This is a genomic window from Arthrobacter sp. Y3224198 (assembly GCF_059090025.1).
The window spans coordinates 1-56,268 of the sequence record NZ_JBNHFG010000014.1 but is presented as its reverse complement, the minus strand read 5'-3'; the positions used below and the strand labels follow the sequence as shown (position 1 = coordinate 56,268).

At 66.7% G+C, this 56,268-nt stretch carries 52 protein-coding genes, 1 tRNA gene, 1 pseudogene and 2 riboswitches (1 of these 56 only partly in view); of the genes and pseudogenes, 25 read left to right on the top strand and 29 right to left on the bottom strand.

Features of this window, described 5'->3' with window-relative positions; genetic code table 11:
* The 5 genes from AC5RUF_RS09860 to AC5RUF_RS09840 all read right to left on the bottom strand — a co-directional run.
* Positions 1 to 1,263 carry the 5' portion of a sugar porter family MFS transporter gene (locus tag AC5RUF_RS09860; RefSeq protein ID WP_494130455.1) on the bottom strand. The gene continues 144 nt to the left of window position 1, outside the view, so only the first 1,263 of its 1,407 coding nucleotides appear in the window; it begins with the start codon at positions 1,261 to 1,263; its stop codon lies off the left edge, out of view.
* 83 nt (positions 1,264 to 1,346) lie between these two features.
* Positions 1,347 to 2,249 (bottom strand): succinate--CoA ligase subunit alpha, encoded by a 903-nt coding sequence (gene sucD / locus AC5RUF_RS09855; protein ID WP_493997104.1) that lies wholly within the window; start codon positions 2,247 to 2,249, stop codon positions 1,347 to 1,349.
* 36 nt (positions 2,250 to 2,285) lie between these two features.
* Entirely contained in the window at positions 2,286 to 3,455 is a 1,170-nt protein-coding gene (gene sucC / locus AC5RUF_RS09850; RefSeq protein WP_493997105.1) for an ADP-forming succinate--CoA ligase subunit beta, read from the bottom strand.
* A gap of 201 nt (positions 3,456 to 3,656) precedes the next feature.
* A complete protein-coding gene (gene pcrA, locus AC5RUF_RS09845) occupies positions 3,657 to 6,107 on the bottom strand; it encodes a DNA helicase PcrA (protein ID WP_494130454.1) in 2,451 nt (816 codons plus the stop codon).
* An 82-nt stretch (positions 6,108 to 6,189) separates the two neighbouring features.
* Positions 6,190 to 6,993, bottom strand: coding sequence for an inositol monophosphatase family protein (locus AC5RUF_RS09840; RefSeq protein WP_494130453.1), 804 nt, complete (start codon positions 6,991 to 6,993; stop codon positions 6,190 to 6,192).
* A gap of 43 nt (positions 6,994 to 7,036) precedes the next feature.
* On the opposite strand from AC5RUF_RS09840, the gene AC5RUF_RS09835 reads away from it, so the two are divergent.
* Entirely contained in the window at positions 7,037 to 7,672 is a 636-nt protein-coding gene (locus tag AC5RUF_RS09835) for a hypothetical protein (RefSeq protein WP_494130452.1), read from the top strand.
* 21 nt (positions 7,673 to 7,693) lie between these two features.
* Here the strand turns inward: AC5RUF_RS09835 and AC5RUF_RS09830 are convergent.
* Positions 7,694 to 9,655 (bottom strand): annotated as a pseudogene (locus AC5RUF_RS09830) (MMPL family transporter); the annotation flags it as partial.
* An 83-nt stretch (positions 9,656 to 9,738) separates the two neighbouring features.
* Here AC5RUF_RS09830 and AC5RUF_RS09825 point away from each other — a divergent pair.
* Together AC5RUF_RS09825 and AC5RUF_RS09820 are read left to right on the top strand one after the other, a co-directional pair.
* Complete coding sequence (locus AC5RUF_RS09825) at positions 9,739 to 10,266, top strand: MarR family winged helix-turn-helix transcriptional regulator (protein WP_494130451.1); 528 nt, start codon at positions 9,739 to 9,741, stop codon at positions 10,264 to 10,266.
* Positions 10,267 to 10,300: 34 nt separating this feature from the next.
* Positions 10,301 to 10,374 (top strand) — tRNA-Arg (locus AC5RUF_RS09820).
* A 50-nt stretch (positions 10,375 to 10,424) separates the two neighbouring features.
* Here AC5RUF_RS09820 and AC5RUF_RS09815 read toward each other — a convergent pair.
* Positions 10,425 to 12,320, bottom strand: a complete 1,896-nt coding sequence (locus AC5RUF_RS09815) for an ABC transporter ATP-binding protein (RefSeq protein ID WP_494130450.1) — start codon at positions 12,318 to 12,320, stop codon at positions 10,425 to 10,427.
* A 242-nt stretch (positions 12,321 to 12,562) separates the two neighbouring features.
* Between AC5RUF_RS09815 and AC5RUF_RS09810 the strand changes: the two genes are divergently transcribed.
* Positions 12,563 to 14,257: a sensor histidine kinase gene (locus AC5RUF_RS09810; protein WP_494130449.1), complete on the top strand. Its 1,695-nt coding sequence runs from the start codon at positions 12,563 to 12,565 to the stop codon at positions 14,255 to 14,257.
* 3 nt (positions 14,258 to 14,260) lie between these two features.
* On the opposite strand, the gene fdhD is transcribed toward AC5RUF_RS09810, so the two are convergent.
* From fdhD to AC5RUF_RS09765, 9 genes are all read right to left on the bottom strand, one after another.
* Positions 14,261 to 15,103, bottom strand: coding sequence for a formate dehydrogenase accessory sulfurtransferase FdhD (gene fdhD / locus AC5RUF_RS09805; protein WP_494130448.1), 843 nt, complete (start codon positions 15,101 to 15,103; stop codon positions 14,261 to 14,263).
* A 72-nt stretch (positions 15,104 to 15,175) separates the two neighbouring features.
* Entirely contained in the window at positions 15,176 to 16,471 is a 1,296-nt protein-coding gene (locus tag AC5RUF_RS09800; RefSeq protein ID WP_493996490.1) for a molybdopterin molybdotransferase MoeA, read from the bottom strand.
* Positions 16,468 to 16,752, bottom strand: a complete 285-nt coding sequence (locus AC5RUF_RS09795) for a DUF6457 domain-containing protein (protein ID WP_493996491.1) — start codon at positions 16,750 to 16,752, stop codon at positions 16,468 to 16,470. Before AC5RUF_RS09795 ends, AC5RUF_RS09800 begins: the two co-directional genes overlap by 4 nt.
* Before the next feature lie 36 nt (positions 16,753 to 16,788).
* Positions 16,789 to 17,400, bottom strand: a complete 612-nt coding sequence (gene mobA / locus AC5RUF_RS09790; RefSeq protein WP_494130447.1) for a molybdenum cofactor guanylyltransferase — start codon at positions 17,398 to 17,400, stop codon at positions 16,789 to 16,791.
* The gene (locus AC5RUF_RS09785) at positions 17,400 to 17,900 is read right to left on the bottom strand and encodes an HNH endonuclease (protein ID WP_493998588.1); all 501 of its coding nucleotides are present in this window, start codon (positions 17,898 to 17,900) and stop codon (positions 17,400 to 17,402) included. Before AC5RUF_RS09785 ends, mobA begins: the two co-directional genes overlap by 1 nt.
* Positions 17,901 to 18,159: 259 nt before the next feature.
* A complete protein-coding gene (locus AC5RUF_RS09780; RefSeq protein WP_493998589.1) occupies positions 18,160 to 18,942 on the bottom strand; it encodes an NlpC/P60 family protein in 783 nt (260 codons plus the stop codon).
* 26 nt (positions 18,943 to 18,968) lie between these two features.
* On the bottom strand, positions 18,969 to 19,733 hold the full coding sequence (locus AC5RUF_RS09775; protein WP_494130446.1) for an NlpC/P60 family protein: 765 nt from the start codon (positions 19,731 to 19,733) through the stop codon (positions 18,969 to 18,971).
* Between the two features lie 3 nt (positions 19,734 to 19,736).
* Positions 19,737 to 19,895, bottom strand: a riboswitch (cyclic di-AMP (ydaO/yuaA leader).
* A gap of 125 nt (positions 19,896 to 20,020) precedes the next feature.
* Complete coding sequence (locus AC5RUF_RS09770) at positions 20,021 to 20,671, bottom strand: M23 family metallopeptidase (RefSeq protein WP_493997359.1); 651 nt, start codon at positions 20,669 to 20,671, stop codon at positions 20,021 to 20,023.
* 126 nt (positions 20,672 to 20,797) lie between these two features.
* Positions 20,798 to 20,991, bottom strand: a riboswitch (cyclic di-AMP (ydaO/yuaA leader).
* Positions 20,992 to 21,081: 90 nt separating this feature from the next.
* Positions 21,082 to 21,786, bottom strand: coding sequence for an iron-dependent transcriptional repressor DtxR (locus AC5RUF_RS09765; protein WP_493997358.1), 705 nt, complete (start codon positions 21,784 to 21,786; stop codon positions 21,082 to 21,084).
* A gap of 212 nt (positions 21,787 to 21,998) precedes the next feature.
* Here AC5RUF_RS09765 and serC point away from each other — a divergent pair, with 212 nt between their 5' ends.
* Positions 21,999 to 23,126 (top strand): phosphoserine transaminase, encoded by a 1,128-nt coding sequence (gene serC / locus AC5RUF_RS09760; protein WP_494130445.1) that lies wholly within the window; start codon positions 21,999 to 22,001, stop codon positions 23,124 to 23,126.
* 45 nt (positions 23,127 to 23,171) lie between these two features.
* Here the strand turns inward: serC and AC5RUF_RS09755 are convergent, their stop codons facing one another.
* Genes AC5RUF_RS09755 through AC5RUF_RS09745 form a run of 3 tightly spaced genes read right to left on the bottom strand, consistent with a single transcriptional unit; the run spans position 23,172 to position 25,483 of the window.
* A complete protein-coding gene (locus AC5RUF_RS09755; RefSeq protein WP_494130444.1) occupies positions 23,172 to 24,452 on the bottom strand; it encodes an MFS transporter in 1,281 nt (426 codons plus the stop codon).
* Between the two features lie 53 nt (positions 24,453 to 24,505).
* The gene (locus tag AC5RUF_RS09750; RefSeq protein WP_494130473.1) at positions 24,506 to 25,078 is read right to left on the bottom strand and encodes a DUF3027 domain-containing protein; all 573 of its coding nucleotides are present in this window, start codon (positions 25,076 to 25,078) and stop codon (positions 24,506 to 24,508) included.
* 21 nt (positions 25,079 to 25,099) lie between these two features.
* Entirely contained in the window at positions 25,100 to 25,483 is a 384-nt protein-coding gene (locus AC5RUF_RS09745; RefSeq protein ID WP_493999123.1) for a cold-shock protein, read from the bottom strand.
* A 217-nt stretch (positions 25,484 to 25,700) separates the two neighbouring features.
* Here AC5RUF_RS09745 and AC5RUF_RS09740 point away from each other — a divergent pair, with 217 nt between their 5' ends.
* From AC5RUF_RS09740 to AC5RUF_RS09690, 11 genes are all read left to right on the top strand, one after another.
* The gene (locus AC5RUF_RS09740) at positions 25,701 to 25,988 is read left to right on the top strand and encodes a hypothetical protein (protein WP_494130443.1); all 288 of its coding nucleotides are present in this window, start codon (positions 25,701 to 25,703) and stop codon (positions 25,986 to 25,988) included.
* A 57-nt stretch (positions 25,989 to 26,045) separates the two neighbouring features.
* Positions 26,046 to 28,493: a helicase-associated domain-containing protein gene (locus tag AC5RUF_RS09735; protein WP_494130442.1), complete on the top strand. Its 2,448-nt coding sequence runs from the start codon at positions 26,046 to 26,048 to the stop codon at positions 28,491 to 28,493.
* A complete protein-coding gene (locus AC5RUF_RS09730) occupies positions 28,486 to 30,132 on the top strand; it encodes a DNA repair helicase XPB (RefSeq protein ID WP_493996234.1) in 1,647 nt (548 codons plus the stop codon). The genes AC5RUF_RS09735 and AC5RUF_RS09730 overlap by 8 nt, the downstream gene beginning before the upstream one ends.
* A gap of 120 nt (positions 30,133 to 30,252) precedes the next feature.
* Positions 30,253 to 30,732: a DUF6507 family protein gene (locus AC5RUF_RS09725; protein ID WP_494130441.1), complete on the top strand. Its 480-nt coding sequence runs from the start codon at positions 30,253 to 30,255 to the stop codon at positions 30,730 to 30,732.
* Complete coding sequence (locus AC5RUF_RS09720; protein WP_493996236.1) at positions 30,729 to 31,937, top strand: hypothetical protein; 1,209 nt, start codon at positions 30,729 to 30,731, stop codon at positions 31,935 to 31,937. Before AC5RUF_RS09725 ends, AC5RUF_RS09720 begins: the two co-directional genes overlap by 4 nt.
* The gene (locus AC5RUF_RS09715) at positions 31,937 to 32,362 is read left to right on the top strand and encodes a hypothetical protein (protein WP_494130440.1); all 426 of its coding nucleotides are present in this window, start codon (positions 31,937 to 31,939) and stop codon (positions 32,360 to 32,362) included. The genes AC5RUF_RS09720 and AC5RUF_RS09715 overlap by 1 nt, the downstream gene beginning before the upstream one ends.
* The gene (locus AC5RUF_RS09710; RefSeq protein WP_493996238.1) at positions 32,349 to 32,804 is read left to right on the top strand and encodes a hypothetical protein; all 456 of its coding nucleotides are present in this window, start codon (positions 32,349 to 32,351) and stop codon (positions 32,802 to 32,804) included. Before AC5RUF_RS09715 ends, AC5RUF_RS09710 begins: the two co-directional genes overlap by 14 nt.
* Entirely contained in the window at positions 32,797 to 33,612 is an 816-nt protein-coding gene (locus tag AC5RUF_RS09705; protein WP_493996239.1) for a hypothetical protein, read from the top strand. Before AC5RUF_RS09710 ends, AC5RUF_RS09705 begins: the two co-directional genes overlap by 8 nt.
* A 138-nt stretch (positions 33,613 to 33,750) precedes the next feature.
* Positions 33,751 to 34,464 carry a response regulator transcription factor gene (locus tag AC5RUF_RS09700; RefSeq protein ID WP_493996240.1) on the top strand — a complete coding sequence of 238 codons (714 nt, stop codon included), beginning with the start codon at positions 33,751 to 33,753 and terminating at the stop codon, positions 34,462 to 34,464.
* A 55-nt stretch (positions 34,465 to 34,519) separates the two neighbouring features.
* Entirely contained in the window at positions 34,520 to 35,935 is a 1,416-nt protein-coding gene (locus AC5RUF_RS09695) for a sensor histidine kinase (protein ID WP_493996241.1), read from the top strand.
* A 166-nt stretch (positions 35,936 to 36,101) separates the two neighbouring features.
* On the top strand, positions 36,102 to 36,392 hold the full coding sequence (locus tag AC5RUF_RS09690; protein ID WP_493996242.1) for a WXG100 family type VII secretion target: 291 nt from the start codon (positions 36,102 to 36,104) through the stop codon (positions 36,390 to 36,392).
* Between the two features lie 173 nt (positions 36,393 to 36,565).
* On the opposite strand, the gene groL is transcribed toward AC5RUF_RS09690, so the two are convergent.
* The 4 genes from groL to AC5RUF_RS09670 form a co-directional block, all read right to left on the bottom strand.
* Positions 36,566 to 38,203 carry a chaperonin GroEL gene (gene groL, locus AC5RUF_RS09685; RefSeq protein ID WP_493996243.1) on the bottom strand — a complete coding sequence of 546 codons (1,638 nt, stop codon included), beginning with the start codon at positions 38,201 to 38,203 and terminating at the stop codon, positions 36,566 to 36,568.
* Between the two features lie 369 nt (positions 38,204 to 38,572).
* The gene (locus AC5RUF_RS09680; RefSeq protein ID WP_227922942.1) at positions 38,573 to 38,776 is read right to left on the bottom strand and encodes a cold-shock protein; all 204 of its coding nucleotides are present in this window, start codon (positions 38,774 to 38,776) and stop codon (positions 38,573 to 38,575) included.
* 203 nt (positions 38,777 to 38,979) lie between these two features.
* Entirely contained in the window at positions 38,980 to 39,603 is a 624-nt protein-coding gene (locus AC5RUF_RS09675) for a LytR C-terminal domain-containing protein (protein ID WP_493996244.1), read from the bottom strand.
* A 68-nt stretch (positions 39,604 to 39,671) separates the two neighbouring features.
* A complete protein-coding gene (locus tag AC5RUF_RS09670) occupies positions 39,672 to 39,935 on the bottom strand; it encodes a DUF3263 domain-containing protein (RefSeq protein ID WP_493996246.1) in 264 nt (87 codons plus the stop codon).
* A gap of 263 nt (positions 39,936 to 40,198) precedes the next feature.
* Between AC5RUF_RS09670 and AC5RUF_RS09665 the strand changes: the two genes are divergently transcribed.
* Complete coding sequence (locus tag AC5RUF_RS09665; RefSeq protein WP_494130439.1) at positions 40,199 to 40,972, top strand: uracil-DNA glycosylase; 774 nt, start codon at positions 40,199 to 40,201, stop codon at positions 40,970 to 40,972.
* A 28-nt stretch (positions 40,973 to 41,000) separates the two neighbouring features.
* Positions 41,001 to 41,864, top strand: a complete 864-nt coding sequence (locus AC5RUF_RS09660) for a siderophore-interacting protein (protein ID WP_494130438.1) — start codon at positions 41,001 to 41,003, stop codon at positions 41,862 to 41,864.
* Between the two features lie 80 nt (positions 41,865 to 41,944).
* Here the strand turns inward: AC5RUF_RS09660 and AC5RUF_RS09655 are convergent, their stop codons facing one another.
* From AC5RUF_RS09655 to AC5RUF_RS09640, 4 genes are all read right to left on the bottom strand, one after another.
* Positions 41,945 to 43,558, bottom strand: a complete 1,614-nt coding sequence (locus AC5RUF_RS09655; RefSeq protein ID WP_494130437.1) for a threonine/serine exporter family protein — start codon at positions 43,556 to 43,558, stop codon at positions 41,945 to 41,947.
* Between the two features lie 333 nt (positions 43,559 to 43,891).
* The gene (locus AC5RUF_RS09650) at positions 43,892 to 44,965 is read right to left on the bottom strand and encodes a lipid II:glycine glycyltransferase FemX (RefSeq protein WP_493997679.1); all 1,074 of its coding nucleotides are present in this window, start codon (positions 44,963 to 44,965) and stop codon (positions 43,892 to 43,894) included.
* Positions 44,966 to 45,129: 164 nt separating this feature from the next.
* Positions 45,130 to 46,695 (bottom strand): MFS transporter, encoded by a 1,566-nt coding sequence (locus AC5RUF_RS09645; protein ID WP_494130436.1) that lies wholly within the window; start codon positions 46,693 to 46,695, stop codon positions 45,130 to 45,132.
* A 27-nt stretch (positions 46,696 to 46,722) separates the two neighbouring features.
* Positions 46,723 to 48,267 carry a CYTH and CHAD domain-containing protein gene (locus tag AC5RUF_RS09640; RefSeq protein ID WP_494130435.1) on the bottom strand — a complete coding sequence of 515 codons (1,545 nt, stop codon included), beginning with the start codon at positions 48,265 to 48,267 and terminating at the stop codon, positions 46,723 to 46,725.
* A 130-nt stretch (positions 48,268 to 48,397) separates the two neighbouring features.
* Between AC5RUF_RS09640 and AC5RUF_RS09635 the strand changes: the two genes are divergently transcribed.
* The 3 genes from AC5RUF_RS09635 to AC5RUF_RS09625 all read left to right on the top strand — a co-directional run bounded on the left by AC5RUF_RS09635 (position 48,398) and on the right by AC5RUF_RS09625 (position 50,877).
* Positions 48,398 to 49,375 (top strand): aldo/keto reductase, encoded by a 978-nt coding sequence (locus tag AC5RUF_RS09635; RefSeq protein WP_494130472.1) that lies wholly within the window; start codon positions 48,398 to 48,400, stop codon positions 49,373 to 49,375.
* 155 nt (positions 49,376 to 49,530) lie between these two features.
* Positions 49,531 to 49,899, top strand: a complete 369-nt coding sequence (locus tag AC5RUF_RS09630) for a DoxX family protein (protein WP_494130434.1) — start codon at positions 49,531 to 49,533, stop codon at positions 49,897 to 49,899.
* A gap of 9 nt (positions 49,900 to 49,908) precedes the next feature.
* Positions 49,909 to 50,877, top strand: coding sequence for a hypothetical protein (locus AC5RUF_RS09625; protein WP_494130433.1), 969 nt, complete (start codon positions 49,909 to 49,911; stop codon positions 50,875 to 50,877).
* 29 nt (positions 50,878 to 50,906) lie between these two features.
* Here AC5RUF_RS09625 and zapE read toward each other — a convergent pair whose 3' ends face one another.
* Positions 50,907 to 51,965, bottom strand: a complete 1,059-nt coding sequence (zapE, locus tag AC5RUF_RS09620) for a cell division protein ZapE (protein WP_494130432.1) — start codon at positions 51,963 to 51,965, stop codon at positions 50,907 to 50,909.
* A gap of 193 nt (positions 51,966 to 52,158) precedes the next feature.
* Here zapE and AC5RUF_RS09615 point away from each other — a divergent pair, with 193 nt between their 5' ends.
* The 3 genes from AC5RUF_RS09615 to AC5RUF_RS09605 are packed head-to-tail and all read left to right on the top strand — an operon-like array spanning position 52,159 to position 53,719.
* The gene (locus AC5RUF_RS09615) at positions 52,159 to 52,449 is read left to right on the top strand and encodes a DUF1540 domain-containing protein (protein WP_493997949.1); all 291 of its coding nucleotides are present in this window, start codon (positions 52,159 to 52,161) and stop codon (positions 52,447 to 52,449) included.
* A 3-nt stretch (positions 52,450 to 52,452) separates the two neighbouring features.
* Positions 52,453 to 53,325, top strand: a complete 873-nt coding sequence (locus AC5RUF_RS09610) for an HNH endonuclease (protein ID WP_494130431.1) — start codon at positions 52,453 to 52,455, stop codon at positions 53,323 to 53,325.
* Positions 53,326 to 53,338: 13 nt separating this feature from the next.
* Positions 53,339 to 53,719, top strand: a complete 381-nt coding sequence (locus AC5RUF_RS09605) for an RNA-binding S4 domain-containing protein (protein WP_494130430.1) — start codon at positions 53,339 to 53,341, stop codon at positions 53,717 to 53,719.
* A 6-nt stretch (positions 53,720 to 53,725) separates the two neighbouring features.
* Here AC5RUF_RS09605 and scpC read toward each other — a convergent pair whose 3' ends face one another.
* Positions 53,726 to 55,252 (bottom strand): succinyl-CoA:acetate CoA-transferase ScpC, encoded by a 1,527-nt coding sequence (gene scpC, locus AC5RUF_RS09600; protein ID WP_493997952.1) that lies wholly within the window; start codon positions 55,250 to 55,252, stop codon positions 53,726 to 53,728.
* Positions 55,253 to 55,424: 172 nt separating this feature from the next.
* Between scpC and AC5RUF_RS09595 the strand changes: the two genes are divergently transcribed.
* Positions 55,425 to 56,228, top strand: coding sequence for a tyrosine-protein phosphatase (locus AC5RUF_RS09595; RefSeq protein WP_494130429.1), 804 nt, complete (start codon positions 55,425 to 55,427; stop codon positions 56,226 to 56,228).
* Positions 56,229 to 56,268 lie beyond the last annotated feature (40 nt).

Here is a 56,268-nt window from a genome sequence, read left to right as displayed (position 1 = left end):
ATCCATGAGGATCGGGAAGGAGAACCCGACCGCAAAGTTGGTCATCCACTGCACAAAGACCGACATGCCGATACCCAGGCCGCGGACCTTCAGCGGGAAGATCTCAGAGAGCATGAGCCAGGTGACCGGCGATACGGCGCCCTGCTGGAAGCCCAGGAAGGTAACCGTGAGGGCAAGGATGATGAAGGCCCGGACGGTCCCCTCGGAAACGAAGATGGAGACCAGGCCGATCAGCAGCAACGAGGAACCCGTGCCGATCAGTCCCGTCATCAGCATCCGCCGGCGGTGTACCCGGCCCAGGAGCCAGATGCCGAAGATCGCGGCAGCCACGGACACCACACCGTTGGCGATGTTGGCCGTAAGCGCGGCCTCAGTGCCGAAGCCGGCGCCGGAGAGGATCTGCGTGCCGTAGTACATGATCGCGTTGACGCCGGTGATCTGCTGGACAACGGACAGGCCCATGCCGATCAGCAGCACCCGCATCAGCCACGGTTCGGCGAAGTCGCGCAGGCTCCCGGCGGATGCGGACTCCTTCTCCGCGAGTCCGCGCACCTCGTTGTACTCCGACTCGGCTGCGTCCGCGCTGCGGATGCGGCGCAGGGCGGTAAGGGTTTCGGCAAAGCGGCCCTTGGAGGCAAGCCAGCGCGGGCTTTCTGGCACAAAGGCGATGCCGATCCACAGGGCAATGGCGGGAAGCGTGGCAACCACCAGCATCCATCGCCAGATGCCCTGGTCTTCACCCCAGAGGTTGCCGATGACGGCGTTGGCAACGAATGCCACCAGCTGGCCGGTCACGATCATCAGCTGGTCACGCGTGACCATCTGTCCGCGGCGTTCAGCGGGGGCCAGTTCGGCGAGGAACACGGGCACCAGCGCCGAGGCGCCGCCCACGGCCAGACCCAGCACGATGCGGGAGATCACCATAACGGCGATGGTGGGGGCCAGCGAGGTGCCCAGCGTACCCAAGAGGAACACGACGGCGAGTCCCATCAGTACACGGCGGCGGCCGAACCGGTCTGTCAGCTTGCCAGAGATGGCGCCGCCGAAAGCGGCGCCGAAGAGCAGGCTGGAGGTGATGAGGCCCTCGGTGAACGGGGTGAGTCCCAGGTCATCCTGCATGTACGGCAGTGCACCGTTGATGACGCCGGTGTCATAACCGAACAGGAAACCGCCGAGGGTGACAATCCAGGAGGCGCGGCGCAGGGCCCGTTTATGCCGGGAAGAGCCGGCCTTGCTGGGACCGTTTGTTACTGAGGTGGACATGTCTAACTTTCTAACCGGATCAGTACGCACAAAACCCCCGTCCGGCGGAATGTATCCGCTGGACGGGGGCATGCGTGGTGGAACTAGAGGGCTGCGTAAACTTCCCGCAGCAGCTTGGCGGTCTCGGACGGCGTCTTGCCGACCTTGACGCCGGCAGCCTCGAGGGCTTCCTTCTTGGCCTGGGCGGTTCCGGCGGAACCGGAGACAATGGCGCCTGCGTGGCCCATGGTCTTGCCTTCGGGAGCCGTGAAGCCTGCCACGTAGCCGACAACCGGCTTGGTGACGTTGGCCTTGATGAACTCGGCTGCGCGCTCTTCGGCGTCGCCGCCGATTTCGCCGATCATCACGATCGCCTTGGTTTCGGGATCCGCTTCGAACGCAGCCAGGGCGTCGATGTGGGTGGTGCCGATGACCGGGTCGCCGCCGATGCCGATGGCGGTGGAGAAGCCAAGGTCGCGCAGTTCGTACATCATCTGGTACGTCAGGGTGCCCGACTTGGAAACCAGGCCGATGGGGCCCTTGCCGGTGATGTTGGCGGGCGTGATGCCGACCAGTGCTTCACCGGGGGTGATGATGCCGGGGCAGTTCGGGCCGATGATGCGGGTGACCTGGTTGCCGTCGGCGTCGACCTTGGACTGGGCGTGGGCCCAGAACTCGGCGGAATCCTGCACGGGGACACCTTCGGTGATGACCACAACGAGGCCGATGCCGGCGTCGATTGCTTCCATCACGGCATCCTTGGTGAAGGCCGGCGGCACGAAGACGATGGAGACATCGGCGTCGGTCTTGTCGATGGCCTCGGCAACGGTGCCGAAGACGGGCAGCTCAACGTCGCCGTGGGTGACGGTGGTGCCTGCCTTGCGGGCGTTGACGCCGCCGACAACCTGGGTGCCGGCCTTGAGCATCAGGGCGGTGTGCTTGGTGCCTTCGCCGCCGGTGATGCCCTGAACGATGACCTTGGAGTCCTTGTTCAAGTAGATAGACATAGGTGGATTCTCTCTTCTAGGTTTCGACAGGCTCGGTTAGCGAGCGGCGTGAGCGAGCTCGGCGGCCTTGTCGGCGCCTTCGTCCATGGTGGTGGCCAGGGTGACCAGCGGGTGGTTGGCCTCGGCGAGGATGCGGCGGCCTTCCTCGACGTTGTTGCCGTCGAGACGGACAACCAGCGGCTTGTTGGCTTCGTCGCCCAGGATTTCCAGGGCCTTGACGATGCCGTTGGCGACGGCGTCACAGGCGGTGATGCCGCCGAAGACGTTGACGAACACCGACTTCACCTGGGAGTCGTTCAGGATGACGTCCAGGCCGGCGGCCATAACGGATGCCGAAGCTCCGCCGCCGATGTCCAGGAAGTTGGCGGGCTTGACGTTGCCGTGCTTTTCGCCGGCGTAGGCCACGACGTCGAGCGTGGACATAACCAGGCCGGCGCCGTTGCCGATGATGCCCACTTCGCCGTCCAGCTTGACGTAGTTGAGGTCGTTTTCCTTGGCCTTGGCCTCAAGCGGGTCAGCGGCGTCCTTGTCCTCGAGCTCGGCGTGGCCGGGCTGGCGGAAGGAGGCGTTTTCGTCGAGGGAGACCTTGCCGTCCAGGGCGAGGATCTTGCCGTCGCCGGTCTTGACCAGCGGGTTGACCTCCACCAGGGTGGCGTCTTCCTTGGTGAAGACGTCCCACAGCTTGATGATGGCGTTCACGACGCCTTCGCGCAGCTCGGGTGCGAACCCGGCGGCGTCGACAATCTCTTCAGCCTTGGCGGTGTCGATGCCGACGGCGGGGTCGACGGCGACGCGGGCCAGGGCGTCGGGACGCTCCACGGCCAGCTGCTCGATCTCCATGCCGCCCTCAACCGAGCACATGGCCAGGTAGTTGCGGTTCGCGCGGTCCAGCAGGACCGAGAAGTAGAATTCCTCGGCGATGTCGGCGCCCTGGGCGATCATCACCTTGTTGACGGTGTGGCCCTTGATGTCCATGCCGAGGATGTTGGATGCGTGCTCGAAAGCCTCGTCAGCGGTCTTCGCGACCTTTACGCCGCCGGCCTTGCCGCGGCCACCAACCTTGACCTGTGCCTTGACGACAACAACGCCGCCGATCTTCTCAGCAGCAGCTTTGGCTTCTTCAGGAGTGTGCGCCACGATTCCGGCAAGCACGGGTACACCGTGCGCCTCAAACAGATCGCGCGCCTGATATTCAAACAGGTCCACGGGCTAGTGTCCTTCTACGTCGAAGTAGGTTTACATTCGATCTGGCGATCGCAGAGCAGATGCATCAGGCCGGTCTGCTCCATTGGGAACTTTAGTACCTTGGCGCTTGGCGCCGATCACAGACTACCCCTTTAGTGATGAAGCACACACTTCTATCGCTTGTAGAAGACAGGGGCTCTGCGTTATGAAAACCTACCCGTTTCAACCCTCTTTCGTCAGGGGTGCATAGCGCAGCAGCAGCCGCTTTTCGCCGACGTCGAACTTCACCTTTGCCACGGTCTTGTCCCCTGAGCCTTCCACCGCCAGCACGGTGCCGTGCCCGAAGGAGGTGTGGTTGACCTTGTCTCCGGCCGCCACCGAAATGACTTCCTTCTGCGGCTGGACGCGGCCCATCGCCTTGGCCACCGGTGAGCCGGCGGTGCTGCCGCCGGTGCCCAGCGGAGCGCCGGCGCCCCAGGAGGAGCCGCCGTAGCGACTGGAAGTGATGCTTCCTCCCCCGCCCCAGGCAGGCCGTTCCATGCCTTCGCGCTTCCACTCGATCAGGTCCGCCGGCACTTCACCCACAAACTGGCTGGCCGGGTTGTACTGGCTCTGTCCCCACATGCTGCGCACCTCGGACCGGGTGAGGTAGAGGCGCTGCCGGGCGCGGGTCAGGCCCACGTAGGCGAGCCGGCGTTCCTCGGCCAGTTCGGCTGGGTCGGTCGCGGAGCGCTGGTGCGGGAAGAGCCCCTGCTCCATGCCGGTCAGGAACACCACCGGGAATTCCAGGCCCTTGGCGGTGTGCAGGGTCATCAGGGTCACCACGCCCTGCCGGCGGGATTCCTCGACGGCGGCGGCCACTTCTTCGGCGGAACCCTCCGGGGCGTCGGGGATCGAGTCGGCATCGGCCACGAGGGAGACCTGCTCCAGGAACTCGCCGAGCGATCCTTCGGGGTTGTCCCGTTCGTATTCGCGCACCACGGCCACGAGTTCGGCGAGGTTCTCCACCCGTGACTCGTCCTGCGGATCGCTGCTGGAACGCAGTTGGGCCAGGTACCCGGTCTGTTCCAGCACCGCTTCCAGGGCCGCGGCGGCACCGGATCCGGACGCCACCTCACTGAGGTCATCGATGAGTTTCACGAAACCGTTGACGGCGTTCCGCGAGCGGGTGGCCAGGCCGGGCGCTTCATCCGCACGGCGCAGGGCAGCCATAAACGAAATCCGCTCCCGTTCGGCCAGGGCAGCCACGGCGTATTCGGCGCGGTCGCCGATGCCGCGCTTGGGCTCGTTGAGGATCCGGCGCAGGTTCACCACGTCGTCGGAATTAACCAGCACCCGCAGGTACGCCAGTGCGTCCTTGATTTCCTTGCGTTCGTAGAAGCGGGTGCCGCCCACTACCTTGTAGGGCAGGCCCACCCGGACCAGGACGTCTTCCAGGGACCGGGACTGGGCGTTGGTCCGGTAGAACACGGCGACGTCGCCCGGGCGCAGGTTTTCCTCGTCCTGCAGCCGGTCAATCTCTTCGGCGATGAACCGGGCTTCCTCGTGCTCGTTCTCGCCCACGTAGCCGATGATCTTCTCGCCGTCGCCTTCGGCGGTCCAGAGGCGTTTCTCCGGCCGGTTGGGGTTGCGGGAAATCACGGCGTTGGCCGCGTTGAGGATGGTCTGGGTGGAGCGGTAGTTCTGCTCGAGCAGGATGGTCCGGGCGGAGGGGTAGTCCTTTTCGAAGTCGTTGATATTGCGGACGTCGGCGCCACGGAAGGCGTAAATGGACTGGTCGGAGTCACCAACCACCGTCAGTTCCGCCGGCGGAACGTCCAGGGCGTCGTCGTCGGACCCCACCAGTTCGCGGACCAGGGCGTACTGGGCGTGGTTGGTGTCCTGGTACTCGTCCACCAGGATGTGCCGGAACCGCCGCCGGTAGTATTCCGCCACACCGGGGAAGGCGCGGAACATAAACACGGTCTGGGCAATCAGGTCGTCGAAGTCCATGGCATTGGCCTGGCGCATCCGCTGTGCGTAGCCCTTGTATACCTCGGCGACGGCCTGCTCGAACGGGTCGGCGTAGTTGGCCGATTCCGCGTAGGACTCTTCGTCGATCAGTTCGTTCTTGAGGGCGGAGATCTTGTTCATGATCGCCTTGGGGGCGAACCGCTTGGGGTCCAGGTCCAGGCCCTTGGCCACCAGCGTGATCAGCCGCAGCGAATCGGCGGAATCATAGATGGAGAAGTTGGAGTTCATCCCCACCGTTTTGGCTTCCCGGCGCAGGATCCGCACGCAGGAGGAGTGGAACGTGGAGATCCACATGGTCTTGGCGACGCCGCCCACCAGTGACTCGATCCGTTCGCGCATTTCCGCGGCGGCCTTGTTGGTGAACGTAATGGCCAGGATCTGGCCGGGGTTGGACCGCCCCGTGGCCAGCAGGTAGGCGATGCGGTGGCTGAGCACACGGGTTTTGCCCGATCCGGCGCCGGCCACGATCAGCAGCGGGGAGCCCGCGTGCTTCACCGCTTCCTCCTGCTGCGGGTTCAGGCCCTGCAGCAGGTCTGCGGCACGGCTTTCGTCTGCGTAGGAGGACCCCCGGCGGGTTTCGGGAGCACCGGGCGCCTGCACGGCAGGCTCCGGAGCGTTTTTGCGGGGTGCGGGAAAAAGTGGATCAAAGAGGTAGTCCATGATGGCTTTAAGTCTAGGCGCTGCGGCTGACAATCCGGCGAGCAGCGTTTTCCCGCCGCACCCGGCGGGTCCGGAAGCGTGTTCAGGCCGAGGTCAGGGCACCGTGGATCTCCCGGACGGCGGCGGGCGAACCGGCAATGTGCCAGCGGAACCCGTTGACCTCGACGACGGCGGTGCTGCCGCCGGCAGCGAGGACGATGGCCTTGCCCGGCAGCCAGTCCCATTCCGGGCAGCTGTGCTGGAACCATGCCCCGGGCTGCCCGGAGGCCACCCGGCCCAGGTCGCAGGAGCCGGAGCCCATCATGCGCAGGGTGGCTGCACGGGAGGCTGCCGCCGTCCAGGGGCCGGCCACTTCGGGCCGCAGCAACCATGTGGGATGCAGGTAGGTTCCGGCGCACAGCCGGTTCAGCGCCTCGTCGGCCGGCGCGGTAATGGGCTCGCCGTTCAGGGTGGCGGGCCGGTCCTTGCCGCCGAGCCAGAGCAGGTCCTCCTGCGGCTGGTAGATGGCCCCAAGCAGCACGTCGGGGTCGCCCGGCACGTCATGCGGGCCCGGCTCCGGCCGCAGGGCGAGGGCCGAGCACCAATAGGTGGAGCCGGCAAAGAAGTTGTAGGTCCCGTCCACCGGATCAATGACCCAGGACCGGCCGGAGGTGCCGGTGTGGCTGGCACCCTCCTCCCCCACAATCCCGTCATCGGGCCGCAGTTCCCGCAGCCGGCCCACCACCAGCGCTTCGGCCTCGCGGTCTGCGGCGGTGACGACGTCGGACACCGACGTTTTCTGGCTGGCGGTCAGCCCTTCCGCCCGCATCCGGAGCGCAAGCCGGCCGGCCTCGCGGACCAGGTCTGCGGCCAGTTGGAAGTCTTCAGGTGATGCAACGGCACTCATGGGTCCAGCGTAACCGCGCCAAAGGTACGGCCATACTGTAGTTATGGGAAAAACAGCCGCACAGCGAGCCGCAAAGCACGGACCACAGGCAGGCCTGCCCCGCCCCGGCACACCGGGCGCCCCTGCCACCCGGGAACCCCAGGCCAAGAACAGTCCCGGCCTGATAGTCATTGCCGGCGTGGTGACCACGCTCTTCCTGTTCTGGTACCTGCACCTGCTGGTGCTGGGGCAGCTGACCCAGCTGTCCGACGGGCTGGCCATGCCCGACTCCATGGTGTTCGGCTACGGCGAAGACCATCTGGCCGCCCTGCGCGCCGCCATGGATGCCGATGCGCTGGGCCAGCTCAGCTACGTCCACAAAACCGCCGGGGTGCTGTTCCCGCTGATTTTCGGGCTGACCTGGCTGCTGATCATCGGGCTGAACACCCAGCGCAGGAAGCTGCGCTGGGTGCTCTTCAGTGCGCCCATCCTTTTCGTGGTGGCCGACCTGTGGGAGAACATCGCCATCGACAATGCCCTCGGTGCCGTGGAGCTAACGGGCGGTGACGCCGTCCTGGCGGGCACCCTGACCGTCGCCCGCTGGGTCCTGCTCGCCCTGAGCCTTGCGGCGTCCGTGGTTGCCGTCTTTACCCGCCGGGTTGGACGGCCACCAGAACTTGTCACCCAGGACAAAGGTTAGGGCCGGGACCACGACGGTCCGAACCAGCAGGGTGTCGAACAGGACACCGATGGCCACGATGATGCCCACCTGCGTCAGGGTCACCAGCGGCAGCACGCCCAGGACGGCGAACACGGCCGCCAGCAGGATGCCCGCACTGGTGATCACGCCGCCGGTGGAGCGCAGCGCGGCGAGCATGCCCTGCTTGGTACCCATGGTTGCGGCGTTCTCCCGGGCGCGGGTGGTCAGGAAGATGTTGTAGTCCACGCCCAGGGCCACCAGGAACAGGAACGAGTAGAGCAGCGTCTGCACGTCCATGGCCGGGAAGTCCAGGATGTTCTCGAACACCAGCCAGCTCAGTCCGGTAGCCGCCAGGAAGGTCAGCAGCACCGAGGCCACCAGCAGCACCGGGGCCACCAGGGAGCGCAACAGGACCATCAGCACTACGAAGACCAGGGCAATGACGGCAGTGCCTACCAGGATGGTGTCATGCTGGTTGGCTGCCAGCTGGTCCACCCGCTCGGCCGCTTCGCCGCCCACCAGGGCGTTGTAGGCCTCTCCTGCCAGGTCTTCGCGCAGATCGGTGATGAAGGTGTTCGCTTCATCGGTGCCTGCCTCGTATCCGGTGATCAGCTCCACCCGGGTCCGGCCGTCATGCTCGGTGCCCGGGGTGGCGGCGGTGACGCCTTCAATGCCCTGCAGCTGTGCGACGGCGGCTTCCGCGGAGTCGGTGTCCACCAGCACGGTGACCGGCGAGGAGGAACCGGCCGGGAACCCTTCGGCCAGGGTTTCGGCGGCCGTGACGGCCTGCGGCTTTTCGCGGAACTGTTCGTTTTCGCTCAGGCCGATCTGCAGGGTAAACAGGGCACTGCCCAGCGCCAGCAGCACGACGACGGCGATGCCCGCAATGGTCTTCGGGCGGCGGGCCGTGGCTTCGCCCAGCCGTCCCCAGAACTTTCCTTCCTTGGCGGGGTCCCCCACCTTCGGCACAAACGGCCAGAACAGCTTGCGGCCCAGCAGTACCAGCGCCACCGGCAGCAGGAACAGGGCGCTGAAGATGGCCAGGACAATTCCAATGGCGGCCGAGAAGCCCAGTCCGCGGTAGCTGGCGGTATCTGTGAACAGCAGCGTCAGCAGGGCCAGGATAACGGTGCCGCCGCTGGCAATGATCGCCCCACGGGTGCGGGTCAGGGCTTTGCCCATGGCCTCATAGACCGAATCATGGGCGCGCAGCTCCTCCCGGTAGCGGGCAATCAGCAGCAGCGCATAGTTGGTGGCGGCGCCGAAGACCAGGACGCTGGTAATGCCCACGGCAGAGGGGTCCACGGTGATTCCGGTGGCCGGAGCCAGCAGGTCCACCACCTTCGCGGCCAGCTGTTCAATGGCGCCCACAATGGCCAGCGGCACAATCCAGAGCCACGGGGAGCGGTAGGTAATCAGCAACAGCACGGCGACGACGCCGGCCGTGACGGTCAGGAGCACGAAGTTGGCGCCGGAGAACACCCCGGCCAGGTCGGCGCTGAAGGCTGCGCCGCCGGTCAGTTCCGCCTTGACGCCCTCGGGAGCAGCATCAGACACGGCGCTGCGCAGCTTCTCCACTTCCGCCGAGACGGCGTCGCCGTCGTCGGCCGCGGCCTGCAGTGTCAGCGGGACAATGGCCACCAGCTTGTTCTCGGAGACCACGGGCGGAACCTGGGGCGGCGGACCGGAGGCGCCGGCGTCGGTGGCGGCCGCATTGATATCGGCAATGGCGGCCGTATCCGCGTCCGTCAACGGCCCGCCGTCTTCACGGGAGACCACGACAATGGCGGAGGATTCCTGTGCGTCGGGGAACTCCTCCAGCAGTTCGGCAACCTGGGTGGACTGGTACTTATCGTCCAGACCGCCTACCCCCGTGGTGTCGTTTTCCTCTGCCGGCAGGGCAAACAGGCCAATAATGACGGCCACCCCGATCAGCAGAGTGACCCACGCCGTCTTGGCGTTCTTCACTATCCCTGCATACATGTGCTTCTCCCGTAACGTAAGTATCTCTCCGCCAAAGTATCTCAGATATGGAGATACTTCAATTGCAAGCTACTATTGGCTACGTGGAAGATCAGGAACTACGGCGGGATATCGTCGACGCGCTCCGTGGCCTGAGCCTGGACGGCCAGCGCGTCGCGGATGCCTTCGCGCACTCCCACGGCCTGAACGCCACCGACATGCGTGCACTGGTCCTGATCATGGAAGCCGAGATCCGCCGCGAGGCGCTGACCGCCGGCCAGCTCAGCGCCCGCCTGGGGACCTCCTCGGGGGCAACCACCGCGGTGATCGACCGGCTCGAGCGCATCGGGCACATCCACCGCAACCGCACCCATGCGGACCGGCGGAAGGTCACCCTGCACTTCGAGCCGCTGGCCATGCAGCTCGCCGGAGCCTATTTCGGGCCGCTGGGTGCCATGAACGACGAGGTGATGTCCCGCTACACCGAAGACGAGCTCCGCACCATCCTGGGCTTTATGCAGGCCATCCGGGAAACCTATGCCCGCTACCTCGCCCGGCTCAGCCCGGACGGCAACCCGGAGACAGGCGGCGCACCGGACGGTCTGCAAACGGACCGCGGGAGAAACGGGTAAGCTGGTAGCGCCCGCCGGGGAAGCCCGGCGGTCCGCCTCCGTAGCTCAGTAGGATAGAGCGGCCCTCTCCTAAAGGGCAGGTCGTCGGTTCGATTCCGGCCGGGGGCACTTTTTTGTTTAAGGCCCCCCGCCCGGCGCCATGCGTTCCGCGTCCGGGCTCAGGGACGGGCGGCGCTGTCGGTTTCGGCCGCGGGCTCCGTGGCGAACTGCGTGTTGTACAGCTGCGCATAGCGGCCGCCGCGCTCCAGCAGCTGCGCGTGCGTGCCCTGTTCGGCAATCCGCCCGCCTTCTATGACCAGGATGCGGTCGGCGTTGCGGATGGTGGACAGCCGGTGAGCAATAACGACGGCGGTCCGGCCCTGCAGTGCCTCACCGAGGGCCGCCTGCACGGCGGCTTCGGACGTGGAATCCAGGGCCGCGGTGGCCTCATCGAGGATGACGATCCGCGGCTGCGCCAGCAGCAGCCGGGCGATGGTCATACGCTGGCGTTCACCGCCGGAGAGCCGGTAGCCGCGCTCCCCCACCATGGTTTCCAACCCGTCCGGCAGGGAGCGGACCATGTCCTCGAGCCGGGCACGGCGCAGGGCATCCCAGATCTCATCCTCGCCGGCCTCCGGGTTGGCCAGCAGCAGATTGGCCCGGATTGTTTCGTGGAACAGGTGGCCGTCCTGGGTCACCATGCCCATGGCCTGCCGGATGCCGGCAAAACTCAGGTCCCGCACATCGGTGCCGGAGAAGCGCACGGCCCCGGAGTCGACGTCGTACAGCCGGGACAGCAGCTGTGCGATGGTCGATTTGCCCGCGCCGGAGGTGCCCACCAGGGCCAGTGTCTGTCCCGGCTCCACCCGGAAGGAGATGCCGTGAAGCACTTCCTCTCCGCCGCGCGTGTCCAGGACGGCCACATCTTCCAGGGAGGCCAGGGACACCTTCTCCGCGGTGGGATAGGCGAAGCGGACGTCGTCGAACTCCACGCTGAGCGGACCGGACGGAACCGGGGCGGGATGCTCCTTTTCCCGGATCAGCGGGCGCAGGTCCAGGATTTCGAAGACCCGCTCGAAGCTGACCACGGCACTCATGATTTCCACCCGGGCGTTGGCCAGGGAGGTCAGCGGGGCGTAGAGGCGGGTGAGCAGCAGCGCCAGGGTCACCACGTCGCCGGTGTTGAGGTTCCCGCGGAGCGCCAGGTACCCGCCGAGTCCGTAGACCAGGGCGAGGGCCAGGGCCGAGACCAGGGTCAGCGCAGTGACGAAGACCGCCTGCATCATGGCGGTTTTCACGCCGATGTCCCGGACCCGGGAGGCGCGCAGCGCGAATTCGCGGGATTCGGCGTCGGGCCGGCCGAACAGCTTGATCAGGGTGGCCCCGGGGGCGGAAAACCGTTCCGTCATCTGTGTGCCCATGGACGCGTTGTGGTTTGCGGCTTCACGCCGCAGCGCTGCAAGCCGTCCGCCCATCCGCCGGGCCGGCAGCAGGAACACCGGGAGCAGCAGCATCGCAAGCACGGTGACCTGCCACGAGGTTCCGAGCATCACGATCAGGGTCAGCACCAGGGCGACGACGTTGCTCACCACTCCGGAGAGGGTGCCGCTGAAGGCCTGCTGGGCGCCGATGACGTCATTGTTCAGCCGGCTGACCAGCGCTCCGGTGCGCGTCCGGGTGAAAAAGGCGACCGGCATCTTCAGCACATGGTCAAAGACTGCGGTGCGCAGGTCCAGGATGACGCTCTCGCCGATGCGGGAGGAAAACCAGCGGGTGGCCAGCGACACCGCGGCGTCAGCCACCGCCACCGCGGCGATCAGCAGGGCCAGCCGGACAACGACGCCCGGAGCGGTACCGGCCACGATCGAGTTGACCACCTCGCCTGCCAGGACCGGCGTGGCCACGGCCAGGAAGGCCCCGACCACTGACAGCAGGACAAAACCAAGCAGCCGGAAACGGTAGGGGGCGGCGAACCGGATAATCCGTTTCAGGGTTTCCCGGGAAATCTTGGTGTCATTTCCGTTGGCGCGGGAGATTTTATGGAGAGAACTCCACGCTGCGCCTTCCATGCTCATGTGTATTCCTCCGTAGTCTGCACGTTCCAGCTTAAGCCCGTCGCGGGGCGCTTCCGGGCTGATCGCCGGGGGCTGAATCGGCACAAAACTTTCCTGCACAGGGAGTGAAACATGTCACTGTTTTGGCGCTGTGCGCTGATACACTTCGAAACGCTGCCCGGTAGCTGAACGGGCACCGACGAAAGGCCGCTATGTCTCCGGCACTGAAACCCCCTGCTGTCCCTACGGAGGACCATGCCTCCGTGCAGGAGGCCGTTCCCGCGGAGGTGGCCGTCCCCACGGACGGCGCCGTCCGGCGCGCCATCGCGCTGGTTGCCGTGGAACGGCCCGAGGTTTTCGCCGTTGTAGCCGGCGTCCTGGCCGACGCCGGGCTGGAACCCGTAGCCGTCGGTGACCTTGACGAGGCCATCCAGGCATCCCGGACCGCCGTTCCGGCACTGGCCGTGGTGGATTCAACGGTGCGCCAGATTGCCGGCATGGACATGCTCAAGCGCCTGCGCCATGAGGAGCCGGCCATGACCAAACTGCCGGTGATCCTGGTGGCCGGCGAAGCGGGCCTGGACGTGGAATTGATGGTGGAGCTGGGAATAGCAGACTTCGTCGCCAGCCCGGTTGACGCCGAGGACCTGGCCCGCCGCGTGAACCTCATCCTTGCCACCGCGGAAGCACGGCGGCACCGCCGGATGGCCACAGCCCGGCTCCGCGAAGACACCCGCAGCATTTCGGCGTCAATCCGGGCCACCAACGACCCGCAACAGATGGCTGAAGTGGTAGTCCACGGGCTGGGGGCCACCTTCGAGGCCGACCATGTGCTGCTGGTGACGTTCCCGGATGAGCGCGTCCCGGAGCTGACGCTGGCGTGGACCCGCGACGGAGCGGACGGGTATATTCCTCCGCTGGCCGGACACACTGCGGGCGAGCTTGCGGAATCGCTGTGGGCCCGGGGACGTGCCCTGGCTGTTGAGGACCACGGCCAGCCCGCCGGAGATGAACCTGTTCCGGTAAGCCCGGCCGCGCTGGCGGCGGGGCTGCGGACCTCCCTGGTTGTGCCCCTGGGCCACGGGGACAAGGCTTTCGGCCTGTTGTGGCTTGCCGTGGAAAGCGGCCCCCGGGACTGGTCCGGTACCGAGACCTCGCTGATCCAGCACGTCAGCGGGAACCTCGCCCACGGCCTGGTCCAGGGCAACCTGATTACCGCCCAGCGCATGGTGTTGAAGCGCCAGCGGGAGCTGGACCGGGCCAAAACCGATTTTGTGGCCACGGTCAACCACGAACTGCGGACACCACTGACTTCCATTACCGGGTATCTGGACCTTATCCTCGACGGCTCCGGCGGGGACATCCCCGACGACGTTGCCCAGATGCTCAAGATCGTGGGCCGCAACGCGGTGCGGCTTAACCAGTTGATTACCGACCTGCTGACCATCTCCCGCCAGGACGCGGACGAGGCCGCCATCGAGGTCGAAGAAGTGGACCTGGAGGAAATCCTGCGGTCCGTGGCGGCTTCCCTGGCCCCCGCGGCCGGCGCCAACAGCCTGGACCTGCAGCTGGAACTCGGCCCCGACCCCCTTCGGGTGGACGGAGACCGGGCGCAGCTGGAACAGGTCTTCACCAACCTGTGCTCCAACGCCGTGAAGTTCACGCCCGCCGGCGGATCAGTTGAGGTACGGGCGGAACTGGTGCAGCCCGACGGCGCCGGTCCCGGCGTGCGCGTCCAGGTCAGCGACACCGGAATCGGCATCCCCGAAACCGACCTGCCCAACCTTTTCCGCCGTTTCTTCCGGGCGTCCAATGCCACGTCCGCCGCCATCCCGGGTACCGGCCTCGGACTCGCCATTGTCCAGGACATCGTGCTCCAGCACGGCGGGGAGCTGGGCATTGAGTCCACAGTGGGGTCGGGGACCACCGTGACGGTCCTGCTGCCGGCAACCCGCTAGGGGCTATACCGCAGGCACCCCCGCCAGGATCCGTTCCGGCGACGAATAGCAGTTTAGGGAAGTCCCGCGGCTGAAGCCGATCAGGGTAAGCCCCGCATCCTTGGCCAGCTCCACGGACAGCGCCGAGGGTGCACTGACCGCAGCCAGCACGGGTATGCCCGCCAGCTGCGCTTTCTGCACCAGCTCGAACGAGGCACGCCCCGAGACCTGGAGGGCCATCCCGCGCAGCGGCAGCATCCCGGCCCGCAAGGCCCAGCCCACCACCTTGTCCACCGCGTTATGCCGGCCCACGTCCTCGCGCAGGCACAGCAACTCCCCCTCCGCGCTGAACAGCCCGGCAGCATGCACGCCACCGGTCTTCTCGAAGACTTTCTGTCCCTCGCGCAACCGGTCCGGCAGGGCGGCCAGCATGTCCAACGGCAGACGGATGCGGTCCTCCGCCAGGTCGAAGTGGGTGGACTTGCGCACCGCCTCGATGGAGGCCGTGCCGCAGATGCCGCAGGAACTGGATGTGTACACATGCCGTTCCATGCCGGTGTCAGGAAGGGGGGTGCCCGGCCGCAGCTGGACGTCGACCACGTTGAAGGTCTGTTTCCCGTCCTCGTCCACACCGGCGCAGTAACGCAGGCTGATCAGCTGGCCCGGCTCCCAGATCACCCCCTCCGAGACCAGGAAACCGGCCACGAGGTCAAAATCGTCGCCGGGGGTGCGCATGGTGACGGTGAACGATTTCCCGCCCACCCGGATCTCCAGCGGTTCCTCCCCCGCAAGGACGTCGTCCCGCCGGCTGACGTTTCCGTCCAACCGGAACCTGGTGACCCGTCCACGCTGGGTAACCCGTCCCATGATGCCTCCCTTATACCTAATAACTGCTTGCTGTTCCGACCCGCTGCTGCCGGCCGGCCATCCCGTTGGCCGCTACCCCGCCGGTGCCCGGTTAACCTGCCAGGGCAGCGGAAGAGCCATCACGGCCTGGTCCCTGATGCACCCTTCCGGCGGTATCACCATCACGGCGTCCGCCTCGGCCAGGCCCCGAAGCATTCCCGAACGGAAATACGGTGACGGCATGGCGCGGTCCTCCTGGATGCTGCACGGCACCAGCCTGGTACGCCCGGGCAGGGGTTCCAGGTCCACGCCCGCCAGGACATGGCGCTCACGGGAAATCGGAGCCCCGCGCAGTCCGTCCAGCAGGGGTTGAAGGATGGTGAAGACGGCCATCATGGCGGCGAGGGGGTTGCCCGGCAGCGCTACCAGCAGCCGGCCGTCCCCCAGCCGGGCGAGCATCGTCGGATGGCCTGGCCGCATGGCGATGCCGTCGATCAGCAGCTCCGCGTCCACCTCTTCCAGTGCCCGGCGGAGGTGGTCTGCGTCGGAACGTCCCGTACCGCCCGTAGTGATCAGCACGTCTCCGGAGGACATCGCAATCGACAGCTCGTCGGCGGCTTCGCTGCTCAGCGCCGAAACCACGTCCTCCAGCCGGTCCGGGAGGCGCCGGACAACGTCCACCTTCCCGCCCAGCATGGAGACCAGCTGCGGGAGCTGCGGCCCGAAGGTGTCGCGGACCTGCCCCGGCTCGGGGATTCCGGCTTCGATCACTTCGTCGCCGGTCAGCAGGAGGGACACCCTGGGTGAGCGGAGCACCGGCAGGGTGTCATGCCCGCAGACGGCGGCGAGGGCAATGTGGGCCGGATTCAGCAGCTTGCCGGCGGGGATGGTGGTCTCACCCGCCGAGGCCTCTTCGCCCGCGGGACGGATGTGCTCGCCCGGGGACGGTTCGGATTCCCGGGCCCGGTCGCTGAGGGTCAGCTGCGGCAGGTTCGTACCGGAAACGTTCCCGCTTTCCGAACGCAGGACGGCGTCCGCCCCTTCCGGGATGAGCCCTCCGGTGAGGATCTCCACTGCTTCTCCCGGCTGCAGGGCCCGGCGTCCGGACTCCCGGTGGATCTGCCAACGTTCCACTTCCGGTTCCTGGTGGGTGATGACCGTCCACGGTCCCGGCCCGGCAACCGCCCAGCCGTCCATGGCGGCCGAGGCATAATGCGGCACCGGCTGGAGCGCCGTGGTCTCCAGCGCGAGGATCCGACCCAGTGCTTCGTCCAGCGGAACGGTTTCATAGGGCAGCGGACGGGCCGCGGCGTACGCGGCATGCCTGGCCTGTGCCCAGGAAGCATTGGGCTGGGCCGGCAGGATTACGGGAACGGCCTGTTCACTCATTCGGCACCTCCTGCTTCGGCTGCGGACCGGCACTCGCTGACGGCCACCGCCATAGCAGAGCGCATGGCCACGGCGTCGGATGCCTGACCGCTTCCGGCCGCCATCCCCGCGGCGTACCCGGCAATATAAGTAGTCAGCGGAGCAGCCGGACGCACCACGCTGTGGGCAGCGGCAGCGGCCAGGTCCAGGACTGCTGACACGTCCACGGGTGTTCCCTCGAGCTCAAGCGCCTTGAGCAGCCTGCCGCTCCACGCCTCGAGTAGTTCCTGCTGGCTTGCCATTTGTGCTCCTTCGCTTCGCCGTGGCGCCCGCGGGGCCTACGGTTGGTCTCCGGCGCTCACACCCAGATTCTGTGCGTCGTCCCAGGTGTCAACATCGGCTGTACTCATTGGGGGAACAACAACACCCCTCCATTGCACCCTAGCAAGCAGCGCCTTCATGGACATGTTGGTCAGGCCGTTGGGGGCATGGCCGGCGACGGCGGCGTGTAGGTCCGCGGTGCGGTACAGCCCCGCCAGCGGCTGGCTGCGCCCGCTGCTGTCCAGGGCCAGGAGGCTGTCGCCAGCTCCATCGCCGGCGGCCGTCAGGAGGGCCTGCACCGCGGCCCTGACGCCGGGCATGTCGCAGGCCAGGACCAGGGTCCAGTCGCTGCGCCCGGGCAACGCGGCCAGCCCGGCGGCGACGGCGGCGGCGGGGCCTCCGAACGCGGGTTCTTCCCTTACCAGCAGGGGGTTACCGGGGAAACCGTCCAACAGCGGCCGGAGCCCGGGAAGACCGGCGACGACAATATGCTGGGCTCCGTCCGCGGCCGCCAGGGTCGTTTCCAGCAGGGTGGCGCCCCCGGCCAGCAGCAGCGCCTTCGGCCGGCCGCCCAGCCGGGCCGAGCGGCCACCGGCCAGTATTACGGCGTTGTGGGTTATTGCAGGCATCAGGCGGCTGTGTCGTTCTGCAGGAAGGGATCCCATTGCGGGGACGGGCGTTCAAGTTCACGGATCTGCCAGCGGGCTCCCCGCGGGGCCTTGGGGGAAATACGCAACTGCCAGCCAAGCTGGGCCAGGGTCCGGTCCCCTTTGGTGTTGTTGCAGCGCAGGCAGCAGGCCACCAGATTCTCCCAGCTGTCATCTCCCCCGCGGGAGCGCGGGATGACGTGGTCCACCGTGGCGGCTGCCTTTCCGCAGTAGGCACATTCATGGTTGTCCCGGCGCAGTACGCCCCGGCGGGTGGCCACGGTGCCTTCCCGGTACGGTACCCGGACGTAACGGTGGAGCAGGATGACGGAGGGCCTGGGAAGGATTTCGGTGGGCCCCACTACCGGCTCGCCGCTTTCCGCCACCACGCTCGCCTTCCCGCTCAGTACCAGCACCAGCGCGCGTCGGAAGGTAATCACGGCCAGCGGTTCATATCCAGCATTCAGAACGAGAGTGCGCATGCACATACCTCTTCGTAGGCCGCCCACGAGTCAGTGAGTACTAGACACCGGCACGCGTGCGGCACATCGGATTGTCTATGCAAGAGTATGACGGGATTGCATTCTTGGCCATTTCCCGGCTCAAAACCCGCGCCGGACCGGGTGCTGGTTCCGGGTTGCCTCGCCCCGTCCCCGGTATTAAAGCCGGAAGGCTCCCACCAATGGGGAGCCTTCCGGGTTGTTTCTTGGCTGTGCTGCTCAGGTGCCTGTTGCTTAGCTGCTAGCCGCCTACACGGATGTAGACGCCGCCGGAGCCCAGCTCCGCCGGAGCCACAACGGTGCTGTTGCCGTTGAAGCCGCCGTGTACAGCCTGGCCGCCGCCTACGTACACCGCGATGTGGGCCAGGCCCATGCCGCCGTTGGCGTAGTAGATCAGGTCACCCGGCATGGCCTCGGCTGCACTGACCGTCCGTCCAAGGGACAGGTAGCTCGCAGGCCATCCGTGGTGGTTGATGCCTGCCGCAGCCAGGGCGTTGGTAACCAGCATGGTGCAGTCCTGCTGGACGCCCAGCTGTGCGTAAGCTGCAGCGGCAATGGTGGAAGCAACCCCGGAAGGGATGCCCTGCCCGGGCGCCGGGGTGGAAGAGGCAGTGGTAACAACACCGGCAGCCGGAGCTGCGGGCGATGCCGTACGTGCGCCCTGCGAACCGGCAACTGCCGCGTCCTGTGCCTGGACCGCGGTTTCCACGGCTTCGGCAACGGGAGCCGCAGTTGCGCCGGCAATATCTTCGCGTTCGAAGGAGATGGAGACATCGCCGGGGACCTGCACGGTCTTGAGCGAAGCCAGGTCCAGCGTGCTGGTCTGGACATCGCGCAGGGGCTCCGTGCCGGAGGCGTTGGCAGCCACACCGGTGGTGAGGACCAGACCGGAGGCAGCCGCAATAACTGCAGCCTGGCGGCCCACGGTTCCGGCGTTGGCGCTCACGGCACCGGCAAGTGCGTTCAGCGTGGTGGTGCGTTCAACCGGCGCCCGGTGACGGGCGCGCTCAACTGTCGAGGTCATGATTCTCCGCGTCTCGATTTCCGTGCTTAGTTGACGCGGACGAAGCTGACGCCGCCCAGGTCGGAGAGGCTGTGCAGGCCGGTGTTCGCACCGTTCAGACCGCCGCTGATGACCTGGCCGTTGCCGACGTAGATGGCCACGTGGCCGCCGTTGATGACGAGGTCACCCGGGGCCGGGCTGCCGACTACGGTGCCGAACTGGAAGAACTGGCTGGGAGCCAGGTCACCCACCGACTTGCCGACGGAGCGGAGAGCCTTTTCGACCATGGCGGTGCAGTCCTGGGCCACGCCGATCTGGCTGTAAGCGGAGGCTACGAGGCCGGCGGCAACGTTGCCCGGGGCAACGGCGCTGGCGGCGGGAGCGGAAGAGGCGGTCTGCACACCGACGGCCGGTGCGGCGGCTACGCGGGAAGCTGCGGCGCGCTGTGCGGCTGCCTGCTGCTCCTGTGCGGCCTGAGCGGCGGCTTCTTCGGCTGCAACCTGTGCGCGGTAGTCGGCGCCCGAGATGGAGCTGGGAGCTTCCAGGTCGAGGGCGAAGGTTGCGTCTGCGGGAGCCTTGACGTCTCCGGCAACAACGTTCAACGGGGTGGATTCAAGCGCCTGGCGGTCCGTGCTGACGGACGCTGCCTGTGCAGGGAGTCCTGCAGCCAGCACGAGGCCGGATGCTGCGACAACGACGGCGGCCTGACGGCCCACCATGCCTGCGTTGCTGCTGACTGCCTTGGAAAGTGCAGTGATCGGGTTGGTCTGAACGGTGGCAGCGCGACGGCGGCCGTGAGCGTGTGATGACACAGGTTTGCCTCTCCCAATTGCCTACGAGGTGAGCTGTCGGATTCGGATGGGAGTCACCCGGTTGCCCGGCCTATGGCCTTGTGCAACTTAACCCCAAGGGCTTCTTGCGAAACCCGAAATTGGTTCCCCCGCCTCTGCCATGCGATTCTGCGAACGGACTTCAAACAGTGGCAGAGCTAGGCGATCTGTTCGAAGGTGCCTGATCGTTGGCGAATCAGGCACGAGGACGAGCGTACAGCAACATTTGCGCTATGTCACGTTCCGATCACGAAACGGTATTAGAGCGGTTACAACCAGTCCAACGGGTCAACAACTTCCCCGTTAACCATGACCTCAAAATGCAGGTGGCAGCCGGTGGAAGCACCCGTGGTGCCGCTGGCGCCCACGAGGTGTCCGCGCTTGATTTCGGTGCCTGCGGACACGGAGATCGCTGAGAGGTGGTTGTACGTGGTCTGCACCCCGTTGCCGTGGTCAATGACCACGCGGTTGCCGCCGCCGTAGGGGTGCCAGCCGGCGGATACCACCGTGCCGGAGGCCGCCGCGTTCACCGCCGTGCCGCAGGCAGCTGCAAAGTCCTGGCCGTTATGCATTTCGCCGGCCTGCCCTGTGATCGGGCTGACCCGGTGCCCGAACCCGGAGGTCTTCACGAGCCCTTCATCCAGGGGCGTGGACAGCGTGCCCTTGGCAGCCGCGGGAACAGTGTGGGATCCGGAGGCCACGGTGACCGAGGCCAGCTTGGCATCCGGATCATATTTGCTGCTGATGCCGGCGCGGGCAAAACCGATATTGGCATTGGCATCCGCGGATACCGGCGCGTCGGCAGCCGTCGTCGGGAGCTGGACCGGATCATCGGCTGCTGCCGATGTGGGCAGCGCTGCGGTGAGGATGAGCCCCGAGGTGGCCGCTGTGATGGCGACCTTCTGTGCGGCGCCACCCATGGAGATGTTTTTGGTTTCAACCCGCCTTCGCCCGGAAGGCTGGGAGCTGCGCCGGCGCGCGGGAGCAGCGGGAGCAGCAGGAGCAGCAGCACGGCGCCGCCCCGAAGCAGCATGCTTCGACAAGTGTTTCCCTCTCTTGGATCGCCTGCGAAGTTAGCTGTCGGATTCGAGTAGAGAAACTCGGCCTTCGGCGTACCGCCGGCCGAACGCGCTTCTATGGGCGTCGGGCCGTTGGCTTCCGGAAGACTTCACCCCAAGGCAGTTGCACTGCCGGAAAATGGGTCCTCCGCCCCTGCCTGATGAGTTGGTGCTCCGGTCTGCTGGCAGGGCTCGGCGGACGGACCGGATAACGATGGTGTTTCAGCGTCGCAACTTACTATAGGGTAAACCGCGCAAAAGTGACCATTCCGTTACCCGGCGTGTGAGACAAAGACGTGTGCCGCCACTTCGGCGGGCAGTTCCAGTGCCCCTTCAATGCCGGGAACCCGGACGGAGATATAGCCGCCCACTACTTCTGCCGTGATCTCTGCGCCCGGCCGCAGCCCCGCTTCGTCGAGTTGGGAGAGTAGTTCCGGCTCCACCTGGATGGGTTCCGCCAGCCGCACGAGCTTCAGTTTGGCTCCGGGGATGGCTTCCGCCACCGCCGAGACCAGGTCATTCACGCCTGCGTGGAAGACCTCTGCCGGGGCAGCTACTCCGCCAATGCCTTCCAACCCCGGAATCGGGTTGCCGTAGGGAGATTCGGTGGGATGCCCCAGCAGCTCATACAGCCGCCGTTCCACCCGCTCGCTCATCACGTGCTCCCAGCGGCAGGCCTCGTCATGGACATAGGCCCAGTCCAGGCCGATGACGTCCGAGAGGAGGCGCTCCGCGAGCCGGTGCTTGCGCATCACTTCGGTGGCCCGGCGGCGGCCAAGTTCCGTCAGCTCCAACCGGCGGGTTCCGGCAACTACTACCAGTCCGTCGCGTTCCATGCGGCCGATGGTCTGGGAGACGGTGGGTCCGGAGTGCCTCAGCCGCTCGGCAATCCTGGCCCTCAGGGCCACGATGTTTTCTTCTTCCAGTTCCAGGATGGTCCTGAGATACATCTCAGTCGTGTCAATGAGATCCGTCATGACGGGCCGCTCCTAGTACCGAAGGGAGGAGGGCAACGCGTGCTGCCCGGGTATACGCCAACACGTTAGCCTACCCGCGGGACTGCCGGTAAATTGCGGGATGCCCGGCACAGGCAGCAGTGTCGCCGGTCATAAATCGTGCGCCAAGCGGCCTTGCGGCAGAATGAAAGGGTATCTGCGCTTACCTTTCGACACGCTTGGAGCGACACATAATGGGCGATTCCGCCGCACTGAAGATTCCCGCTGAACTCCTTCCGAAGGACGGCCGCTTTGGTGCCGGTCCGTCCAAGGTCCGCCCCGAACAGATGGCGGCGCTTGCCGCCGCAGGAGCCACCCTCCTGGGCACCTCCCACCGGCAGGCCCCCGTGCGGAACCTGGTGGGCAGTGTGCGCCAGGGACTCGCGGACCTGTTCTCCGCACCCGAGGGCTATGAAGTGGTGCTGGGCGTGGGCGGATCAACCGCGTTCTGGGATGTCGCGGCCTTCGGGTTGGTGGAGAAAAAGGCACAGCACCTTTCCTTCGGCGAATTCGGCTCAAAGTTCGCGGCAGCGACCAACAAGGCCCCGTTCCTCTCGGCGTCGAGCATCATCAAGGCCGAACCGGGCACCCGTCCGGAGCCCGCCGCGGAAGCCGGCGTCGATGTCTACGCCTGGCCGCAGAACGAGACCTCCACGGGCGTAGCCGCCCCGGTGCGGCGCGTGGAAGGAGCCGATCCCGGTTCCCTTGTACTCATTGATGCCACTTCCGCCGCGGGCGGCCTGGACGTGGATGTGTCCCAGTCGGATGTCTATTACTTCGCCCCGCAGAAGAACTTCGCTTCCGACGGCGGCCTGTGGCTGGCCATGTTCTCCCCCGCAGCCTTGGAACGGGCGGCGCGGATCAACGCCGGGGACCGCTGGATCCCGGACTTCCTTAACCTGCAGACCGCAATCGACAACTCCCGGCTGAACCAGACCTACAACACGCCGTCGTTGTCCACGCTGGTCACGCTGAACGCCCAGATCGAGTGGCTGAATGCCAACGGCGGACTGGCGTTCGCGGCCGGTCGTACCGCGGAGTCGGCCGGACGGATCTACTCCTGGGCGGAGAAATCAGCCGTCGCCACCCCGTTCGTGGCACGGGCTGAGGACCGCTCGAACGTCATTGCCACCATCGACTTCGCTGAGGGCATCGACGCAGGGGCGATTGCCAAGACCCTGCGCGCCAACGGCGTGGTGGATGTGGAGCCGTACCGCAAGCTCGGCCGCAACCAGCTGCGTATTGCCACGTTTGTTGCCATTGATCCCGACGACGTGAGCGCGTTGCTGGCGTGCATCGATTATGTGATTGCCAATTCCTGATCCTCCAACGGCGCATTCAGTAACGGCCCCGGCAGGGCCCGGACACTAGGCAGTGTCCGGGTCCTGCTGCTTTTCCGGGGCGTCGGTGGTCATGCTCAGCCGGCGGGGCAGGCTGCGGTCATAGTGGAAGCGCATCCCATAGGTACGCCACGCCCAGATGAACCCGATAGCGGCGGCCGCCAGGCCGGATGCGGCGGCCACCCCCAGGCTCCACCGCGGGCCGAACGCATTGGACACCCAGCCGACTATGGGTGCGCCCAGCGGCGTGCCGCCCATAAAGATGGCGAAGTACAGGGCCATCACCCGGCCGCGCATGACCGGGATGGTGGTGGTCTGCACGTAGGCATTGGCGCTGGTCATCAGGGTGAGGGCAAAGAGGCCCACGGGGATCAGCGACAGTGCGAAGAGGACAAGGCCGGGTGCGGCAGCGGAGAGGATGCAGGCGATCCCGAAAGCTCCCGCCGCACCGAAGACAAAGCGGAGGCGCGGGCGGTCCCGCCGCGCCGACAGCAAGGCACCGGCGACGGAGCCGATGGCCATCACGGAGTTGAGGAGTCCGAAGATGCCGGCATCCCGCCCGAACTCGGTACGTGCCATCGCCGCTATGTAGATGGCGAAATTCATGCCGAACGTTCCGACAATGAAGATCGCCAGCATCACCATGATCAGGTCCGGCCGGTGCCGCACATAAGCGAGTCCTGCGCGGATGCGGCCCTTGCCGGGCGGCGCCTTGGGCAGGGTGCGCAGCTCCCCGGCGCGCATCTTCAGCAGCGCGAGCACCATGGCGCCGAAGGTCAGGGCGTTGGCGACAAACACCAGACCCGGGCCGATAGCCACCGTAAGCAGGCCGGCGACGGCGGGGCCCACCATCCGTGCCCCGTTAAAGGAGGCACTGTTCAGCGCGACGGCGTTGGGCAGGTCCCGTTCGGGAACCACCTCGGATACAAAGGCCTGGCGGGCCGGTCCGTCCACGGCGGACACCACGCCCAGGGCCAGCGCGAACGCGTACACATGCCACAGCTCTGCATGCCCGGAGAGAACCAGCAGACCGAGCGCCAGGCCCAGTCCGCCCATGCTGACCTGCGTCGCCAGCAGAACCTTGCGCCGGTTATAGGTATCCGCAATCAGCCCGGACCAGGGCGCCAGCAGCAGTTGGGGGCCCAGTTGCAGGGCCATGACAATGCCCATGGCGGCGGCGTCCTGGTCGGTAAGGATGTCATAGACCAGCCAGTCCTGCGCCGTGCGCTGCATCCAGGTGCCGATGTTGGAAACCAGCGCACCGAAAAACCAGATCCGGTAGTTGAAGAAGTGAAGGGAACGGAACATCAGCTCAGCGCTCCCTCAGGGATTGATGAACCTGTTGCCGCAGCCGTCACGGATTATTCGTCCTCCTGCGCATCCGTCGTCTCGGAGGAAGCACCGGGCTGCTGCCCGCCGTCCTGCGACCCGCCGTCGGGCTGTTCGTGCTCCCGCTGATCCTGCTCCGGCTGTTCCTCACCGATATCCCCGGAGGCGTGCTGCGCGGCTTGTTCGCGCGCAGCCTGCTCCAGCGCCTGCTGTTCCTGCTCGGCAGCAATGTCCTCCGGCCGCAGCCGCTCGGACCAGGGCACCCACTCCGGAGCCAGGAGTGCATCCTGAGAGGGCAGCAGGCCTACCTCGCTGACAGTGACCTTTTTGCTCCGCGGCACCCTGGCAACGGTGGCGTACCAGTGCCAGCCCCGGTAGCCGGGCCGCAGCGAGGTGAAGCGGTGTGTCACCAGCCGCTCGGCGTCGGCCGCGGCACCCACGTAATCCCCGATCTCGTTCGGGGAGGCAACCTCGAGCAGACCGGCACGCGCTTCCGCCACTGCGGCGGCGAGCACGGCGTCCGGCTTGCCCGGACGGCGCGGCGCACGTTTGCGCGCCGGAGCGGATTCGGCGGGAGAATCAGGAGAAGGAGATACCGGTGTCATCGTCAATTCAGTACACGAACCTTATATATCCAAATCATCGGCAACGGCGCGCAGCACGGCGGCCACCTTGGCAGCGTGCTTCTTTTCCGGGTAACGCCCCCGGCGCAGTCCGTTGGAAATGCCATCGAGCAGTTTGATCAGGTCTTCCGTGATCACGGCCATGTCCTCGGCGTCCTTGCGGGTGGCCTTCGCTACCGACGGCGGGGCCTCGAGGATGCGGGCGGAAAGGGCCTGCGGGCCGCGGCGTCCGTCCGCCACGCCGAATTCCATCCGGGTGCCGGGCTTGACCTCGCTGACGCCGGCAGGCAGGGCCGAGGCATGGAGGAAGACTTCCTGCCCATCATCCGTGGCCAGAAAACCAAAACCCTTACCAGTGTCGAACCACTTGACCTTGCCGATAGGCACTTCGGTTACCTCGCTCTTAGTTCCGTTTGCGGCAGGACACCTGCCTTGTTCCATGACCGTTCCAGGGCCATTGCAGGACCCGCGTTGCCCATCAAGGCGCCCCGTACCTCTGAGATACTACGGGGAAGTCTGTTCCCTTTAGAATATCCCGACCAGCCAACGGGGCTCCAAGCCCGCCCCTTTGTCCGGCCGATTTCCGCTGTTAGCGTTAATCACCATGGATAAAACCCCGCCGGACGCCGTCCGGCCCCCAGCCGCAGTTCCGCCCGAACAGACCCCGCGCCGTCCGGAGAACGCCGGTCGGCCTGCCCGCCTCCTGGCCGCAGTTGCCGGTGTGCTCGCCGTATTCGGGCTCGGGACCCTGGCGGCGGTCCTGATCCTCGCCCTGCAGGGCCAGGCCGTGGCCCCGTGGCTGGTGGGCGCAGCCTACTTCGCCCTGCCCCTCGCGTTCCTGCTCATGGCGGCCTCAGTCATCAACGGGATCAGGCGCAGGCGCAGGAGCTGATCGGTCCGTTTTTCTCCCCACTCAGGTAACGTGGTTTTGATGTCCGCGATTCGAGCTTTGGCAGAGGATTTAGCCGCACGCAGTGACGACCAGCTGCGTGAATTGCTCGCGGCCCGGCCCGACCTGGTGCTTCCGCCGGTCCCGGATTTCCAGGCACTGGCAGCCCGGGCCTCCACCCGGGTCAGCGTGCAGCGGATCCTCGAGAAACTGACGGCTCCGGAACTGCAGGTCCTCGAAGCAGTCGACCTCACCACCAACGAGGATTCACACCTCAGCACCACTGCCTCGTGGCTGAAGGCCGCCATCGCCGGCTCGACCATCAAGTCCTTGGACGCCATCCTGGGCCATCTGCATTCCCTGGCGCTGCTCCGGCGGGCCACACCGCACCCCGGAGCGCCAAAGGCGGATGCGGCCCGGCGGTTCTATCTGCCGGTGTCCGTCCTGGGCGAGGCCCTGGGCGCCTACCCTGCAGGTTTGGGCCGGCCCTATTCCACGCTTGCCGCCCAGCATCCGGAATTCGGACAGCGCCTGGTGGGCATCGCGGAGGGGCTGCGCAGCACCGGACTGCCGGTGGAGAAAGCCGACACCCCGTCCACCGCGGCACACTCCCTGCACCATCTGGTCTCTGATCCGGCCGGCTGGGCCGCCCTGATGGCCACGGCTCCCCCGCAGACCACCGAGCTGCTGCGGCGCTTCAAGTACTCACCGGTGGGCACGATCCCCAAGAAGGCCGCCCTCGGTCGCGCAGTGCTGGACAATCCTTCCCCCACGCCGGTGGAGTGGCTGGTGGCCCGTGGACTTTTGGTTCCCTTGGATGCGTTGCACGTTGAACTCCCCCGCCCGGTGGGCCAGGCCTCGCGCGGGCACGTCATTGTGTCCGATTTCCAGCTGGAGGCGCCCCGGCCCAAGCCCCGCAGCGTTACCCGAATCCTCCGGGACAATGCGGCTTTCGGTGCGGTGGCCGAGACGCTGCGCCTGGTGACGGAACTGCTGGCCCTCGCAGCGGAGAATCCGATCGGCACCCTGCGCTCCGGCGGCGTGGGCGTCCGCGAAGTTCGCCGCTTGTCCGAATCCCTGCGGCTCGACGGCGCCACCACCTCATGGCTGCTGGAACTGGCGGCCATCGCCGGCCTGCTGACATTGGACGCGGCCACGTCACGGTGGGGCGCCTCGGAGGGGTCCTGGCTCAACGAGACCCGGGAAGCCCAGTGGCGGCGGCTGGTGGAAGCGTGGCTGGATGCGGACCGCGCACCGTCCCTGGTGGGCGCGCCGCTGCCTGCCGGCGGAGCCGTGAACGCCCTGGCTGCCGAAGTGTCCCGCCCGGATGCCCCCGTGGTACGGCGTCGCGCCCTGGAAATGCTGGCCCAGCTCTCCGAGCCCGGAGAGGAAACGGGGACGCCGGGAACCGCAGCAAACCCCGGCAATTCGGAAACGGTAGGCGCCTTTGACACCGAAGACCTCATCAGTGCGCTCACCTGGCACCAGCCACGGCTGCAGCGGCGTTTTGCCCGGCTGGTCCCGGGCATCCTCAAGGAAGCGGCGCAACTGGGCCTGCTGGGTTCCGGTGCCCTGACTGAGCTGGGGTCTGCCGTGGCGGCCGGGGACTATGCCGGCGCCACGAAGCTGCTTCATGAGGCGTTGCCTGCGCCGTTGAATTCCTTCCTGCTTCAGGCCGACCTCACCGCGGTGGCACCCGGCTACCTGGAGCCCGACGTCGCGCGGGAACTGGCGCTGCTCTCCACCCCCGAGGGGCAGGGCCCGGCAACCATCTACCGGTTCTCGACGGATTCCATCCGGCGGGCGCTCGACGAGGGGCACGATGCCGACGGCATCCTGGCGTTCCTGCGTCAGCATTCGGCTACCGAGGTGCCCCAGCCGCTGCGTTACTTGGTCGAAGACACCGCTGCCCGGTACGGCCGGCTGCGGGTGGGTGCCGCAGGTTCCTATCTGCGCAGTGACGACGAGGTTGGCCTGAACGCCCTGCTTGCCGATCCGCGCACCGCTTCCCTCGGATTGGTGCGGCTGGCCCCCACGGTTGTAGCCGCCAACGTCCCCGCCAAGGAGCTGACCTCCGCACTCCGGGACCTGGGGTACCCGCCGGCATTGGAAGGTCCGGCCCGCAAACCGGTCGGGTCCCACCGGATGGTTCCGGTAGCCGCCCCCTCCTCGTCCAAGACCCGCCTGAACCCGTGGGAGCTTACGGAAGAGGACATGGAACGCCAACTGGCCGCCCTGCGCGGTGAAGGCCCGCCCCTGCACGCCGGCGGGGAAAGCGAATCCCTGGTCAGCCTGGAGACCCTGCGCAAGGCCATCCGGACCAAAAGCTCGGTGCGGATGGGCGTGGTGGACAGCCAGGGGAATCAGCGGCAGGAGATTTTCGTTCCCCTATCGGTTAATGACGGCAGGGTCCGGGTCTACGATCCGCGCCATGACGTGGAACGTACAGTGTCAGTACATCGGATTATGGATGTGGAAATAGTGGAGGGTAGCCCGGCGCATGGTTGACGGACCGTTGATTGTCCAGAGCGATAAGACGATTCTCCTGGAGGTCGACCACGAGCAGGCAACCGAAGCCCGGCATGCCATTGCCGCCTTCGCCGAACTGGAACGGGCGCCCGAGCACATCCACAGCTACCGGCTGACCCCGCTGGGACTCTGGAACGCCCGGGCCGCCGGGCTCGACGCGGAGCAGGTACTGAACACGCTGCTCACCTACTCCCGGTTCCCGGTGCCGCACTCGCTGCTGATCGACATCGAAGAAACCATGTCCCGGTACGGCCGGCTGCGGCTGGAAAAGGATCCCCAGCACGGCTTGGTGCTGCGCACCAATGACTACCCGGTGCTCGAAGAGGTAATGCACGCCAAGAAGATCCAGCCGCTGCTGGGCCCGAGGATCGACGGCGAGACCGTGGTGGTGCAGTCCGCCATGCGCGGGCAGCTCAAGCAGCTGCTGCTGAAGCTCGGCTGGCCGGCCGAGGACCTGGCCGGCTACGTGGACGGTACCCCGCACCCCATCATGCTGGATGAAGACGGCTGGTCCCTGCGGCCCTACCAGAAGCTGGCCACCGAGAACTTCTGGGCCGGCGGTTCCGGCGTGGTGGTGCTGCCCTGCGGCGCCGGGAAAACCCTGGTGGGTGCGGCAGCCATGGCCACCAGTTCCACCACCACACTGATCCTGGTCACGAACACCGTCTCCGCCCGGCAGTGGAAGGATGAGCTGCTCAAGCGCACTTCCCTGACCGAGGACGAGATCGGCGAATACTCCGGGGCGGTCAAGGAAATCCGGCCGGTCACCATCGCCACCTACCAGGTCCTGACGCTCAAGCGCGGCGGCCTGTACCCCCATCTGGAACTGCTGGACGCCAATGACTGGGGCCTGATCATTTACGACGAGGTGCACCTGCTGCCGGCACCCATCTTCCGCATGACGGCGGATCTGCAGGCACGCCGCCGGCTCGGGCTGACCGCCACTCTGGTCCGTGAGGACGGCCGCGAGGGCGAGGTCTTCTCCCTGATCGGGCCCAAGCGCTACGACGCCCCGTGGAAGGACATCGAGGCGCAGGGCTACATTGCCCCGGCCGAATGCATCGAGGTCCGGGTGGACCTGCCCCGCGATGAGCGGGTGGCGTACGCCATGGCCGAAGACGGGGACAAGTACCGGCTGTGCTCTACGTCCGAGACCAAGACCGGCGTCGTCGAGCAGCTGGTCAAGCGGCATACCGGCGAGCAGACCCTGGTGATCGGGCAGTACCTGGACCAGCTGGACGAACTGGCCGAGCGGTTGGACGCTCCGGTGATCAAGGGCGACACCCCGGTGAAGGAACGCCAGCGGCTGTTCAGCGAATTCCGGGAAGGCGCCCTGAATACCCTGGTGGTGTCCAAGGTGGCTAACTTTTCCATTGACCTGCCGGAGGCCTCCGTGGCCATCCAGGTGTCCGGTTCCTTCGGCTCACGGCAGGAGGAAGCGCAGCGGCTGGGCCGGCTGCTGCGGCCCAAGGCGGACGGCAAGGCTGCGCACTTCTACACAGTGGTGGCGCGGGACACCCTGGACCAGGACTTTGCCGCCAAGCGGCAGCGCTTCCTGGCCGAGCAGGGTTATGCCTATTCCATCCTGGACGCCGCGGATATCGAAAAGCCGGTCTAGGTCCGTCAGGGGACGAGCCGTAGTGATGCCGGGCGGCAACCCGGTCCTGGACCGGATCAATAAGCGCGAGGCCAAAAAGAAGTTCCACGGTAATGGTGGAAAGAAGTACTGCCCCCGGCCATGGGTAGTTCTACCCATGGCCGCCTTTCCTTTTTGGATGAAATTCGGCTGGAGATTCGCTACATTTGCTCCAGTGCTCGGAACCGTAAACCGTTCCATCATCCAGGGGGAAAAATGCCGATAAACGGCTGGGATATCCAAGTCGAGGTCGTCCGCGGCGTTATAGAAAAGGCACGGGTCACGGTCGATGACCTGCAAGCAGAGGAGACAACCCTCCAGAATGCGGTCAGTTCGGCGGCCGGATCAACAAACAGCCCCGCCATCCTTTCGGCGATGACCGAATGCTACGAGGACTATTTGTCCGGGCTGATAAACAGCGGCACCGTTCGTGCGGGCAATGCCTGCAATTCAACCGGCGATGCGGTTAATCATTATGTGAGCGGCGATGAAGAGATGGCCGGAAACGCCAACCGGTCGGCGGGCGAATCCCCCTCAACCAGCCATGATGACACCGACGCCCCTGCCGGAGCACTTCAGTGAGCGCGGGCAACCTGCCGGTGCTGCCGGACACAGGTGCCATCCGCGGCGACGCTGCACGGGTGGCGGAGTCCGGAAACCGCGCGAAAAGCCATGGCCAGGACCTGGTGTCAACCTGGGCTGGGCTGCGGGACAGTTACCAGGCCCCCGAACAGGACATCGTCCACGGCGCCATGGCCAAGGCCGCAACGTTCACCGACGCAACGGCGGAGGTCACCGGAGCCATCCGGGACGCCCTGAATACCTTCGCCGACGCCGTTGACGCGCTCCGTCCGCGGTACGACGCCCTCGTGGCGGCCATGGGCGCCCACGCTTCCCATGTGCCGGATCAGGAGGACGAGGACGGCCTTGCCGCCGCGGAGGCGGAAGAAGCCCGCCTTGCCCGTGAGACATGGGCCGTCGCAGCTGAGCTCCAGGCAGCCGAAGACGTCTGCGCGGCAGCGATTGCCGGCCTGCACCTGTCGTTCTGGGAACTCCCGGGGAGCACAACCTCACCCTATGCGGCCGTGGGCAGCGGTGTGCTGTCCAACGGGCTGCTTTCAATCCACTCGAACCCGGGCCCCCGGCTGATCCGGGTTGCCCTCGATCCGGGATCCAACAGGCGCAGCATGAACCTCGACGGGTCCGTCACCCTCCGCATCAATCGCCGCCCCCACACTTATTACCCGCCGGGCAGCGTCATGGCTTCGATACTCGCGCCGTTGGGCAGGCGCACCATCACTGTCCACCGCCCGGTATTCCGTGACCCGGAGATCGACCGGGCCCGACGGAGGGTCACCCCCGGCGGAACGCCGGCCAGGATACCCGAAGTCCCCCGCTGGGCGAGCAAGGCCTCGAACGGACTGGGCGTGGTGGACGGCGCCCTGTCCGTCTACAAAAACTGGTCCGAACAATGGAACCAAGACCAGTTGGAGCACCCCGACTACAGCACGGGCGAGCGGGTGGCCAGCGCGGCAGCGACAGCCGTTGCCGAAGGCGGAGGCGCCATAGCCGGAAGCATCGCAGGAACAACCATCGGGGCCACGGTGGGCAGCTTCATTCCCATCCCAGTGGTTGGAACGGTAGTTGGGGCCGCTGTTGGAGGATGGATAGGCGGAGCGGTAGGAGAGGGCGCCGGGAATTTCATCAGGAATGTCGATGAAAAGGGACCTGCCAAAGCGGCAGTCGGTGCGCTTAAAGAAGTATGGGAGAACCTGAAGCTGTGGTAGTGCTGGGTATCGTTTTTTTTGGCGCCCTTGCCGTGGGCGGAATCGTTTACATGGTGATTACCGGCATTGCGGCATTCAATGGAACCTGGCGGAGCTGGGCTGCAGGAAGGAGCATGTACCAGTTCGGCAGGAACAATTACCTCGGATTCTTCGGGCTTTATCTGCAGCCGGCAGTAATCGTGAGTATCCTTCTGGTCCTTTGGGGAGAGCTGGGCGCCGACTGGATCACCGGCGAGGTCATGGCGCTTTTGGTTGCCCCGTTCCTGGTTGTGGCGTTTGCCTGTTGCTTCCGTCTTCCGCGCTTCCTGCTGCCCCAGTGGTACAAGGACTGGCTCGACAGCGGCGCCGACAAGGACGACGTCCGGAAGCCCGAGTATTCGTCCCCGTTCACCTGGCTTCGGAGGAGCAAGAATGTTCACCGCTGAACGAAGTGCCAACGTAACCCTTCAACGCCCCTCTGACTGGTCAGTGATGCGCCTCCCGGAAGCGGAGCTGGTTGTCGCCGCACCGGTGGCTCCGTGGATGGACGAGGGCGGATTCCGACCGAACGTCACGGTGACCACGTTCGCTTTCCCCGGCACCGTCACCCAACTGAGCACCGTGGTTATGGCCTCGCTCCTGACGTCCCTCGCAGACCCGTACCTTCTATCCGTGGATCCGGTTCCCCATCTGGAGGCCGTCCGCCGGATGGAGTACCTCCACCGCGGCTCCGGCGGGTTCATCCACTGCACACTCCTGCTGCTGCTCGAAAACGGCCTCGCAGGTACCGTGACCACATCCTGCGCCGCCAACCAGCTCAGCGCCTTCGACGAAGTCCTGGGGTCCATAGCACTCTCGGCCACTATGAAAGACACGTCCAATGGTTGATATTGTCCCCGAACGAGAACCCGCGCTCGATGAGGCCGCCAGCAACATCCTCGAAGCCGATCTTGAACGGCTGTCCGGGTTGTCCGCCAGGCAGCCCTACAAGTCCCAGGGGCCGTGGCTGGACGGCGACGCAGTCACGCTGCTCGATGCCGCGGCGGAGAACGGCCGGGTCGGCAGCTTCCAGCGGAAGAACCGGGAGCCGGGCCTCGAAGCCCTGGCCGAGGCTGGCTTGATGGATACCGCAGGACGTCTGACACCCGAGGGAGCAACCGTGACGGCGCCCCTGACCGCAACCCGTGCCGCCATCCAAATCCGTTGCCTCCATCCCCAGGGTTCCTCGGAGCTGCAGATCCAGCTGGATGACGAGAATGCACTGATCCTTGCCGGTCCATCCCGCGCGGAACTCGATGCCGGCAGGACCGCCGATTATGAGGGCCTGGTCCAGTTGGATTTCGTCGGGCTTCCGGACCTCGCCCCAACTGTGGCCTCATGGCTGGGCCTGGGCCCCGCTTGGACCCTGACCCAGGGCGTCCTCGATTTTCCCACCAGCGTTTTTGACCGCCGCCTGCGTTCCGTGGACGAGCCACCACCCACGGATGACCCGGCGTGGATCCGCATGTGGCGCGAGCCCTGGTTCATCTGGCGGGTGCAAGCGCAGACTGCTGACCGGGGCACGGTCCCTGAGTGGGGGTACGTGGATGCCGGCCGCGCCGGACAGCACATGCTCGCCGCCACCGCAGATCGGACCTTACTGGAGCCGGTGACCACCGGTACGGCCTACCGGGACCTCGCTGCCCTGTTCGCTTAGCGGATTTGGAGGGTGGCACCGCGGCAGACAGGCGGCGCCCTTTCGCGAGGCTCGGAGTTAGCCGCCTCACCGCGGGTTTCCAGAAACCATTCCGGTTCCCTACAGACAACGTCCAGCTAAATGTAAGAAACTGGGCGGGTGAACAAATCGTCTGCACCAGAAGCACGCCTCCTTGTTGTCGATGACGAGCCGAACATCCGCGAGCTGCTATCCACCTCGCTGCGGTTCGCCGGGTTCGACGTCGTCGCCGCCGCCAACGGCCGCGAGGCCCTTGCCGCCGTCGACTCCCACAACCCGGACCTCGCGGTCCTGGATGTGATGCTGCCGGACATGGACGGTTTCACGCTCACCCGCCGCCTGCGTGCCGCCGGCCAGCACTTCCCCGTGGTCTTCCTTACCGCCCGCGACGACACCGAGGATAAGGTCACCGGCCTCACCGTGGGCGGGGATGACTACGTCACCAAGCCCTTCAGCCTGGACGAGGTAGTGGCCCGCATCCGCGCCGTGCTGCGCCGCACCCAGCCGCTGGAAGACGACGACGCCGTCATCCGCGTCGATGACCTGGAGCTCGACGACGACGCCCACGAGGTCCGGCGCGGCGGCGTCACCATCGACCTCTCCCCCACCGAGTTCAAGCTGCTGCGCTACCTGATGCTCAACCCCAACCGGGTGCTCTCCAAGGCGCAGATCCTGGACCATGTGTGGGAATACGACTTCAACGGCGACGCATCCATCGTGGAGTCCTATATCTCCTACCTGCGCCGCAAGATCGACCGCAGCCCGGATGCTCCCGCGCTGATCCAGACCAAACGCGGCGTGGGCTACCTGCTCCGCACCTCGGACAAGCGCTAGGGCCTTGGTACGCCGCTGGAAATCCGCTTCACTGCGGTCGCAGCTCGTCGCCATCATGGCGGTACTGATGGTGATCACCGTGACCATCACCGGCCTGACCACCATCTACGTGCTGCGGCAGATCCTGGTCGGCAGGCTGGACGCGGACATCAACGAGAACGCGCAGAATGTCTCCCGCTACCTGCTGGTCAACGACCCCAGTACCGATGCTTCACTGTTCCGCTATTACGGCCTGTACCTGAACGACGACGGCAGCCACGGCCCGGCCACGCACTCGGAGTCCGCCGCTGATATTCCGCAGATCGGTGAGTACACCTCCGATGAGGTGGCTGCCATGGACACCCGCGGCTTCGATGTCCGTGGCACCTCGCCCACGTCCAAGGGCTGGCGGGTACGCATCTACGATTTCCAGAACCTGCCGGGCAGCGTTGCGGTAGCCATTCCGCTGGATTCCGTAGCCGCTACGGTCGACGAGGCCGCCTCGCTGGTGTTTTCCGTGGGCCTGCTGGGCACCTTGGGTGCCACCGGCATCGCCTACTGGGCGGTCACCCGGCAGTTCCGCCCGTTGAGCCAGGTGGAGAAGACTGCTGCCGCCATTGCCGCGGGAGATTTGTCCCGCCGTGTGGAAGTGGGCAACCCCGCCACGGAGATCGGCCGCCTCTCCCGCTCCCTGAACGCCATGCTTGCGCACATCGAAACCGCCTTTGCCGCCCGCACCCAGTCGGAGCGGAAGATGCGCCGGTTCGTGCAGGATGCCTCACACGAGCTGCGGACTCCGCTGGTGACCATCCGCGGCTTCTCCGAGCTGTACCGGCACGGCGCCCTGCAGAAGCCCGAAGAGGTGGGCGCCGCCATGGGGCGCATCGAGTCCGAGGCCAAACGCATGGGCCAGCTGGTGGAAGACCTGCTGACGCTGGCCCGGGTGGATGAGCAGCGGCCCCTGGAGTATGAACCGGTTGACCTGATGATCCTGGGCAACGACGCCGCGATGGACGCCCGTGCCAGCGCGCCGGACCGGGAAATCCGGGTGGTCGGGCTGGACGGCAACGGACCGCAGAGCGCACCCACCATGGGAGACGAGGCCCGGCTGCGGCAGGTCGTGGCCAACCTGATGACCAATGCGCTGCGGTACACCCCGGAGGGCTCCCCCATTGAGGTGGCCGTCGGCGTGGCGCCGGTGATCCACGACCGCATGGATGCCGTGCTGGAAGTGCGCGACCATGGTCCCGGCATCTCCGAGGACGACGCCGCACGGGTGTTTGAACGCTTCTATCGGGCCGATTCCTCCCGCTACCGTGAAACCGGCGGCACCGGCCTTGGTCTGGCGATTGTGGCCGCCCTGGTGGCCCAGCATGACGGCACGGTGCGGCTCGCGGAGACGGAGGGCGGCGGTGCCACCCTGTCCATCCGGCTGCCGTACCGGGCACCGGAGCAGTTCCCCGAAGGTGATGCCGGGCGCGACCAGGGCTGATACGCCGGCTGAACCATGCGCAGGGGCGTCAGCGCTCCTCCCCAGCTGCCTGTCCGCCCGGGGAAGCGGTACTGCGGTGCACAGCCGCCCGGCGCCCTCCTCCACCGGGCCGTTCAGGCGGCCTAGCCTTCCCGGTATTGGAACCAACCCTTACCAGGAGGAAAACATGCCGTTATTTGCCGTGGACAGTGAAGCACTGGCTGCCAAGAGTGCGGAAGTGCAGGGAACCATCGAACGCCTGCGGGCGGACGTCAACGGAATGCAGGCCGGTTTGGCTTCGCTGGGTGAGATCTGGCGCGGTACCGCCTCGGCCAATTTCCAGTCGCTGGTCACCGACTGGCGGGCCACGCAGGCCCGGGTGGAGGAATCCCTGGACAGCATCAACCAGGCCCTGGCCTTTGCCTCGGCACAGTACGCGGAGACGGAAGCGGCGAACACGTCGCTGTTCCTGCACTAGGAATACCCCGGCAGGCAGGGCCCGGACAGCACCCCCCCTTGTCCCTGCCGACGGTGCACACCGCGTTAAACGAAGCAGGCGCGGCCCCCCTTGAAGGGGACCGCGCCTGTTCTACGCGTCAGACTGAGCATGCATCAGACTGAGTATGCATCAGACTGGTGCAGGTGGGGGGCTTAGAAGCCGCCCATACCGCCCATGCCGGCCATTTCGTCGCCGCCGCCCATGGCGGGGGCAGCCTTCTCCGGCTTGTCCGCAACCACGGCTTCGGTGGTCAGGAACAGGCCGGCGATGGAAGCCGCGTTCTGCAGTGCAGAGCGGGTCACCTTTACCGGATCGTTGACGCCGGCTGCCAGCAGGTCTTCGTATTCGCCGGTGGCGGCGTTCAGGCCGAAGCCTTCGGGCAGGCCGCGGACCTTGTCCACTACTACGCCCGGCTCCATGCCGGCGTTGAAGGCGATCTGCTTCAGCGGAGCATCAATGGCCACGCGGACGATGTTGGCGCCGGTCGCTTCGTCACCCTCGAGGGAGAGGTTCGCGAAGGCCTTGAGGCCGGCCTGGATCAGGGCCACGCCGCCGCCGGCGACGATGCCTTCTTCAACCGCAGCCTTGGCATTGCGGACGGCGTCCTCGATGCGGTGCTTGCGTTCCTTGAGCTCAACCTCGGTTGCGGCACCGGCCTTGATCACTGCAACGCCGCCGGCCAGCTTGGCCAGGCGTTCCTGCAGCTTCTCGCGGTCGTAGTCGGAATCGGAGTTTTCGATTTCGGCGCGGATCTGGTTGACGCGGCCGGCAATCTCCTCGGCGTCGCCTGCACCTTCGACGATGGTGGTCTCGTCCTTGGTGACAACTACCTTGCGGGCCTTGCCCAGCAGGTCGAGCGTGGCGTTTTCCAGCTTGAGGCCGACCTCTTCGGCGATGACCTGGCCGCCGGTGAGGATGGCGATGTCTGCCAGCTGGGCCTTGCGGCGGTCGCCGAAGCCCGGAGCCTTGACGGCGACGGACTTGAAGGTGCCGCGGATCTTGTTGACTACGAGGGTGGCCAGGGCTTCGCCCTCAACATCTTCGGCGATGATCAGCAGCGGCTTGCCGGACTGCATGACCTTCTCGAGGACGGCAACCAGGTCCTTGACGTTGGAGATCTTGGAGTTGACGATCAGGATGTACGGATCCTCGAGGACCGCTTCCTGGCGCTCGGCATCGGTCACGAAGTAACCGGAGATGTAGCCCTTGTCGAAGCGCATGCCTTCGGTGAGTTCCAGCTCCAGGCCGAAGGTGTTGGACTCTTCGACGGTGATGACGCCTTCCTTGCCCACCTTGTCCAGTGCCTCGGCGATCAGGTCGCCGATCTGCTGGTCACCGGCGGAGATGGAAGCCGTAGCGGCAATCTGCTCCTTGGTTTCGATTTCCTTGGCGGAGGCGAGCAGCTCGGCGGTGACGGCCGCAACGGCCTTCTCGATGCCGCGCTTCAGGCTCAGCGGGTCGGCACCGGCAGCGACGTTGCGCAGGCCTTCCTTGACCAGGGCCTGGGCCAGGACGGTTGCCGTGGTGGTGCCGTCACCGGCAACATCGTCAGTCTTCTTGGCAACTTCCTTGACCAGCTCGGCGCCGATCTTTTCGTAGGGATCGTCCAGCTCGATCTCCTTGGCGATGGATACGCCGTCATTGGTGATCGTGGGAGCTCCCCACTTCTTTTCGAGGACCACGTTGCGGCCACGCGGGCCCAGGGTCACCTTGACGGCGTCGGCGAGGGTGTTCAACCCGCGCTCGAGGCCGCGGCGTGCCTCTTCTTCAAATGCAATGATCTTGGCCATAACGGCTATCGTCCTTCCGGAACAGTCATGCTTGGAGCAAAAAGTTGCATTCCTGGCTGAGGTGCCCGCGACGGACGGCCCGGCTTGCGCGATCTCTTTACGCGGTCCCCCGAACCTCACCCCAGTGGGTTGCTGGTTCACTCAACACCGTCGGACTTTTAGCAGTCATCCGGCAAGAGTGCTAAGTCAATAATTAGCACTCCCACACACTGAGTGCAAGCGATCACGCGTACCTGCCACCCCGTTCACAGCCGGTTGCGCCTGCGGTGTGGAGGCTAAGCAAAAACAGCGGCGGAACCAGTGCCAATACCTGGTCCCACCGCTGCCGGTCCCGTCCCCAAGCCGGGAGGATGCCTTGCAAAAAGTGGTTTACAGCGCCCGGACTTCCTCGGCCTGCGGACCTTTCTGGCCCTGGCCGATTTCGAACTCAACCCGCTGGCCTTCTTCCAGGGTCCGGTAACCGGATGCCTGGATTGCCGACCAGTGGACGAATACGTCCGTTTCTGCCTCGTCGAGGGTGATGAAGCCGTACCCCTTCTCCCCGTTAAACCACTTGACGATCCCCTGCGCCATGATGTTTCTCCAACCTAGATTCCAATGCAGCCCTTCGGGGCCGCACTTGGACCCGAAGGCGCCGGAGCCCGCACGTGCCGTCGAATTCTCCGGAGGAGAGCGAGACCAGTGCCGTCAACCGGCTGGCATTACTCTAACCATGGTGATGTCAATCACATACGGGGTGTTGATAACGTTATGGTCTTTTTACCGGGAGGGGCTTCCTACCGGAATCCGGGACCCAGAACCACGGTGACGTTGGTAAAGCCCGCTGATTCCACGACAGTGGGGATGCCCAGTTCGGCGCCCAGCTGCTGCGCGTTCGCAGCCTGCTGCGGGGAGCCGTAGTAAACGACCGACGCCTGCTGCGGTGCACCTGTCCAGTTGCCCACCGTGGCCACGGCCCATCCTGCTCCGGCCACCCGGCCGGAAACGCCGGCGCCGAGTCCGCTGACTCCGCTGGCGTTCAGCACCACAACCGGCTGCGTGCGGTCCACCACGGGTTCCGGCTCGCTGGGAGTCGGAGTGGGGCTGGGAGTGGGCGCCGGGGCGGCAGTCTCCGTCTCCGTCGGCTCCTCTTCCTTGGTAGTTTCCGGGGACGCCGTGGGGGCAGCGGATGCAGAAGAAGTGGCCTGCGCTTCGGCAGAGGGGCCCGGGCTGCCGGACCCGATACCCAGACGGGGCAGTACAAAGTAGGCCGCGAGGCCGATGATGAGGGCCAGGACACCCACGGTAATCAACAGGCCCAGCCCGCTTGAGCGCGCGGGAATCAGGCGTTCCCGGTGCACGCCCTGCCGTGCTGACGTCTCGGGGACCTTGTCGAACTCGTCCCGGGGGTATTGGCTCATAGTGGAGATTTCATCCTTGCTCTGAAGGTGCCGTGTTCTGCACGCCGGCGTTGGTTGGGAACGCCGGGTCAGACGCCGGTGCCCAGGCGGCGGGCAGTGCGGGCCTGCTGGCGGCTGGTACGTAGTCTACGCAATCGCTTGACCAGCATCGGGTCGTGGGCAAGGGCGTCCTCGGTATCAATCAGGGCATTCAGCACCTGGTAGTACCGCGTGGCGGACATACCGAAAAGGTCCCGGATTGCCTGTTCCTTGGCCCCGGCGTACTTCCACCAGGCCCGCTCCAACGCGAGCATCTGCTGTTCCTGGGGGCCGAGCGGGCTCTGAGGATCCACTGCATCGTCAAGCGAAAACCGCTCAGCTTCTGTCGATTCCGCCACGCACGCTCCCATAAAGATTCCAGTACTGCCTAGTGCCATGCTAATTGGGAACAACAGCGTTGTCATTTAGGCGGCTCCGGAGTAGAGGCGGAGCATCCTGCTATGGCACCTCCGCGGGCACCGTCATTGGCGTGGCCGGTATCCCGCTCGGTCTCTGGGTGGGCGGGCTGGACTCCGGCCAACTGTCTTTCATCGCGGAAATACCGAAAACTGGACTCGTGACACCTGATGAACCGCAGCTCTTCGAGTATTCCACCCACCCGGCTACCGAAACGCCTTTCCCCTTTGCCGCGCCGGCGACGCTGCGGGAGGTGATGGCACCGGACTGGGCAGAGGCACTGGCACCGGCGGCCACCGCCCTGCGTGAGATCGCAGCGGATTTGGAGGCTGAACGCCGTGCCGGCCACCGCATCCTGCCCGAGCCGGCGAACATCCTGCGTGCCTTCCAGCGTCCGCTCTCCGAGGTCAAGGTGCTGGTCGTGGGCCAGGACCCGTACCCCACGCCGGGACACGCCGTCGGGCTCTCATTTTCCGTGGACGCGCGGGTCCGGCCGCTGCCGCGCAGCCTGAACAACATCTTCACAGAACTGAGCGCGGACCTGGGACTGACCCCGGGTCCCTCCGGGGACCTCACCCCCTGGGCGGACCAGGGCGTGCTGCTGCTCAACCGTGTCCTCACTGTCCGGGCCGGCGAGGCGGGCTCCCACCGCCGCCGCGGGTGGGAGGAAATCACCGAACTCGCCGTGCGTGCAGTGGCAGCGCGCCGCCGGCCGGACGGCAGCCGCCCGCCGCTGGTCGCCGTCCTGTGGGGCAGGGATGCCCGGAGCATTGTTCCGTTCCTCGGCGGGACGCCCACCGTTGAATCCGCCCATCCCAGCCCCCTGTCGGCCTCCCGCGGGTTCTTCGGATCCCGCCCGTTCAGCAAGGTCAACGAACTGTTGGCGGAGCAAGGGGCCGCACCCGTGGACTGGCGTTTAGGCGCGGTACGGTAGTTTGAGCCCTTCCCAAGGAGAGAAATCCATGCCAGAAACTCCCCCGCGTCCGCAGCAGCCGGGCCAGCCCCAGGACGGACCGCGCAAACCGTGTCCGCTGGTGACCCTGGAGGTGCTCCGCCGGGAGCAGATCAGTGAGCACATGGTCCGCATCGTTGCCGGCGGACCCGGATTCGACCGGTTCTCCCCCAGCACCTGCGCCGATGCCTACTGCAAAATCTGGTTCGGTCCGGACGGAACACCGATCGACGGCAGCGAGGACCTGGAAAGCATCCGCGCGCGCAGCGAACGGGTCCACTGGCCGGTCTCGCGCACCTACACCATCCGGGACGTCGACACGGAGGCCAGGGAACTCACCATCGACTTCGTCGTGCACGGTGACGAGGGTCTGGCCGGCCCTTGGGCGGCCAAGGCCCGGCCGGGTGAGCCGCTGACCTTTTCCGGCCCGGGCGGCGCCTTCACCCCCAACCCCGACGCCGACTGGTACCTCCTGGCCGGCGATGAGTCCGCGCTGCCGGCGATTGCCACCGTGCTCCGGGCCCTGCCGGAGGACGCCGCGGGGCAGGCTTTTGTGGAAGTCGCCGGTCCCGAGGACCGCCAGGACCTGGGCAGGCCGGCAGGCATCGAGCTGACCTGGCTGTACCGCGGCAATACGCCGGCGGGCCGCAGCGGGCTGCTGGCGGAGGCACTGTCCTCGGTCCCGTGGCAGGACGGGGCCGTACAGGTTTTCGCCCACGGTGAGCGGGAGGCCATGAAGTCCCTGCGCGACATCCTGTTCAGCCACCGGGGACTCGAACGCGGCCAGGTTTCACTTTCGGGCTACTGGGCCGCCGGCCGCACGGAGGACATGTTCCAAGCCGAGAAGCGGACTCCCGTGGGCAAAATCCTGTAAACGGAGCGGCGCCGGACGGTGGCGCAGAAAAGGCCCGGCCCCCTGCGGGGCCGGGCCTTTTTATGGTCGTCGCCGGTGTATCAGCGCCGCCGGTTGCGGCGGTCATTGCCGTTGAGGTTGCGGGTGAACGGGCGTCCCAGGTTGTCGCCCAGGACCACGCCCCCGGAGATGGCCAGGATGACAGTGAGTGCGTCGAAAAGCCCCACCGCCCCTGCATACATGTCCTCGGCGTCGATGCTGAGCCCGTACATGGACCGGAAGATGGCGAGTCCGGGGAACAGGAACAGGACGGCGGGAACCGCCACGATCAGCTGCGGCGCACCCATCCGCAGCGCCACTATCCGTGCCACCATGCCGATGAAGATAGCGGACACCGCCGGTGTGAGCCGCGGCCCCACCCCTCCCGCATCAGCCAGCTGGTAGACCAGGAAGCCGGCCAGGCCGATCAGGACCGTGGGCAGCACCAGCCGCCGCGGAGACTGTTCCACAATGCAGATGGTTGCCAGGGCAATGGCCAGCAACAGCAGGGTCACCGGGAAGGAATACTGCGAGGAGGCCACGTCCGTTACATTCAGGCGGGCCATTCCGAACAGGGCACCCATCACCAGGGCCACGGCTATGCCGGCCACCAGGGCGCCGAATGTCAGGAACGCGGACAGGAACCGCCCGGACGCGGTCACCGGGAACCCGTTGATGGCATCCTGCACCGCCGAAACGAGGCGCCCGGTGGGCAGCATCAGCAGGATGCCGCCGGCCACCACAATGCCCGGGGAAATCGGCACTTCCATGGACCAGAAGATCATTGCCATGGCAGTGACTACAAAGCCGCTGGCCGCCGTCGTAAAGAAGTCCGGAACGCGCCACCTGCCCAGCACACGCTGGAGCAGGCTGACCATCACGGTCCCGGCGAACCCGATGAGCGATGCCAGCGGACCGCCGCCGATGAATCCGACAATGGCGGCCGAGAAGATGCCCGTGGAGACGGTGACCGCCCAGCGGGGAAACGGTTTGGGCTGGTGGGTGATTTCGTTGAGCCGGTTGGCGGCCTCCGCACGGGTCAGCCCGCCGTCAATAATCTCCGTCACCAGTTGGTGGACCAACCCGAGACCGGCGTAGTTGTTGGTCCAGGAACGGACCACACGCATCACGGTGATGGGTGTCTGGTCTTTGGGCGAATAGTTCAGCAGCACCGACTGGTTGGTGATGTCCACCTCGATGCTCTCGAGGCCGAAAGCCGCGGTCACCGCAATGATGGCGGTTTCCACTTCCAGCGCGCCGGCACCGTACCGGAACATGGTTTCGGCCAGGCTCAGGGCCAGATCCAGGGTCTTGCGGGCATTCGCATCGGGGCCGCCGGTGCGCACCAGCGGGTTCGCGTAGGGGCTGCCTGCGAGCCGCTCGACAATGGACATGGCCTGTGTGGGCGGGTTCTCCCCTTGGACCAGCCGGCGCAGCATGCGCTTGGCCGCCGCGGAGGACCGGTCCGAGCGGACCGTCGCGGAGGCTACGGGTGCAGTACCCGGCGGGACCTGTTTGCGGGTACGGGCAGGACGTTTGTCCCGCGGGTCTCCCGTTTTCCGGACCCGGTCCGGTTGTGGACGCAGGGCCTTGGCCCCCGCCGCACGAACCACGGATGTGGTGGGCGGCGGTGGCTTGGGCCGGGTGCTTCGCAGCGTGGCTGTGGGCGGGTCCATGGGCCGGGTCTGCCCCGGGGCCTTCGACGGCGGCGCGGGCGCCTTGGGACGCTGCGCTCCCCCGGACCGCGGTTTCCCGGTTTTCCCCGCTTTCCCGGCGGAGGCCTTCCCGGCTGAGGGCTTCCCTGTCGGGGCTTTTCCGGCAGGAGACTTCCCACCCTGGCCCTGACGGCCGGCCGGGATACTGATCACCGGGATCAGCCCTGCCACCGGATCCGGATTCGGCCCCTGCTCCGCATTCGATCCGGACTTGCGGCGGTCCGGATCGGACGTATTCTCCAAGACTCACCCTTTCGGCATTGTGTTCCGGGCCTTGCCCGGCAGTGGTACGGCTTAGTAGAACGGCTGCTGGTGGCGGCGCCAGTAAATCTGCCGTGCCACCTTCTCGCCGATGGTGTTCCAGATCCGGTACCGGACCGGGTCCACCACGTAGTCATAGCAGCCTACAAAGTCCGTCACGGTCTTCGAGAAGCTGGTCTTGAACAGGCCCAGGCCGTGGTGCGGGTGGCTCTTGTCTTTAAGCTGGTTGCTCGGCGGGGTGCCGCAGAAGTCGTACGAAGTGATCCCGCACTCATCCTTGAGCTCGTTGATGGCGGTCCACTGGACCAGGTGCGAGTCTCCGTACTGGGAGCGGCGCGGCTTCGATCCGCCGTCCTTGTAGGTGCCCTTGTTCCCGTAGGCAATGACGAACGCCCCCACGGTCGGCTCGCCGTCCTCGAACGCGAAGTAGAAGCGGCCCTGTCCGGCGGCCACGAAGTTGGACCAGAACCGGTGGTAGTACTCGTAGGAGCGCAGCCGTGCCGCCGAACGGTCCTCGATGTGGGCCATCAGGCGGTACATGATCCGCATGTTTTCCTCCGTGGGTTCCACCCGGCGCACATCGGCGCCTTCCCGGATGGCGCGGCGGACGGCATTGCGTCCGCGGGAGGAGAGGTTCTTGAGCAGCTGCTCGGAGTCGGGAGTGGTATCAAGCAGGGCCGTGGAATCATTCGGCTGCAGGTTGAAGGTCTTGATGAAGCCGGCACCGGTAAACAGGGCCTGCACCTCTTCGCTGTCCACGATGTCCGGCTCCACCTTGATGGCGAACACCTTGCGCCGGGTTTCCTTGATGAAGCGGGCGAGCGCGCCCACCACCAGCGGCACGTCTTCGGGGGCGGCGACGTCGGGACCCTTGATGAGGTACCAGAGGCTGCCGAGCAACGGGACCTTCTTCTCGATGGCGAGGGAATAGGTCACATAATCGGGGCCGGTGAAGGCAAGGTATACGGGATTCCAGCCGTGGTGGGACTTCACTTCGGCGAAGGAAGCGGACTGCAGGACATTGCCGCCGCCGGGGTTCGCCAGGACGTGCTTATCCCAGTTGTCGATCTCCTCGGCAGTGGCCAGGCGTGCACTAAAATCTCGCAAAATACCTCAACTAAGTTTGTTCACTGCATCGTTTTCAGCGCATCCGGCAGGTGCGCCGGCCAGCTCCGGGAAGCGGGCATCGAACCGGCTCCCAGTCTATCCGTTGCAGCAGCGCCCAACCGACCCCCTGAGGGGCGCCGCAGGCGAACCTGCCGGCACTGCGCTCAGCCCGGGGCCGGCAGGAACCAGCGGACCTGCGGCTCGGCTTCGGCCAGGTCCCAGGCCTGCCGGATGAGCCGGCGGTCCTCCCCCGTGGTCCGGGTACGTTCCTGCCGCAGATACTCCCGCCAGGTGGGCACGTCATAAATCTCACGGAACTGGTCCCGGTCCGTGACCGAGTGCACCAGTTCCCAATCGGTGGCTCCGGTCCGCATGCGGGTCAGCCGCACTTCGTGCATGGCCTGGACAAAAGCTTCGCTCCGGTCCGGCGCCACCTCGTAGGCAATCAGCACGGTCACGGGACCGGAGTCCGGCTTGGGCTCCGCGGGCACGTACAAATCCGATTCCACCGCCGCCACGCTGCGGTCCAGTTTTCCGGTACCGGGCAGGAGCGGCAGTACCAGCACGCTGGCAGCGGCGAGAACCAGCACGACGGCGGCAAAGGCGAGGGTGGGCGCATAACCGGCACCGGTGGCGCCGGAGCCCCAGAACAGTGCCCCCACAGCCTGCGACCCGGCGGTCACCATCAGGTAAACGGACAGGCCGCGGGCACGGACCCACTCAGGCAGTGTCAGCTGCATGGCCGCATTCAGCGTGGAGAAGGTGAAAATCCAGGCAATACCGCCCAGCACCAGCAGGATTGCCAGGGCCCAGGCGGGCCAGTACCCGGTGCCGAACGCCGCGGCGGCGAATACCACCGAGCTGCCCCCAAGCAGAGCATTGTCATTCAGGAGCTGCCGGGCCCGCGGCAGGAACAGGACCCCGAGAATGGCTCCGATGCCCAGGGCGCCCAGCAGCAGCCCGTACCCGGTGGATCCCAACCGCAGGTGCCCGTTCACAGCTACCGGCAGCAGGGCGTACACGGAGCTTGCCGGAAAAATAAACAACCCGGCACGCAGCAGGACACGCCGGATCCGCGGTGCTGCCCGGATGTACCGCATGCCGGCAGCGAGCGCCTCGCGCATGTGCTCCCGTTCCGCGGAGTCCTGATCCGGGGCGCGCCAGAGGTAGATGGCAGCCGCCGTCCCCATGAAGGACACCGCGTTGAGCCCGAAGACAAATGCCGGGCCGGCCAGGGACACCAGCAGGCCGGCTATGGCCGGGCCCACGGCACGCGCGGTGTTGATGGCGACGCTGCCAAGCGCCGACGCGGCCTGGATTTCGGGGCGGGGAACGAGTGCCGGAGTAATCGCCTGCCAGGCGGGGGCACTCAACGCCATGCCGCAGCCGATCAGGAAGGTGTAAAGAAGCAGTGCGTCAGGATTCAGCAGGTCCGCGGCGGTCACCACGGTAAGGGCCGAGGCCGCGCCGGCGGCGAAGAGATTGGCGCCCAGGATAAGCCGGCGCCGGTTGAAGGCATCCGCCAGCACCCCGGCAATCAGTCCCAGCAGGAGGGACGGTGCAAGGTTGGCTGTCTGGACCAGGGAGACGAGGGCCGGGTTGTTGCTGTTTTCCACCAGGAACCACTGGGCACCCACGGTCTGCATCCAGGTGCCGATGTTGGATCCCAGTTGCGCCAGCCACAGGATGAGGAACATTCGCCGGCGAAGCGGTGCCCAGGGCGAGTCCATGCCGATCCTTCCGTGCGGTCTGGTCCGTCAGGGGGCGGGCGGGAAGTCCTTCCATGCGGAAAGGAACTTTTCCCGTGCCGCCTCGGCGTTGGCCTGCTCCAATGCATGCATCCTGCCGTAGGTGAACCCGTTTTCTCCGGCCGCGGAGGCGGAGGCCCCCATCCGGCGCAGGTACTCGCGGGTCACCACGCTGTCCTGGTACTCGCCCAGGATTTTCTGCACCCGCTCCGCGGCATCCACCATGATTCCTGCCTTGGCAGGCTGGACCGTGCCCCAGACCTCCGCCGCATAGCGCAGCCGCTTGGCATCCTTGCGTGCGTCATGCATTGCCTCGGCATATTCGTCACCGGTGAGCCGCTGCGCCTGCCGGACCCGCCGGCGCAGCCGTTTGCGGTCCCTGCGGATCATCCGGGCTGAGGCCCGGCCCGCCGGGTCCTGCGCCGCGGCGGTCCAGGCCGGCTCGGCAATCAGCGTTTCAAGCCCGTCCAGCGTGGAAAAGTACCGTTCCGAGTCCAGCGCCTCCCGGATCCGCCCGTACGCTTTGCGGTAGTCGTCAAGCAGTTCTTCATCAATGCGCGCCGGGACAGGGCCCATCACCAGTTCCTCCGGCTCCGCGGCCACCAGGTCCTTGAGCCGGTGGCGCATCACCTGGGCGTCCCGGGCCTCGCCCAGCATCCCCGCCAGCCAGCGCAGCTCCCCACGCAGCAACCGCGCGGGTTCGGCTTCCAAAGTGATGCGGTAACTGGCGAGCGCCGACCGCATCCGCCGGGTGGCAACCCGCATCTTGTGCACTCCGTCCGCATCCCCGCGGCGTACCCGCGGTTCGTGCCGCAGGACTTCCGCAAACTGTTCCCGCAGGTACCTCTGCAAAAGACTCCCCACGGGTGAGCGGGAGTCCAATGCCTCCTGTTCCGCGGCGGGTTCCTCTTCCTCAGGCCCGGGCCGGCCTCCTGCCTGCCGGAACATGCCAACAACCTGCTCCAGCAGGGCACCATCCGCCCCTGCCACGGCCCAGCTCCGGCTGCTCGCTCCGCTGCCCGTGCCGTTCGTCCCGGTGCCGTCCGTCCCGGTGCCCAGTGTCCCGGCCTGCCGGGTTTCGTCCGTCACCTGCGCGGCGGCAGCCCCGGAACTGTCCAGCAGTTCGTAGCGGAGCATCCGCGTGGTGGCACTCTCCACCGGTTCCGGGTTCCGCCCCCGCAGCACGGCCTGCAGGCTCTCCAGCAGCTCCGGGGGAACACGGTCCTCGGGAACGGCAGGTTCAGCAGTGACGGCCCTCCCGGCCGGGTCCCCCGGGCCGGCGGCGCCCTCCGGACCGGCAACGCTGCGGAAGGCCGGCTCATCCCACGGCACGGTGGCCTCCCAGCGGGTGCCGGCGTCGTCGGTAATCCGGGACACCGCCACCCCGTGGCGCTGCAAGGCACGATCCGGAGTGTCGTATTGGATTTCGGTCCGGGTGAGCGCCTGTTGCTGTCCCACCCTGGCCACGCCGGGCAGCTCGTGCAGCGGGGGAAGCGTCAGTGCTTCGGAGACGGAAAATGTGAGGGGGCTTTCGGTACCAGTTCCGGCGACCATGTGCGCCAGTATAGGTCTGCAGCGCGGGTCGCCGGGAGTCCCTTCGGCTCTACCCCGCCGCTCCCGGCCCCGGTAGCATCGCCGGAAAGGTTACCGGAAGCAGCCTGGTCGGAGGCCGGCGATGAATTCGATGAGATACGTCAAGCTGGGAAACTCCGGAGCCACGGTGTCCGCCGTGGGTTTGGGGTGTATGGCCTTCGGCGATCCGGACCGCGGTACCCACCGGTGGACGCTTCGCGAGGCGTCCGCCCGTCCGCTGATCCGTCGGGCAGCGGAGCTGGGCATCAACTTCTTCGATACCGCCAACGTTTATTCAGCGGGGCACAGCGAGGAAATCCTGGGGGCCGCCGTCGCCGAATACTGCAGGCGGGACGAGGTGGTGCTCGCCACCAAGGTGCACGGTGAGATGGGCCCCGGGCCCAACGGATGGGGACTCTCCCGTAAGCACATCCTCTGGCAGGTGGATGCCAGCCTGAAGCGGCTGGGCACGGACTACATCGACCTCTACCAGGTGCACCGCTGGGACCGGACCACGCCCCTGGAGGAGACCCTCTCAACCCTCGACGAGCTGGTGCGGGCCGGGAAGGTGCGGTATCTGGGCGCGTCGTCCATGCATGCGTGGCAGTTTGCCAAGGCACTGTTCCTGCAGCAACAGCACGGCTGGGCACGGTTCATCACCATGCAGGACCACTACAACCTCATCTACCGGGAAGAGGAGCGGGAAATGTACCCGCTGTGCCGGGACCAGGGCGTGGGCGTGCTGCCCTACAGCCCGCTGGCCCGCGGGCGCCTGGCCCGGCCCTGGGGGGCGCGGACGGAACGGCAGGACTACGACGAACCGGGCAGCCAACTCTACGCGGGCAACGAAGGCGCGGACCGGACGATCGCGGACGCCGTGGGCGAGGTTGCCGCCGGCCGCGGAGTCAGCCGCGCACGGGTGGCGCTGGCCTGGGTGCTGGCCAATCCGGCGGTCACTGCTCCCATAGTGGGGGTGACGGACCCGGCACAGCTCGACGACGACGTCGCCGCCCTGGACCTGCAGCTAACCGACGAGGAATTCGACCTGTTGGAGGAGAACTACGCCCCGCGGCCGGTCACCGGGTTCTGAAACCGGACGCCGCGCCACGCCCGTTCTTGCGCAGTTCCCGTGCCGCAGACCATCCTTAGGTTGAGATGGTTCCAGATGGTTCCAGATGGTTCCGGATGGTTCCTGCGCTCGCCCCTGCCCGCAAACAGAAAGACGCCCAGATACCTATGCTGTCTTTGGTCTTATGGCTCATCCAGCTGGTGTTGGCGTTGCTTTTTGCCGGGGTGGGCTGCGTAAAGCTCTTCCAGCGGCACACGCGGCTGGTGGACAACCTGCGCTGGCCGGAGGACTTCTCCGCCGGCACCGTCAAGCTCATCGGCGTGCTGGAGGTCCTGGGCGCTGCGGGACTGGTCCTGCCGCAGGCAACGGGATATCTGCCGGTACTGACACCGTTGGCCGCATCGGGGCTGGCCCTGCTGATGGCCCTGGCCGTTGTGGTCCACATCCGCCGCGGGGAACGCAACCGCATTGCGCTGGCGGTCATCCTGATGGCCCTCTCGCTGCTGGTTGCGCTGGGCCGCTTCGGGGCCTTTATGGACCTCTAGGAGCACTGTTTGGCTGCCTCATCCTCACAACCCGAAACCCCGCCGCCGCTCGCCGCGGCGGTGGCTGACCTGTACGCCCTCCTGCCCGCCGAATTCACGGCGGCCCGCAATGCGCGCTCCGCCGAGGCGGGCCGGGCCGGGGACAAGGAGCTGGCCAAACGGATCAAGTCCCTGCCCAAGCCTTCGACCGCCGCGTGGCTGGTCAACCTGCTGGCGGACCGGCGGCGGGATGACCTGGAGGCGGTGCTGGACCTTGGTGCCGCCCTTCGGGAAGCCCAGGAGGACCTGGACCAGAAACAGTTGCGTCGGCTCAGCACGGAACGTCAGCGCCTGCTGCGGGCCATCACCCGCCAGGCCCGGGACCTCGCCACCGAACTGGACCATCCCGTCAGTGACGCCCTGGCCGCGGAGGCCGAACAGACTCTCTGGGCCGCGATGACCGACGCCGCAGCCGCCGACGCCGTGGCCAGCGGCCAGCTGGTGCGGTCCCTTGCTGCCAGCGGCTGGGAGGAAGTGGACCTGGACGGGGCGGTGGCGGACCCGGATTCGGTCCGTCCGGCGGGTGCCGGAACCGGGAACCGGTCCGCCGCCAAAGAGGCACCGGCCGGCAAAGCGTCCCCGGGGCCGGATGACGCGGCCGTGCGCCGCCGGCGGGCAGCCGCACAGCGGCAGGTCCGAAAACTGCAGGCCGGGGTGGAGGAAGCCGAGGATAGTGAGCGTGCCGCTGAGGCAGCGCTCGACGCCGCCCAGCAGGAAGTGGACGACGCTGCGGGCCGGCGCGACAGGCTGACGGATGAAATCGATGAGCTGCGGGACCGGATCCGGGAACTCGAACACGAGGTCTCGGCCATGGACCGCCAGTCCGGCCGGCTGGAACGCGAACGCGACAACGCGCGGCGTGCTGCCCGGGCTGCCCGCCGGAGCGCCGAAAAGGCCCGGCAGAAGCTGGCCGACGCCCGGGACGCGGCCGACAGCTAGCCGACAGCTAGCCGGCATCTAGCCGGCAGCTACGGCAGCGGACGGAGCATCCCGAACCGGCTCCGGATCCGGGCCAGGTCTGTGGGATGGGCCGTCCCGGGGAACACGCCGTCGTAGTCCGGCAGGCCGATCACGTCCAGGCGGCAGCCGGCGTCGTACAGGACATCCACCACGTTCCCGAAGCGCTGCCAGCCGTACGGGCTGGATCCGGAGGTGGCCGGCACCCCGGACACCACCCAGTGCCGGTGAGTCCCGGCCAGCTGCAGGTAGTCGGAGGTGGCGGACTGGGCGTGGCAAAGGTCCTCGAAGTCGAACCACAGCTGGCTCCCGTCCGCCCGCAGGGCCCGCAGCGTCCGCGTGCCGGGCCGCAGCTGCACCTGCTCCTCCGTGGCGGGCAGGGACAGTCCGGCCGCGTCCAGCAAGGCGGCCGCCGGACGGCGCAGGTGGTGGCCGGCACCGAAGCCGGCCGCGCTTTCCGCCGTGCGCAGGGAGCGGTAGTCCACGCCCGCGTCCAGCGCCAGGACCTGCAGGTGCCCGGCAATCAGCGTGATCCCCGGTTCAAAGAGATGGTGGAACATCGGATCCGGCAGCAGTTCGGCGGGCGCGTAGTTGGACGTGGCCACCAGGACAATCCCGCGGTCCAGGACCGTGCGGAGCATCCGGGTGATAAAAGCGGCGTCGGCAGGGTCATTGACATGGAACTCGTCAAAGCAGAGCAGGCGCACCGACCCCAGCATCTGCTCCAGGGCTTCGGCGAAGGCCGAGTCGCGGCGGTATCCGGGGTTGCCGTACCCGGCGAACACCCGCTGGTGCAGCTCCCGGAAAAAGTCGTGGAAGTGCAGGCGGCGCTTGGCCTGGATATCCACCGAGTCAAACAGTGCATCCAGCAACCAGGTCTTGCCGCGTCCGGGCGGTCCCCACAAATAGACGGATGCGCCGTCCGCGGAGGGACCGGCGGAACGGGCCGCTTCCGCTGCCCGGGCCAGTGCCGGCAAGGCGGCCTCCTGCGCCGGGTCGAGGGCCAGGCCCTGGCGGGCTGCGGCACGCCGGAAGTCGTCGGCGGCCTGTCCGGCGCGGGTAACGCTCATGGTTCCGTTCTACCCAACGGTGCGGCGGCGGCCAAATCCCCCCCGGCGAGCCGTGCCCGAGCGGGGAAATAGGTGCAGCAAATTCGTCCTAATTATTGGGGCCGCGCGGTGGTACGTTCGAAGCCAGGCACGGAACGAACCACTGCTGGAAGCCACGGGATGAGTGTGGACGGCCGGCACCTATGGAGGAACCATGACCGATCACGTTGCCCATGTTCAGGACTGCACCGTTTCCAACTGCGACTTCAACCATGAGGGCTGCACGGCGTACGCCATCACGGTCGGCGGTTCCCGCGAACACGCCAGCTGCTCCACCTTCATTGACACGTCCGCCACCGGCGGGCTGCCCAAGGTGCTGGCCCAGGTGGGCGCGTGCCAGCGCAATGAGTGCCGGTTCAACAACCATCTGATGTGCGACGCCCACGACGTGCGGGTGGGACCGGGCGCGGAGATGGCGGACTGCCTGACCTACCAGCCCCGCTGACGGGTGGCCTCCGTTCTCCTGGCCGCAAAGGTGGACCTGCCGCAGTCCTGGCCGGGCGGTTATGCCCCTGATGTGCAGGCTGTGGCAGCCGGCGGCAGCGTCCGCCGCAGTTTGCCCCTCCCTGTCGGACACCGCATCTCTGTCCCGGCGGGCAGCGAGGTCTGGCTGCTTGACCGCGGTACCGACCTGCGCGGGCCGCGCGGACTTCTCGGCCATGGCACCACACCCGACGGGACGGCCACGGCAGCCGGGCAGTTGTCGGTGGACTTTGACCTCCTGCTGCCGCTGGGAGAACATCTTCCGTTGGAGATCCTGATGCAGTCGATGCCCGGACTGCCCTGGGGTGGCCTCGCCGTACTCGCTTCGCTGCCCGCGTCCGCCGTTCCGTCCCTGAGGCGCCTGTGGTCCGATTTTCTGGGCCCGCAGCCGGATCCGCTGGTCCCGGCGCCGGGCACGCTTCCTCCGCAGGCACTGCGGCAGCAGCATGTGAACCGCCATGAGCAGGACCCGGAGGCGCGGCGGCAGTGTCTGGCCTTCCATGGCGATTCCTGCGCGGCCTGCGGGCTGGTCCCGGGCCGGCGTTACGGGCCCGCAGCCGCGGATATCCTGCAGGCGCACCTGCTGGTACCGGGCCCGAACCTGGCTGAGGGGTACGTCCTGGATCCCGTGGCAGACCTGGTGCCCCTGTGCCCCACCTGCCACGCGGTGGCCCACTCCCGGACGGCGGATCCCTACACTCCTGCCGAGGTACGCGCACTGCTCGCGGCCGGTGACGGAACATCTGCCGGACCGGACGGCGCCGTCGCGGGCCGCATGGTTACCGCCCGGGAGGAACAGGCGCGGGAAGACGCTGACCGGCTGCGCGGATTTCGCTAGACTCGGTCATTCCATGAGCATTCCAGCAAGCACCTCGAAATCCGTCCGGGTGGACGCCTGGCTGTGGGCCGTCCGCGCCTACAAGACCCGGTCCGCGGCTACTGCCGCCTGCCGCGCCGGCCACGTCCGGCTCAACGGGAACCCGGCTAAGGCAGCCCAGCCGGTGCAGCCCGGCGACACCATCCGGGTACGCCGGCCCGGGTTTGAACGGATCCTGGAGGTGCGGCAGCTGATCAGCAAACGGGTGGGGGCTGAAGCTGCCTCCCACTGCTTCACCGACCACACACCCGCCCGGCCTGCAGCTCCGGCGCTGGGCATTCCGGTGCGGGACCGGGGTGCCGGGCGGCCCACCAAAAAGGACCGCCGCGAGCTGGACCGGCTGCGGGGCAACTGACCTGCGCTACAGCTCCGCCGGTGCGGGCAGGGACGTGCCGGTCTGAACAAACCGGTGGTGGAAGGCCAGTGACTCGTCCAGCAGATGCGGCGTGTGCTTGCCGAAGCTTTCCCGGCTGGCCCGGTCGAAATAGTCCTGCAGCAACGGCTGGAAATCCGGGTGCGCGCACTTTTCAATGATCGTGCGGGCCCGCTGCTTCGGGGACAAACCGCGCAGGTCGGCAAGGCCCCGTTCCGTGATGATGAGCATCGTGTCGTGCTCGGTGTGGTCCACGTGCGCCGCCATGGGCACAATGCCGGAGATCTTCCCGCCCTTGGCCGTGCTCGGGGACATAAACGCGGAGAGGAAGCCGTTGCGGGCAAAGTCCCCGGAGCCGCCGATACCGTTCATCATGGCCGTTCCGGCCACGTGGGTGGAGTTCACGTTGCCGTAGATGTCCGCTTCGATCATGCCGTTCATGGCGATGCAGCCCAGCCGGCGGATCAGCTCGGGGTGGTTGGAGATTTCCTGCGTACGCAGGATGATGCGCTTGCGGTAGAAGTCGATGTTGGAGTTGAACTCCTCGATTCCCGCCGGGCTGAGCGAGAAGGACGTCGCCGAGGCCACGCTGATGACGCCGTCGCGGATCAGGTTCAGCATGCCGTCCTGGATCACTTCGGTGTAGGCGGTGAGCCCGGTGTAGCCGGCTGTGGCCAGTCCGGCCAGGACGGCGTTGGCAATGTTGCCGACGCCGGACTGCAGCGGCAGCAGTTTGTCGGTCAGGCGGCCGGCCTTGATTTCCGCGTCGAAGAAGTCAAGCAGGTGCCCGGCGATCTGCTGGGAGGTCTCGTCCGGGGCCGCGAACGGGGTCATGCGGTCCGGAGCGTCGGTTTCCACCACGGCGATGACCTTCTCCGGGTCCAGGCGCAGGTAGGGCTCACCGATGCGGTCATCCGGGTTCACCAGCATGATGGGCTTGCGGTGCGGGGGCAGCGCGGTCCCGTAGTAGACGTCGTGCATACCGTCCATGGCTTCGGGCTGCTGGAGGTTGACCTCCAGGATGATCCGGTCCGCCTGCTCGATCCAGGTCTTGTTGTTTCCGACCGAGGAGGACGGGATAAGGCTTCCGTCCTCGTTGATGCCCACCACCTCGATGACGGCCAGGTCAATGTGCCCGTAGAAGCCGAACCAGGTGTACTGGGCCACGTGCCCCAGATGGATGTCGATGTACTCGAGTTCGCCGTCGTTGATCCGCTTCCGCAGCGTGGGATCGGACTGGTAGGGCAGGCGCAGTTCCATCCCGCCGGCCTTGGCCAGCACGCCGTCCAGCTCCGGGGCGGTGGAGGCACCGGTCAGGACCTTGATCTGGAAGTCCTCCCCCTTGGCATGGGCGGCTTCCATCTGTGCGGCGAGGGCCATTGGTACGGCCTTGGGGTATCCCGCCCCGGTGAAACCGCTCATCGCGACCGTCATTCCCGGCCTGATCATGGCCGCAGCCTGTTCGGCGGTCATCACGAGTTTCTGGAGTCCGGTGTGGGCAATGCGACGGTGCATGGAGAGGGCCTTTCAAAGAACGAGATCAATTCACCCTATCTCCCTGTGAGCCGTGACTCATACCCGGGTGTCGCTGCACACGTTCACGGCCGTGCCTAAGATGGGCTTCAACCGTCTATCCGGCCGGTGCCGCAACAGCCGTGAAACGGCCCCCGGCAAAAGGATCCTTCCCATGCAGCAAGCATCACCACAGCCTCCTTCCCGCCTGGCGAACCTCCGCGACCTGGGTGGCATCGCCGTCGAGGGCGGGCGGATCAGGCCAGGCCTGGTCCTGCGTGCCGACGACGTCGCCACCACCACTGCCGAGCAGGTCACCGAGCTGGTGGAGGCGGGCCTGAGCACCATCATTGACCTGCGCTCCGCCGAGGAAGCCCGCCGCACCGGCCGCGGCCCGGCAGCAGGCTACCGGGTGGATTACGTGCCCCTGCCACTGACCGATGCCTTGGGCGCACCCACCGACCAGGCAGATAAGCTCCTCGCCTCGGTCCGCACTCCGGAGCACGTGGGCCGCTGGTATGCCAGGATCTTCACCGGCCAGAAGGAAAACCTGGTCCGCGGGCTGACCGCCGTGGCCGACGCTGAGGGTACGGTGCTCTTCCATTGCGCCGCCGGCAAGGACCGCACCGGCCTTTTCGCCGCGGCGCTGCTCTCGGTGCTGGGAGCGGATCCGGAGGCGATCGCGGAGGACTACGCCAGAACCCAGGAGCGGCTGCCCGAGGTCTACCGGCGGCTGGGACTGAAGGAGCTCACCGGCGGCACCCGCATCCCCGCGGACCATCCGGTGCTGGCAGCCCATCCCGCCGCCATGCGGGCCATGCTGGCAACGCTGGCGGAGGGAGCGGGGGACGCAGGCGGGGCCGCGGGAACTGCCGGACACGGAGGCGTCCTGGCGGTGCTGCGTGCCGGCGGACTGACGTCGGATTTGGCCGGCCGGCTCCGCGGCAAGCTGGTGCAACCGGTACCGGCCCAGGTGTAGGAGCCCCCCGGTGTCCGCCCGCCCGCAGCGCGTTGCCACG

Coding starts and splice junctions, on each gene's coding strand:
- sucD (WP_493997104.1), bottom strand. CDS start 2,249: ATGTCTATCTACTTGAACAAGGACTCCAAGGTCATCGTTCAGGGCATC.
- pcrA (WP_494130454.1), bottom strand. CDS start 6,107: ATGGACTACCTCTTTGATCCACTTTTTCCCGCACCCCGCAAAAACGCT.
- AC5RUF_RS09840 (WP_494130453.1), bottom strand. CDS start 6,993: ATGAGTGCCGTTGCATCACCTGAAGACTTCCAACTGGCCGCAGACCTG.
- AC5RUF_RS09835 (WP_494130452.1), top strand. CDS start 7,037: ATGGGAAAAACAGCCGCACAGCGAGCCGCAAAGCACGGACCACAGGCA.
- AC5RUF_RS09815 (WP_494130450.1), bottom strand. CDS start 12,320: ATGAGCATGGAAGGCGCAGCGTGGAGTTCTCTCCATAAAATCTCCCGC.
- fdhD (WP_494130448.1), bottom strand. CDS start 15,103: ATGGGACGGGTTACCCAGCGTGGACGGGTCACCAGGTTCCGGTTGGAC.
- AC5RUF_RS09800 (WP_493996490.1), bottom strand. CDS start 16,471: ATGAGTGAACAGGCCGTTCCCGTAATCCTGCCGGCCCAGCCCAATGCT.
- AC5RUF_RS09795 (WP_493996491.1), bottom strand. CDS start 16,752: ATGGCAAGCCAGCAGGAACTACTCGAGGCGTGGAGCGGCAGGCTGCTC.
- mobA (WP_494130447.1), bottom strand. CDS start 17,400: ATGCCTGCAATAACCCACAACGCCGTAATACTGGCCGGTGGCCGCTCG.
- AC5RUF_RS09785 (WP_493998588.1), bottom strand. CDS start 17,900: ATGCGCACTCTCGTTCTGAATGCTGGATATGAACCGCTGGCCGTGATT.
- AC5RUF_RS09780 (WP_493998589.1), bottom strand. CDS start 18,942: ATGACCTCGACAGTTGAGCGCGCCCGTCACCGGGCGCCGGTTGAACGC.
- AC5RUF_RS09770 (WP_493997359.1), bottom strand. CDS start 20,671: ATGGGTGGCGCCGCACAGAAGGTCGCCATCACAGCGGCCACCTCGGGG.
- AC5RUF_RS09765 (WP_493997358.1), bottom strand. CDS start 21,786: ATGACGGATCTCATTGACACGACTGAGATGTATCTCAGGACCATCCTG.
- serC (WP_494130445.1), top strand. CDS start 21,999: ATGGGCGATTCCGCCGCACTGAAGATTCCCGCTGAACTCCTTCCGAAG.
- AC5RUF_RS09755 (WP_494130444.1), bottom strand. CDS start 24,452: ATGTTCCGTTCCCTTCACTTCTTCAACTACCGGATCTGGTTTTTCGGT.
- AC5RUF_RS09750 (WP_494130473.1), bottom strand. CDS start 25,078: ATGACACCGGTATCTCCTTCTCCTGATTCTCCCGCCGAATCCGCTCCG.
- AC5RUF_RS09740 (WP_494130443.1), top strand. CDS start 25,701: ATGGATAAAACCCCGCCGGACGCCGTCCGGCCCCCAGCCGCAGTTCCG.
- AC5RUF_RS09730 (WP_493996234.1), top strand. CDS start 28,486: ATGGTTGACGGACCGTTGATTGTCCAGAGCGATAAGACGATTCTCCTG.
- AC5RUF_RS09725 (WP_494130441.1), top strand. CDS start 30,253: ATGGGTAGTTCTACCCATGGCCGCCTTTCCTTTTTGGATGAAATTCGG.
- AC5RUF_RS09710 (WP_493996238.1), top strand. CDS start 32,349: ATGTTCACCGCTGAACGAAGTGCCAACGTAACCCTTCAACGCCCCTCT.
- AC5RUF_RS09705 (WP_493996239.1), top strand. CDS start 32,797: ATGGTTGATATTGTCCCCGAACGAGAACCCGCGCTCGATGAGGCCGCC.
- AC5RUF_RS09695 (WP_493996241.1), top strand. CDS start 34,520: ATGGCGGTACTGATGGTGATCACCGTGACCATCACCGGCCTGACCACC.
- AC5RUF_RS09690 (WP_493996242.1), top strand. CDS start 36,102: ATGCCGTTATTTGCCGTGGACAGTGAAGCACTGGCTGCCAAGAGTGCG.
- groL (WP_493996243.1), bottom strand. CDS start 38,203: ATGGCCAAGATCATTGCATTTGAAGAAGAGGCACGCCGCGGCCTCGAG.
- AC5RUF_RS09680 (WP_227922942.1), bottom strand. CDS start 38,776: ATGGCGCAGGGGATCGTCAAGTGGTTTAACGGGGAGAAGGGGTACGGC.
- AC5RUF_RS09675 (WP_493996244.1), bottom strand. CDS start 39,603: ATGAGCCAATACCCCCGGGACGAGTTCGACAAGGTCCCCGAGACGTCA.
- AC5RUF_RS09660 (WP_494130438.1), top strand. CDS start 41,001: ATGCCAGAAACTCCCCCGCGTCCGCAGCAGCCGGGCCAGCCCCAGGAC.
- AC5RUF_RS09655 (WP_494130437.1), bottom strand. CDS start 43,558: ATGGACCCGCCCACAGCCACGCTGCGAAGCACCCGGCCCAAGCCACCG.
- AC5RUF_RS09645 (WP_494130436.1), bottom strand. CDS start 46,695: ATGGACTCGCCCTGGGCACCGCTTCGCCGGCGAATGTTCCTCATCCTG.
- AC5RUF_RS09640 (WP_494130435.1), bottom strand. CDS start 48,267: ATGGTCGCCGGAACTGGTACCGAAAGCCCCCTCACATTTTCCGTCTCC.
- AC5RUF_RS09635 (WP_494130472.1), top strand. CDS start 48,398: ATGAGATACGTCAAGCTGGGAAACTCCGGAGCCACGGTGTCCGCCGTG.
- zapE (WP_494130432.1), bottom strand. CDS start 51,965: ATGAGCGTTACCCGCGCCGGACAGGCCGCCGACGACTTCCGGCGTGCC.
- AC5RUF_RS09615 (WP_493997949.1), top strand. CDS start 52,159: ATGACCGATCACGTTGCCCATGTTCAGGACTGCACCGTTTCCAACTGC.
- AC5RUF_RS09605 (WP_494130430.1), top strand. CDS start 53,339: ATGAGCATTCCAGCAAGCACCTCGAAATCCGTCCGGGTGGACGCCTGG.
- scpC (WP_493997952.1), bottom strand. CDS start 55,252: ATGCACCGTCGCATTGCCCACACCGGACTCCAGAAACTCGTGATGACC.
- AC5RUF_RS09595 (WP_494130429.1), top strand. CDS start 55,425: ATGCAGCAAGCATCACCACAGCCTCCTTCCCGCCTGGCGAACCTCCGC.